59 protein-coding genes (1 of these 59 running past the window's edge) are annotated in these 54,688 nt (G+C 68.2%); 25 read left to right on the top strand and 34 right to left on the bottom strand.

Annotated features, from left to right (window positions below):
* From IV088_RS03345 to IV088_RS03330, 4 genes are all read right to left on the bottom strand, one after another.
* On the bottom strand, positions 1-443 hold the 5' portion of the coding sequence (locus IV088_RS03345; protein WP_291097690.1) for a DUF4136 domain-containing protein. 253 nt of this gene lie to the left of the window's left edge; the window shows 443 of its 696 coding nt (coding positions 1-443); the start codon lies at positions 441-443; its stop codon lies off the left edge, out of view.
* Positions 444-495: 52 nt separating this feature from the next.
* Positions 496-1,455 carry a tRNA 2-thiocytidine(32) synthetase TtcA gene (ttcA, locus tag IV088_RS03340; RefSeq protein WP_291097688.1) on the bottom strand — a complete coding sequence of 320 codons (960 nt, stop codon included), beginning with the start codon at positions 1,453-1,455 and terminating at the stop codon, positions 496-498.
* A 128-nt stretch (positions 1,456-1,583) separates the two neighbouring features.
* Positions 1,584-1,967: a dihydroneopterin aldolase gene (locus IV088_RS03335; RefSeq protein WP_291097686.1), complete on the bottom strand. Its 384-nt coding sequence runs from the start codon at positions 1,965-1,967 to the stop codon at positions 1,584-1,586.
* Between the two features lie 12 nt (positions 1,968-1,979).
* Positions 1,980-2,771 carry an SDR family oxidoreductase gene (locus IV088_RS03330; protein ID WP_291097684.1) on the bottom strand — a complete coding sequence of 264 codons (792 nt, stop codon included), beginning with the start codon at positions 2,769-2,771 and terminating at the stop codon, positions 1,980-1,982.
* Between IV088_RS03330 and IV088_RS03325 the strand changes: the two genes are divergently transcribed.
* The 9 genes from IV088_RS03325 to IV088_RS03285 all read left to right on the top strand — a co-directional run bounded on the left by IV088_RS03325 (position 2,770) and on the right by IV088_RS03285 (position 11,495).
* Positions 2,770-3,939: an SAM-dependent methyltransferase gene (locus tag IV088_RS03325; RefSeq protein WP_291097682.1), complete on the top strand. Its 1,170-nt coding sequence runs from the start codon at positions 2,770-2,772 to the stop codon at positions 3,937-3,939. The two genes, IV088_RS03330 and IV088_RS03325, sit on opposite strands and share 2 nt — an antisense overlap.
* A gap of 9 nt (positions 3,940-3,948) precedes the next feature.
* Entirely contained in the window at positions 3,949-4,143 is a 195-nt protein-coding gene (locus IV088_RS03320; RefSeq protein ID WP_291097680.1) for a DUF2905 domain-containing protein, read from the top strand.
* A 79-nt stretch (positions 4,144-4,222) separates the two neighbouring features.
* Complete coding sequence (gene trxC, locus IV088_RS03315; protein WP_291097678.1) at positions 4,223-4,663, top strand: thioredoxin TrxC; 441 nt, start codon at positions 4,223-4,225, stop codon at positions 4,661-4,663.
* Between the two features lie 127 nt (positions 4,664-4,790).
* Positions 4,791-5,771: a glucokinase gene (glk, locus tag IV088_RS03310; RefSeq protein ID WP_291097676.1), complete on the top strand. Its 981-nt coding sequence runs from the start codon at positions 4,791-4,793 to the stop codon at positions 5,769-5,771.
* Between the two features lie 151 nt (positions 5,772-5,922).
* Positions 5,923-7,173, top strand: coding sequence for an ABC transporter substrate-binding protein (locus IV088_RS03305; protein WP_291097763.1), 1,251 nt, complete (start codon positions 5,923-5,925; stop codon positions 7,171-7,173).
* Between the two features lie 99 nt (positions 7,174-7,272).
* Positions 7,273-8,541: an ABC transporter substrate-binding protein gene (locus IV088_RS03300; RefSeq protein WP_291097674.1), complete on the top strand. Its 1,269-nt coding sequence runs from the start codon at positions 7,273-7,275 to the stop codon at positions 8,539-8,541.
* Entirely contained in the window at positions 8,541-9,419 is an 879-nt protein-coding gene (locus IV088_RS03295) for a carbohydrate ABC transporter permease (protein WP_291097672.1), read from the top strand. Before IV088_RS03300 ends, IV088_RS03295 begins: the two co-directional genes overlap by 1 nt.
* A 117-nt stretch (positions 9,420-9,536) precedes the next feature.
* A complete protein-coding gene (locus IV088_RS03290) occupies positions 9,537-10,397 on the top strand; it encodes a carbohydrate ABC transporter permease (RefSeq protein ID WP_291097670.1) in 861 nt (286 codons plus the stop codon).
* 3 nt (positions 10,398-10,400) lie between these two features.
* Positions 10,401-11,495: an ABC transporter ATP-binding protein gene (locus IV088_RS03285; RefSeq protein WP_291097668.1), complete on the top strand. Its 1,095-nt coding sequence runs from the start codon at positions 10,401-10,403 to the stop codon at positions 11,493-11,495.
* 6 nt (positions 11,496-11,501) lie between these two features.
* Here the strand turns inward: IV088_RS03285 and IV088_RS03280 are convergent, their stop codons facing one another.
* From IV088_RS03280 to IV088_RS03250, 7 genes are all read right to left on the bottom strand, one after another.
* A complete protein-coding gene (locus IV088_RS03280; protein WP_291097666.1) occupies positions 11,502-12,869 on the bottom strand; it encodes a sensor histidine kinase in 1,368 nt (455 codons plus the stop codon).
* Complete coding sequence (locus IV088_RS03275; protein ID WP_291097664.1) at positions 12,866-13,570, bottom strand: response regulator transcription factor; 705 nt, start codon at positions 13,568-13,570, stop codon at positions 12,866-12,868. Before IV088_RS03275 ends, IV088_RS03280 begins: the two co-directional genes overlap by 4 nt.
* 199 nt (positions 13,571-13,769) lie before the next feature.
* Positions 13,770-14,180, bottom strand: a complete 411-nt coding sequence (locus tag IV088_RS03270) for a hypothetical protein (RefSeq protein WP_291097662.1) — start codon at positions 14,178-14,180, stop codon at positions 13,770-13,772.
* A 9-nt stretch (positions 14,181-14,189) separates the two neighbouring features.
* Positions 14,190-15,503, bottom strand: coding sequence for a multifunctional CCA addition/repair protein (locus tag IV088_RS03265; RefSeq protein WP_291097660.1), 1,314 nt, complete (start codon positions 15,501-15,503; stop codon positions 14,190-14,192).
* 56 nt (positions 15,504-15,559) lie between these two features.
* A complete protein-coding gene (locus tag IV088_RS03260; RefSeq protein WP_291097640.1) occupies positions 15,560-16,453 on the bottom strand; it encodes a PhzF family phenazine biosynthesis protein in 894 nt (297 codons plus the stop codon).
* Positions 16,454-16,480: 27 nt separating this feature from the next.
* A complete protein-coding gene (locus tag IV088_RS03255; RefSeq protein ID WP_291097638.1) occupies positions 16,481-17,188 on the bottom strand; it encodes a glutathione S-transferase family protein in 708 nt (235 codons plus the stop codon).
* Between the two features lie 214 nt (positions 17,189-17,402).
* Entirely contained in the window at positions 17,403-17,735 is a 333-nt protein-coding gene (locus IV088_RS03250; protein WP_291097636.1) for a metal-sensitive transcriptional regulator, read from the bottom strand.
* Positions 17,736-17,969: 234 nt separating this feature from the next.
* Between IV088_RS03250 and IV088_RS03245 the strand changes: the two genes are divergently transcribed.
* Entirely contained in the window at positions 17,970-18,548 is a 579-nt protein-coding gene (locus IV088_RS03245) for a DUF302 domain-containing protein (RefSeq protein WP_291097634.1), read from the top strand.
* A gap of 56 nt (positions 18,549-18,604) precedes the next feature.
* Complete coding sequence (locus tag IV088_RS03240) at positions 18,605-19,855, top strand: OmpP1/FadL family transporter (RefSeq protein WP_291097632.1); 1,251 nt, start codon at positions 18,605-18,607, stop codon at positions 19,853-19,855.
* Positions 19,856-19,990: 135 nt separating this feature from the next.
* On the opposite strand, the gene IV088_RS03235 is transcribed toward IV088_RS03240, so the two are convergent.
* Both IV088_RS03235 and IV088_RS03230 read right to left on the bottom strand, forming a co-directional pair.
* On the bottom strand, positions 19,991-20,944 hold the full coding sequence (locus IV088_RS03235) for a complex I NDUFA9 subunit family protein (RefSeq protein WP_291097630.1): 954 nt from the start codon (positions 20,942-20,944) through the stop codon (positions 19,991-19,993).
* Positions 20,941-22,929 (bottom strand): lytic transglycosylase domain-containing protein, encoded by a 1,989-nt coding sequence (locus tag IV088_RS03230; RefSeq protein WP_291097628.1) that lies wholly within the window; start codon positions 22,927-22,929, stop codon positions 20,941-20,943. Before IV088_RS03230 ends, IV088_RS03235 begins: the two co-directional genes overlap by 4 nt.
* A 48-nt stretch (positions 22,930-22,977) precedes the next feature.
* On the opposite strand from IV088_RS03230, the gene IV088_RS03225 reads away from it, so the two are divergent.
* Together IV088_RS03225 and IV088_RS03220 are read left to right on the top strand one after the other, a co-directional pair.
* Positions 22,978-23,571: a 5-formyltetrahydrofolate cyclo-ligase gene (locus IV088_RS03225; protein ID WP_291097626.1), complete on the top strand. Its 594-nt coding sequence runs from the start codon at positions 22,978-22,980 to the stop codon at positions 23,569-23,571.
* Positions 23,572-23,575: 4 nt separating this feature from the next.
* The gene (locus IV088_RS03220; protein ID WP_291097624.1) at positions 23,576-24,736 is read left to right on the top strand and encodes an alpha/beta hydrolase; all 1,161 of its coding nucleotides are present in this window, start codon (positions 23,576-23,578) and stop codon (positions 24,734-24,736) included.
* 21 nt (positions 24,737-24,757) lie between these two features.
* Here IV088_RS03220 and IV088_RS03215 read toward each other — a convergent pair whose 3' ends face one another.
* From IV088_RS03215 to IV088_RS03200, 4 genes are all read right to left on the bottom strand, one after another.
* A complete protein-coding gene (locus IV088_RS03215; protein ID WP_291097622.1) occupies positions 24,758-26,131 on the bottom strand; it encodes a sensor histidine kinase in 1,374 nt (457 codons plus the stop codon).
* A 64-nt stretch (positions 26,132-26,195) separates the two neighbouring features.
* Positions 26,196-26,573 carry a response regulator gene (locus tag IV088_RS03210; RefSeq protein ID WP_291097620.1) on the bottom strand — a complete coding sequence of 126 codons (378 nt, stop codon included), beginning with the start codon at positions 26,571-26,573 and terminating at the stop codon, positions 26,196-26,198.
* 47 nt (positions 26,574-26,620) lie between these two features.
* Positions 26,621-27,052, bottom strand: coding sequence for a BON domain-containing protein (locus IV088_RS03205; RefSeq protein ID WP_291097618.1), 432 nt, complete (start codon positions 27,050-27,052; stop codon positions 26,621-26,623).
* A 153-nt stretch (positions 27,053-27,205) separates the two neighbouring features.
* Positions 27,206-27,304 carry a CsbD family protein gene (locus IV088_RS03200; RefSeq protein WP_291097616.1) on the bottom strand — a complete coding sequence of 33 codons (99 nt, stop codon included), beginning with the start codon at positions 27,302-27,304 and terminating at the stop codon, positions 27,206-27,208.
* Between the two features lie 249 nt (positions 27,305-27,553).
* On the opposite strand from IV088_RS03200, the gene IV088_RS03195 reads away from it, so the two are divergent.
* Positions 27,554-28,186, top strand: a complete 633-nt coding sequence (locus tag IV088_RS03195; protein WP_291097614.1) for a response regulator transcription factor — start codon at positions 27,554-27,556, stop codon at positions 28,184-28,186.
* Between the two features lie 30 nt (positions 28,187-28,216).
* Here IV088_RS03195 and IV088_RS03190 read toward each other — a convergent pair whose 3' ends face one another.
* The 7 genes from IV088_RS03190 to IV088_RS03160 all read right to left on the bottom strand — a co-directional run bounded on the left by IV088_RS03190 (position 28,217) and on the right by IV088_RS03160 (position 34,868).
* On the bottom strand, positions 28,217-28,819 hold the full coding sequence (locus tag IV088_RS03190) for a hypothetical protein (protein WP_291097612.1): 603 nt from the start codon (positions 28,817-28,819) through the stop codon (positions 28,217-28,219).
* The gene (locus tag IV088_RS03185; RefSeq protein WP_291097610.1) at positions 28,816-29,199 is read right to left on the bottom strand and encodes a hypothetical protein; all 384 of its coding nucleotides are present in this window, start codon (positions 29,197-29,199) and stop codon (positions 28,816-28,818) included. The genes IV088_RS03190 and IV088_RS03185 overlap by 4 nt, the downstream gene beginning before the upstream one ends.
* An 86-nt stretch (positions 29,200-29,285) precedes the next feature.
* Positions 29,286-29,708 (bottom strand): hypothetical protein, encoded by a 423-nt coding sequence (locus IV088_RS03180; protein WP_291097608.1) that lies wholly within the window; start codon positions 29,706-29,708, stop codon positions 29,286-29,288.
* A gap of 71 nt (positions 29,709-29,779) precedes the next feature.
* Positions 29,780-29,941: a DUF1328 domain-containing protein gene (locus IV088_RS03175; protein WP_236963813.1), complete on the bottom strand. Its 162-nt coding sequence runs from the start codon at positions 29,939-29,941 to the stop codon at positions 29,780-29,782.
* Positions 29,942-30,182: 241 nt separating this feature from the next.
* Positions 30,183-32,627 carry an AI-2E family transporter gene (locus tag IV088_RS03170; RefSeq protein WP_291097606.1) on the bottom strand — a complete coding sequence of 815 codons (2,445 nt, stop codon included), beginning with the start codon at positions 32,625-32,627 and terminating at the stop codon, positions 30,183-30,185.
* Between the two features lie 102 nt (positions 32,628-32,729).
* Positions 32,730-33,647, bottom strand: a complete 918-nt coding sequence (locus IV088_RS03165; RefSeq protein WP_291097604.1) for a DMT family transporter — start codon at positions 33,645-33,647, stop codon at positions 32,730-32,732.
* Positions 33,648-33,857: 210 nt separating this feature from the next.
* Positions 33,858-34,868 (bottom strand): LysR substrate-binding domain-containing protein, encoded by a 1,011-nt coding sequence (locus IV088_RS03160; protein WP_291097602.1) that lies wholly within the window; start codon positions 34,866-34,868, stop codon positions 33,858-33,860.
* Positions 34,869-34,996: 128 nt separating this feature from the next.
* On the opposite strand from IV088_RS03160, the gene IV088_RS03155 reads away from it, so the two are divergent.
* A complete protein-coding gene (locus tag IV088_RS03155; protein WP_291097600.1) occupies positions 34,997-35,476 on the top strand; it encodes a DUF2917 domain-containing protein in 480 nt (159 codons plus the stop codon).
* Between the two features lie 125 nt (positions 35,477-35,601).
* On the opposite strand, the gene IV088_RS03150 is transcribed toward IV088_RS03155, so the two are convergent.
* Positions 35,602-35,982, bottom strand: coding sequence for a TfoX/Sxy family protein (locus IV088_RS03150; protein WP_291097598.1), 381 nt, complete (start codon positions 35,980-35,982; stop codon positions 35,602-35,604).
* A gap of 178 nt (positions 35,983-36,160) precedes the next feature.
* On the opposite strand from IV088_RS03150, the gene IV088_RS03145 reads away from it, so the two are divergent.
* Positions 36,161-36,760 (top strand): TetR/AcrR family transcriptional regulator, encoded by a 600-nt coding sequence (locus IV088_RS03145; protein ID WP_291097596.1) that lies wholly within the window; start codon positions 36,161-36,163, stop codon positions 36,758-36,760.
* Between the two features lie 110 nt (positions 36,761-36,870).
* A complete protein-coding gene (locus tag IV088_RS03140) occupies positions 36,871-37,860 on the top strand; it encodes an MBL fold metallo-hydrolase (protein WP_291097594.1) in 990 nt (329 codons plus the stop codon).
* Positions 37,861-37,969: 109 nt separating this feature from the next.
* Here the strand turns inward: IV088_RS03140 and IV088_RS03135 are convergent, their stop codons facing one another.
* Positions 37,970-38,428, bottom strand: a complete 459-nt coding sequence (locus IV088_RS03135) for a PKD domain-containing protein (RefSeq protein WP_291097592.1) — start codon at positions 38,426-38,428, stop codon at positions 37,970-37,972.
* A 96-nt stretch (positions 38,429-38,524) separates the two neighbouring features.
* Here IV088_RS03135 and IV088_RS03130 point away from each other — a divergent pair, with 96 nt between their 5' ends.
* Positions 38,525-39,796, top strand: coding sequence for an anion transporter (locus IV088_RS03130; RefSeq protein ID WP_291097590.1), 1,272 nt, complete (start codon positions 38,525-38,527; stop codon positions 39,794-39,796).
* A gap of 222 nt (positions 39,797-40,018) precedes the next feature.
* On the opposite strand, the gene IV088_RS03125 is transcribed toward IV088_RS03130, so the two are convergent.
* The 6 genes from IV088_RS03125 to IV088_RS03100 all read right to left on the bottom strand — a co-directional run bounded on the left by IV088_RS03125 (position 40,019) and on the right by IV088_RS03100 (position 44,838).
* Complete coding sequence (locus IV088_RS03125; protein WP_291097759.1) at positions 40,019-40,771, bottom strand: amino acid ABC transporter ATP-binding protein; 753 nt, start codon at positions 40,769-40,771, stop codon at positions 40,019-40,021.
* Between the two features lie 19 nt (positions 40,772-40,790).
* Positions 40,791-41,441, bottom strand: a complete 651-nt coding sequence (locus tag IV088_RS03120; RefSeq protein WP_291097588.1) for an amino acid ABC transporter permease — start codon at positions 41,439-41,441, stop codon at positions 40,791-40,793.
* A complete protein-coding gene (locus tag IV088_RS03115) occupies positions 41,434-42,111 on the bottom strand; it encodes an amino acid ABC transporter permease (protein ID WP_291097586.1) in 678 nt (225 codons plus the stop codon). The genes IV088_RS03120 and IV088_RS03115 overlap by 8 nt, the downstream gene beginning before the upstream one ends.
* A gap of 27 nt (positions 42,112-42,138) precedes the next feature.
* The gene (locus tag IV088_RS03110; RefSeq protein WP_291097584.1) at positions 42,139-42,933 is read right to left on the bottom strand and encodes a transporter substrate-binding domain-containing protein; all 795 of its coding nucleotides are present in this window, start codon (positions 42,931-42,933) and stop codon (positions 42,139-42,141) included.
* On the bottom strand, positions 42,930-43,673 hold the full coding sequence (locus IV088_RS03105) for a GntR family transcriptional regulator (RefSeq protein ID WP_291097582.1): 744 nt from the start codon (positions 43,671-43,673) through the stop codon (positions 42,930-42,932). Before IV088_RS03105 ends, IV088_RS03110 begins: the two co-directional genes overlap by 4 nt.
* A 244-nt stretch (positions 43,674-43,917) precedes the next feature.
* Positions 43,918-44,838, bottom strand: coding sequence for a DUF6279 family lipoprotein (locus IV088_RS03100; protein ID WP_291097580.1), 921 nt, complete (start codon positions 44,836-44,838; stop codon positions 43,918-43,920).
* Here IV088_RS03100 and glmU point away from each other — a divergent pair.
* Positions 44,837-46,246 carry a bifunctional UDP-N-acetylglucosamine diphosphorylase/glucosamine-1-phosphate N-acetyltransferase GlmU gene (gene glmU, locus IV088_RS03095; protein WP_291097578.1) on the top strand — a complete coding sequence of 470 codons (1,410 nt, stop codon included), beginning with the start codon at positions 44,837-44,839 and terminating at the stop codon, positions 46,244-46,246. The genes IV088_RS03100 and glmU overlap by 2 nt on opposite strands.
* Positions 46,247-46,266: 20 nt before the next feature.
* Here glmU and IV088_RS03090 read toward each other — a convergent pair whose 3' ends face one another.
* Positions 46,267-46,971 (bottom strand): DUF2726 domain-containing protein, encoded by a 705-nt coding sequence (locus IV088_RS03090; protein WP_291097576.1) that lies wholly within the window; start codon positions 46,969-46,971, stop codon positions 46,267-46,269.
* An 83-nt stretch (positions 46,972-47,054) separates the two neighbouring features.
* Positions 47,055-47,549, bottom strand: a complete 495-nt coding sequence (locus IV088_RS03085; RefSeq protein WP_291097574.1) for an Lrp/AsnC family transcriptional regulator — start codon at positions 47,547-47,549, stop codon at positions 47,055-47,057.
* 136 nt (positions 47,550-47,685) lie between these two features.
* On the opposite strand from IV088_RS03085, the gene glmS reads away from it, so the two are divergent.
* The 6 genes from glmS (at position 47,686) to ribA (ending at position 54,676) form a co-directional block, all read left to right on the top strand.
* Positions 47,686-49,542 carry a glutamine--fructose-6-phosphate transaminase (isomerizing) gene (gene glmS / locus IV088_RS03080; RefSeq protein ID WP_291097572.1) on the top strand — a complete coding sequence of 619 codons (1,857 nt, stop codon included), beginning with the start codon at positions 47,686-47,688 and terminating at the stop codon, positions 49,540-49,542.
* Positions 49,543-50,099: 557 nt separating this feature from the next.
* On the top strand, positions 50,100-50,243 hold the full coding sequence (locus tag IV088_RS03075; protein ID WP_291097570.1) for a hypothetical protein: 144 nt from the start codon (positions 50,100-50,102) through the stop codon (positions 50,241-50,243).
* A complete protein-coding gene (locus IV088_RS03070) occupies positions 50,240-50,761 on the top strand; it encodes a hypothetical protein (RefSeq protein WP_291097568.1) in 522 nt (173 codons plus the stop codon). Before IV088_RS03075 ends, IV088_RS03070 begins: the two co-directional genes overlap by 4 nt.
* A gap of 279 nt (positions 50,762-51,040) precedes the next feature.
* Complete coding sequence (locus tag IV088_RS03065; RefSeq protein ID WP_291097566.1) at positions 51,041-52,315, top strand: oxidoreductase; 1,275 nt, start codon at positions 51,041-51,043, stop codon at positions 52,313-52,315.
* A 10-nt stretch (positions 52,316-52,325) separates the two neighbouring features.
* Positions 52,326-53,870: an MFS transporter gene (locus tag IV088_RS03060; RefSeq protein ID WP_291097564.1), complete on the top strand. Its 1,545-nt coding sequence runs from the start codon at positions 52,326-52,328 to the stop codon at positions 53,868-53,870.
* Positions 53,867-54,676: a GTP cyclohydrolase II gene (gene ribA, locus IV088_RS03055; protein ID WP_291097562.1), complete on the top strand. Its 810-nt coding sequence runs from the start codon at positions 53,867-53,869 to the stop codon at positions 54,674-54,676. Before IV088_RS03060 ends, ribA begins: the two co-directional genes overlap by 4 nt.
* Positions 54,677-54,688 lie beyond the last annotated feature (12 nt).

Genomic DNA, 54,688 nt, shown 5'->3' with positions numbered 1-54,688 from the left:
CCTTGCCCGCCCAGGCCGAAACCAAACATCGGCCAGAACTGGGGCCACGGATCGTCCCAGGGGGAACGGACCTGGCGTTGGCCGCTGGCGCTGACCTGCACCGTCCAGGGCGATGGGGCGTTGCCATCCACCGCCGTCCAGCCCAGGGGGGCTAGCGCATCGCGAGCGAGCGATTCGAGGGTGCTTTGCCGGGCGGCCGCCGCGCCGTCGCCTTCGCGCTGCGAGGGCAGTCGCTCGAAACGGTAGGTCTGGGGCGCCTGGGGCAGGGCCGCTGGCGCGGTGGCCGCGGTGCCCGAAGCGCTGCCCGTGTCGGTCCAGCGCGCAAAACTCTCGACCTGGCTGTCCACCCGGTAGGTGCTCGCGCAGCCGCCGAGCAGCAGGGCCACGAGCGTGGCGGCGGCGGTCCAGCGGCGTGGCATCAAAGAAGGGGTGTCGGTGTGCATCGCGGATTCTCCAGCGGGATGGCCCGCCCCTGGGCGGAATGGGCGACGGGCCTCAGGCCACGCCGATCGGTATGACCGGTCGCGTGCGGCTTTCGTTCCCAACGGGTGGGTGGGCCGCGGGCGCGGCGTCGAGCGGCCCGTCGGCGTCCGCGTCGACGGGCGGCACCAGCGGTGGCAGTTCCTCGTCGTCGAACGCCTTGTCGCCGTCTTCGTCGGCCTCGCCCGTGACTTCGAGGGCCGCGAACGGGAAGATCTTGCGGTCCATCAGGTGGCTGGGCACCACGTTCTGCAGCGCGGTGAGCATGTTCTCCAGCCGGCCGGGGAATTTCTTGTCCCAGTCGCGCAGCATGTTGCCCACCTGCTTGCGCTGCAGGTTTTCCTGGCTGCCGCAGAGCGTGCAGGGAATGATGGGGAACTGTTTGACCTCGGCCCAGCGGATCAGGTCTTTCTCGGGCACGTAGGCCAGCGGGCGGATCACCATGAACTCGCCGTTGTCGCTCACCAGCTTGGCCGGCATGCCCTTGAGCTTGCCGCCGAAGAACATGTTGAGGAACAGCGTCTGCAGCATGTCGTCGCGGTGGTGGCCGAGCGCGATCTTGGTCGCGCCCAGCTCCTTGGCCACCCGGTACAGGATGCCGCGGCGCAGCCGGCTGCACAGGCTGCACATGGTCTTGCCCTCGGGGATCACCTTCTTGACGATGGAGTAGGTGTCCTGCGTCTCGATGTGGTGCTTCACACCGAGTTTCGCCAGGTACTCGGGCAGGATGTGGTCGGGGAAGCCCGGCTGCTTCTGGTCCAGGTTGACCGCGATGATTTCGAAGCTGATGGGCGCGCGCGCCTGCAGCTTCAGCAGGATGTCGAGCAGACCGTAGCTGTCCTTGCCGCCCGAGACGCAGACCATGACCCGGTCGCCCTCTTCGATCATGTTGAAGTCCACGATGGCGCGGCCGACCTCGCGGCACAGGCGCTTTTCCAGCTTGTGGTTCTCGTGGGCAACTTTTTCGGGGTTCATGTCAACAGCTCAATTGAAAACAGTTCTTGCGAACGAGGGGAAGGCCACCGGGAACGCCGCGGAACCGGCTCCGCCGGGCCGCCAGCGTTGCCCCCTGGGGGGGAGCGCGAAGCGCTGCGGGGGGCGCCTTACCACTCCCCGCTTTCCATGCGGATCGCGACTTCGCAATCCTCAAAAATCTCAAGTTTCGCGATCTTCACGCGCACGCCGATCACGCCGGGCAGCTGCATCAGGCGGCGCGTGAGTTTGCCGATCAGGCTCTCCAGCAGGTTCACGTGTTCGGCGGTGCACTCGTCGATGATGATCTGGCGCACCTTGCGGTAGTCGAGCACGTGGGAGATGTCGTCGTCGTGCGGCAGCAGCGGCTGGGTGCCCTGGTTGAGCTCGGCGTCCACCTGGATCGGCTGTGGGGTGGTCTTTTCCCGCTCCAGGATGCCGAGGTTGGCGTCAAAGCGCAGGCCGGTGAGGGCCAGGATCTGGGTGCCGGCCTGCGGCGCTTGGGGTGTGGTCATGGGGTGCGCCGATCACATCAGCGAAAAATCGCGCTCGAAGCGCATCAGGTGCTGACCGCCGTCCACCAGCAGCGTGGTGCCGGTGATGGAGCGGTTGGTCAGGGCGAAGGCCACGGTCGCGGCCACGTCGTCGGGCGTGGACGAGCGGCCCAACGGCGACTGCCGGTGCAGTTCGGCGAATTTGTCGTCGCTCAGCAGGTGGCTGGTGAGCGTGAGGCCCGGAGCCACGCCGACCACGCGCACGCGCGGCGCCAGCGCCATGGCGAGCATGGTGGTGGCGGCTTCGAGCGCGGCCTTGGACAGCGTGTAGCTGAAAAAATCGGGGTTCTGGTTCCAGAGCTTCTGGTCCAGCAGGTTGACCACCGCGCCGTCGCGCCCGCTGTCCTGCAGGTGCGCGTGCAGCGCCTGCGCGAGCAGGATGGCGGCGCCGGTGTTGGTGCGCAGGTGCTGGTCCATCGTGGCAAAGCCAAAGCTCTGCGCGCTGTCGTGTTCAAACAGCGAGGCGCTGTTGACCACCGCGTCCACCTGGCCAAAGTGCGCGACCACGGCGGGCAGCAGGGCGCGCACGCTGGCCTCGCCGCCCAGGTCGGCAAAGAACGGCGCGGCGCTCCCGGGGCGGCCGGTGAGGGCGTCGCAGTCGGCGGCGGTCTGTTGCGCCTCGGTGGCCGATTGCCGGTGGTGCACCGCCACGTTCCAGCCGGTGCGCGCCAGCGTGAGCGCGATCTCGCGTCCCAGGCGCTTGCCCGCGCCGGTGACCAGCACGGTGCGGTGGGCGTGGGAGGGGGCGGAAGCGGCGCGGGGCATGGCGGACAATGTCAGGGTGAACACCGAATCTGTGAGCGAACCGACAAGTTTAACGAGCGCCCTGCTGGCGCGCCTGCGCGAGGCCATCCGTGCGTCGGGTGGCTGGCTGCCGTTCGACCGCTTCATGGCCATGGCGCTGTACGAGCCGGGGCTGGGCTATTACGCCAACCAGAACCCCAAATTCGGGCAAATGCCCGAGGGCGTGGCGGGGCAGGGCAGCGACTTCGTGACCGCGCCCGAGCTCTCGCCGCTGTTTGGCCACACGCTGGCGCGCCAGGTGGCGCAGGCGCTCGCCGCCACCGGCACCGACGAGGTGTGGGAGTTCGGCGCCGGCACCGGCGCGCTGGCCCTGCAGGTGCTGGACGCGCTGAGCGAACTGGGCCAGGCGCCGCGCCGCTACACCATCATCGATCTCTCGGGCAGCCTGCGCGAGCGCCAGCGCGCCACGCTGGCCGCGCACGCCGACCGGGTGCACTGGGTCGAGGCCTTGCCCGAAACGTTCGAGGGGGTGGTGCTCGGCAACGAGGTGTTGGACGCGATGCCGGTGCAGTTGCTGGTGCGCATCGGCGGGCAGGCCGACGGCCAATGGCACGAGCGCGGTGTGGTGCTGAACGAAGACGGCGCGCTGGGCTGGGCCGAGTGGCCCACCGACCTGCGCCCGCCGTTGGACATCGAAGGCCCGCAGAACTACCTGACCGAGATCCACCCGCAAGGCGAGGCCTTCATCCGCACGCTGGCCGATCGCCTGCGGCGCGGCGCGGCGTTTTTCGTCGACTACGGTTTCCCCGAGGCCGAGTACTACCACCCGCAGCGCCACATGGGCACGCTGATCTGCCACCGCGCCCACCGGAGCGACGATCACCCGCTGGCCGATGTGGGCGAGAAGGACATCACCGCGCATGTGAACTTCACCGGCGTCGCGCTTGCGGCGCAGGACGCCGGCATGAGCGTGCTGGGCTACACCTCGCAAGGGCGCTTCCTGATCAACTGTGGCTTGCTGGACGTGGCGAAAGACGCTGGCCCGCGCGAGAACGCGATGCTCGGCAAGCTGGTGAACGAACACGAGATGGGCGAGCTGTTCAAGGTGATCGCGCTGGCGCCCGCTGGCAGCGAAACCGGTTGGGACCCGATCGGGTTCACCGCCGGTGACAGAACCCACCGGCTGTAGGGTCCGCGAATGATCCGCTGGATGATCGTCATCTTCCTGGCCCTGCTGCTGATCAGCTGGTTCACGCCGCTGCTGCACAAGCTGGGCTTTGGCAAGCTGCCGGGCGATTTGCGCTTCCGCGCTTTCGGTCGCGAGTGGTTCATTCCGTTGACGACCACCATCCTGCTGAGCTTCGTGGCCAGCCTGATCGGACGGATCCTCTGAGGGGTTGATACCCCAAGGGGTGTCTTGAAATCGGTGCTGCGGCGCCCAACTGCATGGAAACCCGTCCGGAGCCCTCTGCATGACCACCGATTCCCTGCACATCGTCTGCCCTCACTGCCACACCACCAACCGCGTCGCCCATGCCGATCTGGGCGGCGACCCGGATTGTGGCAAATGCCACCAGCCCCTGTTCACCGGCCACCCGGCGGCGCTGGACGAGGCGGCGTTCGAGAAACACATCGCGCGCTCGCAGGTCCCGGTGCTGGTCGATTTCTGGGCGCCCTGGTGCGGCCCCTGCCGCGCGATGGCCCCGGCCTTCGAGCAGGCCGCGCAGCAGCTGGAGCCGCAGATGCGGCTGGCCAAGGTCAACACCGAAGAAGCGCAGGCCCTGGCCACCCGGCTCAACATCCGCAGCATCCCGACGCTGGCGCTGTTCGTGAACGGCCGCGAGGTCGCGCGCCAGCCTGGCGCCATGGGCGCGGCCGACATCGTGCGCTGGGCGCGCTCGCAGCGCGCCTGAACGCCGGGGCCGCCGCCCCCAGCGCGGCTTCCGGGGTGTAACTTGGTTACGGGTTCGGCATAATCCCCTGTCGCCCTTGGCCGGTATCGGGTACCGTGCCGGGTCAGCACCTGTGGAGCCCTCACCCATGTCCCCCAACCAACCTGACACCGCCCGCCTGCTGGCCGACGTCGGCGGCACCAACGCCCGTTTTGCCTGGCAAGCGGCCCCCGGCGCCCCGATCTCGGACATCCGCATCCTGCCCTGCGCGGACTACCCCCGGCTGCAGGACGCCATGCGCACCTACATCGACGGCCTGGGCCGTGGGGCGCCGGCGGCCGTGGGCATGGCGATCGCCAACCCCATCACCGGGGACCAGGTGCGCATGACCAACCACCACTGGTCGTTTGCCCAGTCGGCCGTGGTGGCCGAGTTCGGCCTGAAGACCTTCCGGCTGCTCAACGATTTCACGGCGCTCGCGCTCGCCTTGCCCGACCTGCCGGCCGACGAGCTGCGCCAGGTCGGCGGCGGTGCGGCGGCGCCGGGCGTGGCCATGGGGCTGGTCGGCGCCGGCACCGGGCTCGGTGTGTCGGGGCTGGTGCCCGACGGGTTCGGGGGCTGGATTCCGCTGGAAGGCGAGGGCGGCCACGTCACGCTGCCGGCCACCACGGCGCGCGAGCGCCTGGTGATGGACGGCCTGATCCGGCGCTACGGCCACGCCTCCACCGAGCGCGTGTGCTGCGGCCAGGGCCTGGTGGACACCTGCGCCATCCTGTGCGAGGCCGACGGCGTCACCGCCCAGGGGCTGGAGAGCGCCGCGGCCGTCAGCGACGCGGCCTTCAAGGCAGGGCACCCGCAGGCGCTGGAAACCATGCACCTCTTCTGCGCCATGCTGGGCTCGGTGGCGGGCAACCTGGCGCTCACCCTGGGCGCGCGGGGCGGGGTCTTCGTGGGCGGGGGCATCGTGCCGCGCCTGGGCGCCTGGTTCGATGGCTCTCCGTTTCGCGAGCGGTTTGAAAACAAGGGCCGCTTCACCGGCCTGCTGTCGGGCATCCCCGTGTGGGTGATCACCTCGACCCAGTCGCCGGCCCTCATGGGCGCCGCGCGCGCCCTCGGTTCGGCAGGCTGAAACTTTGTGACGTGACCTCGGGTTTTTCCCGATGCCCCGGAAGATTAATTAATGAAAAATTAATGCCTCCGGGGTGGCATGGTGTCTCTCTGGATGGAACACCGCTGCGGCCCCTGGCCCAAGCAGCAACCCCTTCTTATCTGGAGACATGATGCTGAAACTCTCGAAACTCGCGATGGCCGTGGCCCTCACCGTGGCCGGCTCTGCGGCGCTGGCCGGTGAAGTGGAGGTCCTGCACTACTGGACCTCGGGCGGCGAAGCCAAGTCGGTTGCCGAGCTGAAAAAAATCATGCAGGCCAAGGGCCATGTGTGGAAAGACTTCGCGGTCGCCGGTGGTGGTGGTGACAACGCCGCCACGGTGCTCAAGAGCCGTGTCGTGTCGGGCAACCCACCCGCCGCCGCCCAGATCAAGGGCCCGGCCATCCAGGAGTGGGCCGCCGAAGGCGTGCTGGCCAACCTGGACGCCGTCGCCAAGGCCGAGCAGTGGGACAGCCTGCTGCCCAAGGTGGTGGCCGACGTGATGAAGTCCAAGGGCAACTACGTGGCCGCGCCGGTCAACGTGCACCGCGTCAACTGGATGTGGGCCAACGCCGCCGTGCTGAAAAAGGCCGGTGTGACGGGCGCGCCCAAGAGCTGGGACGAGTTCTTTGCCGCCGCCGAGAAGGTCAAGAAAGCCGGCCTGATTCCCGTCGCGCACGGTGGCCAGAACTGGCAGGACTTCACCACCTTTGAATCGGTGGTGCTGGGTGTTGGTGGCGCCAAGTTCTACCAGGATGCGATGGTCAAGCTCGACCAGAAGGCCCTGACCAGCCCGACCATGACCAAGTCGCTGGAAACCTTCCGCAAGATCAAGTCCTACACCGACCCGGCCGCCCCCGGCCGCGACTGGAACCTGGCCACGGCCATGTTGATCCAGGAAAAGGCCGCCTTCCAGTTCATGGGTGACTGGGCCAAGGGCGAGTTCTCGGCCGCCGGCAAGGTGCCCGGCAAGGACTACATCTGCGCCGCCGCGCCCGGCACGGCCAACGCCTACACCTTCAACGTGGACTCCTTCGCCATGTTCAAGCTGAAGGACGCGACCGCACAGAAGGCCCAGGGCGACCTGGCCGCGGCCATCATGGGCACCGAGTTCCAGGAAGTGTTCAACCTGAACAAGGGTTCCATCCCGGTCCGCCTGAACATGAAGATGGACAAGTTCGACGACTGCGCCAAGCTCTCCAGCAAGGACTTCGTGGACACCGCCAAGAGTGGTGGCCTGGTGCCCTCGATCGCCCACGGCATGGCCATTGCGCCCGCCGCCGAAGGCGCCATCAAGGACGCCGTGAGCCAGTTCTGGAACGACGACAAGATCTCGGTGGCCGACGGTGTGAAGAACATCGCCAAAGCCGCAGCGACCAAGTAAGCGTGTGCCCGGGCACCGCGTGGTGCCCTCCGAAACACCTGTCCGGCGCCGTGTCGGCCCGGACAGGTCTTTTTTGCCCCCTTTTTTTCCATCATGTCCATGACCCTGGCTGCCGTTCTGCAACGCGCGCTGGCGGCGATCACCCTGCTGGTGGGTGCGCCCGCCATCGCGGGTGAGGTGGAGGTGCTTCACTACTGGACGTCCGGTGGCGAAGCCAAGTCGGTGGCCGAGCTCAAGGCCTCGATGGCCCAGCGCGGGCACACCTGGAAAGATTTCACCGTGCCCGGTGGTGGCGGCCAGAACGCCATGGCCGTGTTGCGCGAGCGCGTGCTCCAGGGCCAGCCGCCCGCGGCCGCCAACATCAAAGGCCCGGCGATCCAGGAATGGGCCGCGCTCAACGCCCTGACCAGCCTCGACGCCATGGCCTCGTTCGACCGCTGGGACGACGTGTTGCCCAAGGTGGTCGCCGACCAGATGAAGCACAAGGGCCGCTACGTGGCGGTGCCGGTCAATGTGCACCGCGTGAACTGGCTGTGGGCCAATGCCGCCGTGCTGCGCAAGGCGGGCGTGGCGTCCGCACCCCGCAGCTTCGACGAATTCTTCGCCGCCGCCGACCGCATCCGCGCGGCGGGCTTCATCCCGGTCGCCCATGGCGGCCAGGACTGGCAGGACTTCACGCTGTTCGAGTCCATCGTGCTCGGCGTGGGCGGCCCGGCGCTCTACACCCGCGCGCTGGTCAACCTCGAACCCGCCGCGCTGTCGGGCGACGCCATGCGGCGCTCGCTCGAACTGATGCGCCGCATCAAGCCCTACACCGACGCCGCGTCCCCCGGGCGCGACTGGAACCTGAGCACCGAACTGGTGATCGGCGGCAAGGCCGGCTTCCAGTTCATGGGCGACTGGGCCAAAGGCGAGTTCATCGCCGCCGGCCAGACCCCCGGCAAGGACTTCCTCTGTGTGCCCGCGCCGGGCACGGCCGAGGCCTACACCTACAACGTGGATTCCTTCGCCATGTTCCAGCTCAAGGGCTGGGAAGCGCAGAAGGCGCAGGGCTACCTCGCCTACCTGCTGATGGGCAAGGACTTCCAGGAACGCTTCAACCTGCGCAAGGGCTCGATCCCGGTGCGCCTGAACATGCCGCTGGACCGTTTCGACGACTGCGCCAAGGTGTCGGCCCGCGACTTCGCCGCCACCTCGCGCAGCGGCGCCCTGGTGCCTTCGGTGGCCCACGGCATGGCACTCACCCCGGCCCAGCAAGCGTCCATGCGCAAGCTGGTGTCGGACTTCTGGAACAACGACAAGCTCACGGTGAGCGAGGTGCAAAGCCAGCTGACGGCCCTGTCGGCCCCATCGCAGAAATCCCACTGATGAAATCCTTTGAAACCCTCTTGCCCAAGTTGGTGATCACCCCGGCCTTCGTGCTGGGCTTCGCCTTCATCTACGGGCTCATGATCTGGAACGGCGTGCTCTCGCTGACCGGCTCGCGCATGCTGCCCAACTACGAGAACTTCGTGGGCCTGGACCAGTACGCCGCGCTCTGGGAAATGGACCGCTGGTACGTGGCCCTGAAAAACCTCGGCATCTTCAGCGTGCTCTATGTGGGCGGCTCGATGGCCGTGGGCATGGTGCTGGCGATCTTTCTCGACCAGAAGATCCGCGCCGAAGGCCTGCTGCGCACCATCTACCTCTACCCCATGGCGCTGTCGTTCATCGTCACCGGCACCGCCTGGAAGTGGATCCTCAACCCCAGCGACGGCCTGCAGAAGCTCATGCAGGACCTGGGCTGGACGACCTTCAGTTTCGACTGGCTGGTGCAGTCGGACTACGCGATCTACTGCGTGGTGATCGCGGGCATCTGGCAGTCGGCCGGCTTTGCGATGGCGCTGTTCCTCGCGGGCCTGCGCGGCATCGACGACAGCATCATCAAGGCCGCTCAGATCGACGGCGCCTCGCTGCCGCTGATCTACTGGCGCATCATTTTGCCGATCCTGCGGCCGGTGGTTTTCTCCACCGTGCTGGTGCTCTCGCACCTGTCGATCAAGAGCTTCGACCTGGTGATGGCGCTCACCGCCGGCGGCCCCGGTTTCGCGACCGACGTGCCCGCCACCTTCATGTACACCATGAGCTTCACGCGCGGCCAGATCGGTCTGGGCGCGGCCAGCGCCACCATGATGCTGGCGACCGTGGCGGCGATTGTGGTTCCCTATCTGTACAGCGAACTGCGGAGCAAACCCCATGACAGGTAAGCACACCCCCCTGCGCCGCTTCGCGTCTTCCCCCCTGAAGGGGGGACGCACCTGGTGGCCCGGCGAAGCCGGTTCCACGGGTGCCCTTGGTCAAACCCTTCTCGCCGGGTGCTTGTCATGACTGCCAAATCGTTTTCACTCGGTCGCCTGTTCGTCTACGGCCTGCTGCTGGTCGCCGCGCTGTTTTTCCTGGCGCCGCTGTACGTGATGGTCGCGACCTCGCTCAAGGACGCCGAGCAGATCCGCTCGGGCAACCTGCTGAGCCTGCCCCACAGCCTGAACTTCGAATCGTGGCGTCTGGCCTGGTCCACCGCCTGCACCGGGGTGGACTGCCGCGGCCTGCAGCCCTACTTCTGGAACTCGGTGATCATGGCCGTGCCGGCGGTGCTGATCTCCACCGCCTGGGGCGCCATCAACGGCTACGTGCTGAGCATGTGGAAGTTCCGGGGTTCCGAGGTGCTGTTTGGCTTCCTGCTGTTCGGCGTGTTCATGCCCTTCCAGGTGGTGCTGCTGCCCATGAGCCAGGTGCTGGGCTGGCTCGGCATCTCCAGCTCCATCGCGGGACTGGTGCTGGTGCACTGCCTGGCGGGCATGGCCGGGACCACGCTGTTCTTCCGCAACTACTACACCGCCGTGCCGCGCGAGCTGGTGAACGCCGCGCGCATCGACGGCGCCGGGTTCTGGCGCATCTTCTGGCGCATCGTGGTGCCCATGTCCACGCCCATCATGATGGTCACGCTGATCTGGCAGTTCACCAACATCTGGAACGACTTCCTGTTCGGTGTGGCCTTCAGCGGCGCCGACAGCAAGCCGGTCACCGTGGGCCTCAACAACATGGCCAACACCACCAGCAGCGTCAAGGCCTACAACGTGGACATGGCCGCGGCCATCATCGCCGGCCTGCCCACCATGCTGGTGTACGTGCTCGCCGGTCAATATTTCGTCAAAGGTCTCACGGCTGGCGCCGTGAAGGGATAACACATGGCTTCTTCTCTGCACATCAAAGGCATCCGCAAGGCGTTCGGCAAGGGCGACAAGACGGTGGAGGTGCTCAAGCGCATCGACATCGACGTCGCGCCGGGCGAGTTCCTGATCCTGGTCGGCCCCTCGGGCTGCGGCAAGTCCACCCTGCTCAACATCATTGCCGGTCTGGAGGAGCCCACCGAGGGTGAACTGCACATCGCCGGCAACAACGTGATCGGCATGGCGCCGGCCCAGCGCGACATCGCCATGGTGTTCCAGAGCTACGCGCTCTACCCGACCATGACCGTGGCCGACAACATCGGCTTCGCGCTGGAGATGCGCAAGGTGCCGGTCGAGGTGCGCAGGAAGCGCATCGAAGAGGTCGCCGCGCTGCTGCAGATCAGCCACTTGCTGGACCGCCGCCCGGCCCAGCTCTCGGGCGGCCAGCGCCAGCGCGTGGCCATGGGCCGCGCCCTGGCACGCGACCCGCAGCTGTTCCTGTTCGACGAGCCGCTGTCCAACCTCGACGCCAAGCTGCGCGTGGAGATGCGCGCCGAGATCAAGCGCCTTCACCACCTGAGCGGCATCACCACCGTGTACGTGACGCACGACCAGATCGAGGCCATGACGCTGGGCAGCCGCATCGCGGTGATGAAAGACGGCATCCTGCAGCAGATCGACACGCCCGACGAGATCTACCGCCGCCCGGCCAACACCTACGTGGCGGGCTTCATCGGCTCACCCACCATGAACTTCATCCCCGGCAAGGTGGAGCGCGCGGGTGACAGCGGCAAGTTCGTGTTCGTGGGCGGTTCGCTGGACCTGCCCTGCCCGGACGTGCCGCAGGTGACGCTGGGCCAGCGGCCCGAACACATCCACCTGAGCGACGACGCGCCCTGGCGCGGCGAGGTGGTGCTGGTGGAGCCCACCGGTGCCGACACCTACGTGGTGGTGAAGACGGCCGTGGGTCTGATGACGGTGCGCGCCCCGGCCAACACCAAGATCCAGGTCGGCGACAGCGCCGGCATGACGGTCAGCGGTCGCCACAACAACTGGTTCGACCACCAGACGGGCGTGCGCCTCAAGGAGATGGACGCGCACCACGCGCCGTGAAGTCCTTCAGCTGAGGGTCAGCACGACCCTCAGCCCATGGGGCTCGACGCGCTCCACAAGTGCGTCACCGCCGTGGCGCCGCGCGATCTCCCGCACGATGGCCAGCCCCAGGCCGCAGCCGCCGGGTTGTTCGCTGGCGCGCCAGAAGCGCTGGAACACATGCGCCATGTCGCCGTCGCTGAGCCCCGGGCCGTTGTCTTCGACGATCAGGCAGGTCCGGTCGCCATGGGCCTCGACCTTGAGCGTGACCGCGCTGCCGCGCGGCGTGTAGCGCAGGGCGTTGTCGATCAGGTTGGCCATGGCTTCGCGCAGTTGCAGGGCGTCACCCTGCAGCTCGCGGTGGTCGTTGCCTTCGAAGCCCAGGTCCACCCCCGCCGCGACGGCCTTGGGGGTCCATTCGCGGGCCACCTCGCGGGCGAGCGCGGCGAGGTCCAGCGTCTCGCGCCGGGCCGTGGTTTCGGTGCGCGCCAGGGTGAGCAGCTGGTGCACCAGGTGGGCGCTGCGCTCGGCGCCGGTGCGCACCTTGTTCAGGCGCGCCCCCACCACCGGGTCGCTGTTTTCGCGCTGCGCCAGTTCCACCTGGCTGATCAGGCCGGCCAGCGGCGTGCGCAACTGGTGGGCGGCGTCGCTGATGAAGCGTTTTTCCTGGTTCACGTTGCGCGCCACCTCGTCGAGCAGGCCGTTGATGGCCTGCACCAGGGCGTGCACCTCGTTGGGCGCTTGCGTCATGCCGATGGGCGAGAGCGCGTTGACCGAGCGGTTCTCCAGCTGCGCGGTCAGGCGCGTCAGCGGCGCCAGGCCGCGCTGGATGCCTCCGTAGACCGCCAGGCTCAGCAGCACGCCGGCCGCCAGCAGCGGCGCCAGCATGTCGGCGATCAGCTCGCGCGCGATGCGCTGCTGCACCGCCAGGCTCTTGCCCACCTGCACGCGCATGGTCTGTGGCGCGTTGTCTTCGCCGTAGTTCAGGTCCATGGCCACAAACCGCATCGGCCGTTTTTCAAACGTGGCGCTGTAGAGCAGGGGCTCGCCAGGCACCGCGACCAGGCCTTCGGGTTGCGGCAGCCGCTGGTTGCCCAGCAGGAACTGGCCCGGGGGCGACGACACCATGTAGCTGATGCGGTCGTCCGGGTCCTGCTCCAGCACGTCCTGCGCGGCGCGCGGAAAGTCGATCAGCAGGCCGGAGCCGATGGGTTTGACCTGGCGCGCCAGCGCCCGCACCGACTGGGTGAGCGACTGGTCGATGCCCTTCTCGGCGTACGACAGCGCGATGCGGTAGGCCAGCAGGCCGCCGCCGGCCCAGAGCACCAGCTGCGGCAGCAGCAGCCAGATCAGCAGCTGACGGCGCAGCGACAGGCCCGGCACGCCGGCCGTCATGGCGCGCTGGCCGATTCGAGCAGGTAGCCCAGGCCGCGGATGTTGCGGATGTTGAGCGTGGAGCCCGCGAGCTTGCGGCGCAGGCGGTGCACGTACACCTCCAGCGCGTTGGACGCCACGCCGCCGGCTTCACCCGGCTCGGACTGCCACACCGCCAGCACGTCTTCGCGGCTGACCACCTGCCCGCTGTGGCGCACCAGCAGGTCGAGCAGCGACCACTCGCGCTGGGTCAGTTCGATGGCCTCGTTGCCGAGCCAGGCGCGCGGCAGCACCGGGTCCACGCGCAGGCTGCCGGTGGCCGGTGGGGGCGGGGGGGCGGCAGGGCCGAAGGCGGGCAGGCTGGCGCGCCGCAGCATCGACTGCAGGCGGGCCAGCAGCTCGTCGCGGTTGAAGGGTTTGGTGAGGTAGTCGTCGGCCCCGGCGTTGAGGCCTTCGACCCGGTCCTCGATGCCGTCGCGCGCGGTGAGGATGAGCACCGGCAGGGCGGGCAGGCGCAGGCGCAGGCGCCGCAACACCGTGAGGCCGTCCAGCTTGGGCAGGCCCAGGTCGAGCACCACGCCTTCGAACGCGTCGTTCTGGAGGCGCTCCAGCGCCTGCTCGCCGTCGGCGGCGGTGTCGATGCGGTGACCCGCCTGCATGAGCTGGGCGCTCAGTCCGTCGCGCAGCAGTTCGTCGTCTTCAACAATCAGCAGGTGGGCCATGCGGCCAAATTATCCGGGCTTTTGACGCAGGTCCACTCGCTCAACCAGCTTTGCATGGGGCCGGAGCGCCACCTGTGCCGCATGAAACAGTGCAACTCAAGGGCACCGCCGGGCCGGCTCTGCCGGACGGCCAGTGCCGTCCCCCTCCCGCCGAAGGCGAGAGAGGGGGGTGACGCGAAGCGGCGCGGGGGGCTTTACCTCACGCGTCTTCCATGTTCCAGCGAAACCCGCAGCGTTTGCAGCACACCGGCACCAGACGGGCCGCGCGTTCGGCCGGGGCCGCCTTGTCCAGCAGCAACAGGCCATAGGCCTTGCATTGCCCGCAGTTGGCCTGGTTGGCCATTTCTTCGGCGTGCATCAACAGGTAGAGGTAACGGCGCAGCGCCCAGAGCGAGACGCTGGCACAGATCAGCACGAAGGCCGTGTCGATCAGCTTTTCGCCCCAGCTGCCGCCTTTGAAGGCCTCGAAGCTGGCGATCAGCGCCACCGCCGACACCAGGGCCAGCGCCATGTGGGCGTGGCTGGAGAGCAGCTCGCGTTCGTACCACTTGCGAAAACCGAAACGGCGGATGCCTTCGGGCAGGGCGGGGTTGAACGGGTTGCTGGCCATGTCGGGCTCCTAGGGGTGCTCCAGATTCAGCGACTGGGCCACGGCGCGGCAACGCGCCTGGTGGATGGCATGGGCGATGCGTTCGCCCGCCGCCTGCGCGCTGACCTGTGCATTGTGGTCCGGATGGGCAACGGGCTGCAGGGCGGCGCGGGCAATCCCCGCGGTGTCGACGGATTGCGCCGCCGCCAGCACGCCACCCAGCCGGGCGCTCTGGGGGTAGGCGCTCTCGCTGTGGCCGAGGCGCCCGCGCGCATCGCATTCGCAGGCCAGCAGCACCTCGACAAACCGCGCCGGGCGCCGCAGCGCGTCGCAGCGCTCCAGCAGCCGCACCAGCGCCGCCGCGCCCAGGTCGCCGCTGCGGTGGATGTGGCCGTGCTCGCGCGCCACCACGTCGGCCAGCTCGCGGCTCTCGCGCGGCACGCGCCAGCGGTCGCACACGCCGCGCAGCAGGTTGGCACTGCGCTCTTCATGGCCGAGGTGGCGCGGCAGGATGTCGGCGGGCGTCGTGCCCTTGCCCAGGTCGTGGCACAGGCAGGCGAAACGCACCGGCAGGCCCGCGCCCAGGCGTGCGCTCATGTCGAGCACCATCATCAGGTGCACGCCGGTGTCGATCTCGGGGTGGTGGTCCGCGCGTTGCGGCACGCCCCAGAGCCGGTCCACCTCGGGCAGCAGCCGCACCAGCGCGCCGCATTCCCTGAGCACCTCGAACATGCGGCTCGGCCGCTGCTCCATCAGCCCGCGCGAGAGTTCCTGCCAGACCCGTTCGGGGACCAGGTGGTCCACCTCGCCGTCATCGACCATCTGGCGCATCAGGGCCAGGGTGCCGGGCGCGACCGAAAAGTCCGGGAAGCGGGCGGCAAAACGCGCCACGCGCAGGATGCGCACCGGGTCTTCGGCGAAGGCGTGGGTCACGTGGCGCAGCACGCGCGAGCGCAGGTCGCGCAGGCCACCATGGGGGTCGATCAGGGTCGCCCGGGCCGGGTCGTCGGCATCGCGCAGGGTCACCGCCATGGCATTGATGGTGAGGTCGCGCCGCGCCAGATCGTCTTCCAGCGTGACGCTGGGGTCGGCGTGGAAGGCGAAGCCCTGGTAGCCCGGGGCGGTCTTGCGCTCGGTGCGCGCGAGCGCGTATTCCTCGCGGGTGTCGGGGTGCAGGAACACCGGGAAGTCGTGGCCCACGGGCAGAAAGCCCTGCTGCACCATGGCCTCGGGCGTGGCCCCGACCACGACCCAGTCGCGGTCCACGTGGGACGGCTCGGACGCGTCACTTCGGGGGCTCATGAGGGCATCGCGCACCGCCCCGCCAACAAGGTAGATCTCCATCGCGCCAAGTGTAGGGGCGCCGGCCGGGTCTTCGGGGCCCGGGGGGATGAGGCCCTTCAGGCACCCAGGGCGAGCTGCTGCGTCCCGGTCAGGCGCGCGGTGCCACCGGCCCACAGGCGCTCCATGCCCGCAGCACCGATGTCCAGCGACACCTCGATCAGGCTGGGGGACGGATGGGGCATGAGGCGGCCCTGTTCCAGCAAGAAGCGGCGTTGTGCCATGCCCAGCCGGTCGTGCAGCCAGCAGGCCAATGGCCCGGCGGCCATGCCGGTGGCCGCTTCCTCGTCGATGCCATAACGCGGCGCGAACATGCGCGCGGCGGCGTGACGGCCCGGCAGGTCGGGCTGCAGGCAGAACACGTAAAACCCGATCAGGTCATGGGTGTCGCTGAGGTGGTGAATCCGCTCCAGTTGGGGCTGGATGGCGGCCAGGCGCTCGCGGCTGCGCATGCCCACCACCAGGAAGGCATTGCCCGTGTGCACCACCGCGGGCGGCGGCCCCGCGATCAGGTCGTCGGCCTGCAGTTGCAGGGCGTCCAGCACCTGCTGTCGCTGGGTGTCCGTGGTCAGCTCGGTGTACGTGGGCGCGCGTTGTTCCATGGCCACGCGCGTGCCTTCGATGAGGATGGCGCGGTGGCCGTCGATGGTTTCCTTGCTGTGCACCCCGTCGCGCACCTGCCCCAGGTGCTGCATCAGCCAGAAAGCGGCGATGGTGGCGTGGCCGCAGTGGGCGATCTGCTGGGTCGGCGTGAAGAACTCCAGCCGGCGCGTGGCGGTCGCCGATGCACCGACGAAGACGGTTTCGGACAACCCCAGGTGCGCGGCCAATGCCTGGCGCTGGTGCGCGTCGAGCCCGTCGGCCGCCAGCACGACCCCCGCGGGGTTGCCCCCGGTGTCTGGCGCCGCCTGGTTGTCGACGAAGGCGTTGACGGTTTGAACGGTGATGCCCATGGCCATGCTGCCTGACGCGGCGGTCGCTCAGCGCCCCAGGCGGTAGGGCTCTTCGAAATCGAGGAAGTCGTGTTCGGCCAGCGCGCCGTCGATCCAGGCCTTCACCCCCGGCAGCGCGGCCACGCGGTCCACGTAGGCCTGCAGGTCGGCGGCCAGCGGCAGACCGTAGGTCTTCAGCCGCATGCACACCGGCGCGAAGTAGGCGTCGGCGATGCTGAACGCGCCGAACAGCAGCGGGCCGCTGCCGTCGGGCAGGGTCGCGGGCTGGGCCGCGAGCAGCTCGCCCCAGAGGCCGCTGAGCCGCGCCAGGTCGGCGCGCACGCCCGCCTGGTCGCGCCAGATCAGGCGGCCGGTGTCGGGCAGCGAGGCCTCGATGTTCATCGGGCAGTGGCTGCGCAGCGCGCCAAAGCCGCTGTGCATTTCTGCGCAGACGCTGCGCGCACGGGCGCGCTGCTTCGGGTCGGTCGGCCACAAGGTCTTCTCGGGAAAGCGCTCGGCCAGGTACTCGGCGATCGCCAGCGTGTCCCAGACCGCGAAACCGTCATCGACCAGCACCGGCACCTTGCCCACCGGGTTCACGCCGCGCAGGTGCTTCTTGAAGCTGGAGTCCGCTTCGAACGAGTCGAAGCGCACCATCACCTCCTCAAAAGGAATGCCAGCCTGCGTCATCAGCACCCAGGGGCGCATGGACCAGGACGAATAGTTTTTGTTGCCGATGAAGAGCTGCAGTGCCATGGGGGAAATCTCCGTGTGAAGGAGCCCATGCTAAGCCACGGCCGGCGAGGCATTGATGCCAAAAAACCGCGGTATTGATTCGAGCGCAGGGCGGTGAGGCCCAGCAGCCTCCGGCGAGACATGCACTGACCCAGGATGCGGTGGAACCGGCTTTGCCGGGCCACTCGCATCGCCCCCTGGGGGGTAGCGCGAAGCGCTGCGGGGGGAGTCCGTGTTATGCGTACTTTTCAAGAATCCGCGTCGAGCGCTCGACCTCGCGCAGCGTCTCGTCTTCGGACGCCGACACCGACACCGCCTCCATCACCGAGCAGGCCATCATCCGGTAGAAGGCCTTGTCCATGGCCTTGCGCGCGGCCGACATCTGCTGCGCCACGTCTTCGCAGGGGCGGCCACCCTCCACCATGTCGATCAGGCCGCGCACCTGTCCTTCGATGCGCTTGAGCCGGTTGACCACATCGCGCTGGTGTTCGGAGCGGAAGGTGGCCGCGGCCGACAGCGGGGGGGTGGCGGTGGCGGCTGGCTTGGATTTGGCGGGGGTGGTGGCCATGGAGTGTCCCGTGTGGTGAGTCGGGTGGAGTGTGCCAAAAATTCGAAACCCCGGGCAACTTGCCGGTTGGCCAGCGATTCACATCCGTCATGTATACCCTACCCCCTAGGGTAGTCACCAATGACGATATTCGAATGCATGGATACGGTGGAGGGTGTTAGCGGTTGAGAAAAGTCAAGGCCCGACGCCTCGGTCTGCCTCAGCCGAACACCCCCCTACCTCAAGGAACATTTCATGCAGATCTGGAAACGCTTCTCTCTGGGCCTGGCCCTGGCCGCCACCCTGTTCGCCACCACCGGTTGCGGGACGATGTCCACCATGGGCAAGCTGGAAGATGGTGCGGGTGCCGAGGCGTCCCGCATGTGGGACCGCTGGATCGACGGCAACGGCGACATCGCGGTGGCCACCACCTGGGAAGCCAAGGTCCAGCCCGGCGTGAGCGCCAAAGACGTGGAAGAGATCCTGAAGCTCGTGGCCGTGGAACGCAACATGCGCGACGTGGGCGTGCTGCCCCTGTCCAGGGAGCTGGAGGCCCGCTCGGGCAAGAAGGAAAAGCTGCTGACGGTGTACTCCTACTGCAGCCCGGCCACCGCCCGAAAGATGGTGGACTTCAGCCCGCACATGGCGGCCTACCTGCCGTGCCGCATCAGCGTGGTGGAGCACGACGACGGCAGCCTGTGGCTCTACACCCTCAACATGGACATGATGGTCAAGATGGGCCGCAAGCTGCCCTCGCCGCTGAAGGAAGAAGCGCAGGCCGTGCGCGACACCATCTGGACCATGATGCAGCGCGCCTCCAAGGGCGAGTTCTGACCTGAACACCAGCGCCCAGACAGATTCCCCCCCCACACAACAACGGAGACACCCCCATGCACTGTTCCCACCGCGCCGTGCGCGCCGCCGCCTTGCTCGCCATCGGTGGCGCCCTGGCGCCCGCCCATGCCACCGACGGCTACTTCTCTCACGGCTACGGCATCAAGGCCAAGGGCATGGGCGGCGCCGCCACCGCCATGGCCCAGGACGCTTTCGCGGGCGCCAACAACCCGGCGTCTGCGGCCTTCGTGGGCGGCCGCATGGACCTGGGCGCGGACCTGTTCATGCCCGACCGCGAGATGTCGCGCACGGGGACCGGCGGCATGCTCGACACCTCGGTGCGCAGCGGCAAGCGCGAGTTCCTGAACCCGGAATTTGGCTACAACCAGGTGCTGTCCAGCGACATGGCCGCGGGCGTCACGGTCTACGGCAACGGCGGCATGAACACCACCTACCCCGGCGGCCAGCTCAACTGCGGACAAGGCCCGGCCAACGCCCTGTGCGGTTCGGGGGACCTGGGGGTTGACCTGATCCAGCTGGTGGTGGCGCCCACGGTGGCGTACAAGCTCCACCCGAAACACAGCATCGGCGTGTCGCCCCTGCTGGTGTACCAGGCGTTCAAGGCGTATGGCCTGGAAGGTTTCTCTCCCATGTCGGTGGACGCAGGCAAGCTGACGGGCAGTGGTTACGCCTACAGCTCGGGCATCGGTCTGCGCCTGGGCTACATGGGCCAGCTGTCCGACAGCGTGAGCGTGGGCGCTTCGTACTCGCCCAAGGTCAACATGGGCCGCTTCAAGGAATACGCCGGCCTGTTCGCCAACGGTGGCGACTTCGACATCCCGGAGAACCTGAGCGTGGGCGTGGCGGTGAAAGCCACGTCGAACCTGACGCTGGCGGCCGACTACCAGCGCATCGGCTATGGCGACGTGCCCGCGATCGGCAACGCCGCCACGGCCGGCCCACTGGGCGGTTCGCCGGGCGGCGGCTTCGGCTGGAAGAACATTGACGTGTTCAAGCTCGGCGCGCAATGGCAGGCGGGCCCGCAGCTGACGCTGCGCGCGGGTTACACGCGCAGCGACAACCCGGTCACCTCGGCCAACATCACACCCAACATCCTGGCGCCGGGCGTCATGAAGTCGCACTTCACGCTGGGTGCGACCCATGCGCTGGCCAAGGACACGGAACTCAGCTGGTCGTTCATGTACGCGCCGCGCGTGAAGGTCACCGGCCCGTCGATGCTGGGTGGCACCGAGTCCGTCAGCATGCGCCAGACGGCCCTGGGCGTGCAGTGGGCCACGAGGTTCTAAATCCCCCGCAGCGCTTCGCGCTACCCCCTGAGGGGGCGGCACTGGCCGTCTGGCAAAGCCAGCCCGGCTGTGCCCTGGGCGGCACCGTCTCATGCTCACAGGTGGCGCTCCGGCGCCATTCTTTTCGACGCAGTCTCAACGGCGCAGGCCGCGACGGAACCCGTCCAGGTGGCTGCGGCCACCGCGCTGACCGAGGTAGGTCGGCGCCACGGCCCGCACCGAGGCGGGCGTGATGCCCAGGGACGACAGCCCCGGCCACTGCCCGTTGGCGACGTTGTCCACCTGCATGGCCGCGAGGTTGTCGCGGCTCATGAGCGGCTCGCCGGGCATCAGCTCCATCAGGCGCGCCTGCAGCTGGCCCAGCGCCGTCGGCAGGGGCAGCACCGGCCGGGCGCGGCTGCCGAATTCGCCGGCGATGCGCACCAGCTCGGCCAGGGTCAGCACCTCGGGCCCGGCGCAGTCGAAGGTCTGGCCCACGCTGCTCATCGGCAGGCCGCTGTCGCGCAGGCAGGCGATCACCGCGCTGGCCACGTCCTCCACCCACACCGGCTGGAAACGCGCGCCCGATGCGGCCAGCGGCACCACCGGGAACACCGCCTGCAATTGCGCAAACAGGTTCAGAAAACGGTCACCGGCGCCAAGGATGACGCTGGGCCGCAGGATGCTGAGCTCCAGCCCGGCGCTGCGCAGGGCCTCTTCGCCCCGCGCCTTGCTGCGCTGGTACATGGACGGGCTGTCGAGCGCCACACCCAGTGCGCTCAAATGCACCAGCCGCCGCACGCCCGTGGCGTGGCAGGCGCGCGCCAGGGTGGTGGGCAGGGTCACATGGGCGCGCTCGAACGAGGCCTCGTTGCCGTGCAGGATGGCCACGAGGTTGACCACCGCGTCGTGCCCCGGCAGCAGTCGCCGCAGGCTGGCTTCGTCGTGCACGTCGGCCTCGATCACGGTCAGGCACGGCAGGTGTTGCACCGCCGCCGCGTTGAGGGCGCGCCGCGTCGGCACCGTGCTGCACCAGCCTTCGCGCTGGATTTTTTCGCACACATGGCGACCGACGAAGCCGGTGCCGCCGAGGACCAGGATGTTGTTCAAGGCAGCTCTTTGTTGATGGCGTTCGGGTCGATCGCCGGGCCGACCACGCCCATGCGCGCGCGCAGCGACTGCGGCTGGCCGGTGATCAGGGCCGCGTAGCTGGTGGTGTTGGCGAGCACCTTCTTGACGTAGTCGCGGGTCTCTTCGAACGGGATGTTCTCGGCCCAGATTTCGCCCGGGAGCGCGGCGCCCTCGCGCCAGGCCCGCGCGCGGCCAGGGCCGGCGTTGTAGGCGGCGGCGGCCAGCGGGAGCGAGCCTTCGAGGTCGTCGAGCGCGAACTTCAGGTAAGCGGTGCCGATCAGGATGTTGGTGTCGCGGTCGGTGATCTGGTGCGACTGGAAGTCGGTCAGGCCGATCTTGCGCGCGGTCCAGCGGGCGGTGGCGGGCATCACCTGCATCAGGCCCGAGGCACCCACGCCCGAACGCGCATCGGTGACGAAGCGGCTCTCCTGCCGGATCAGGCCATAGACGTAGGCCGGGTCGAGCCCGATCTCGGCCGCGCGCCGGAGCACCAGCGCGCGGTGCGGCATCGGGAAGCGCTGGGTGTTGTCCTGCAAGTCGCGGGTGCGCTCGCTGGTGTTGATGCAGCGGTCCCACAGCTCGTTCTGGCAGGCCAGCGCAGCGGCGGCCAGCAGCTCGCGGTCGCTCATGCCGCCGGCCGTGTGCAGGTTGGTGCTGTAGTTCCACTCGCGCACGCCTTCGCTGCGCAGGCCCAGGCGGATCGCGGCCAGCGCCCGCTGCAGGCCGGGGTGGGCCTGCAGCCAGGCCAGTTCCTGGGGGGTCAGCGGGGCGGGCGCGGGTGGCGTGGCAATGGGCCGCCCCAGCTCTTCCATGGCCAGCTGCTCGTGGTAGCCCCGGGTCGAGGCGATGGATTCGTAGAGCGCGCGGGCCTGGGTCTGGGCGGTCAGCGCGTCGGGCTCCTTGAGCGCCTGCAGTGCGCGCGCGCGCCAGTAGACCCAGGTGGGCTCGCTGCGCTGGGGCTCGTCCATGGCCGCGATCGCGTCGCGCACGTGGCCCCAGGCGCCGGCGCGCAGACCCGCGCGCGCTTTCCAGGCCAGGTGGTCGGCGTGCATGAACCGGTCCTCACCGTTGACGAAGGCGGCCAGCGCCGGTCCCTGCGGGGTCTGGGCCAGGCGCTTGCCGATCACGCCCCAGAGCCAGCTGCGCTCTTCGTTCGTGAGTTGCGTTTTCCAGCGCATGTGCTCCATCTCGCGCGCCGCGGCCGCGGTGTCGAGGCTGGCCAGGCGGATGATGGCCAGTGTGACCAGCTCCTTGGTGCGGGGACGGATGGCGGTGAACTTCTCGTCGAGGTAACGCGCGGGGTCCACGGCGATGGCGCTGACCATGCCGATCCAGTCCGGGTTCAACAGGGCCACGGCCTGGGTCACGACCGCGGGGCGGTTGCTCTCCATCGCCAGGCGGGCGCGCTGCCAGACCACCTCGGGCTTGAGGTGGCCGCTGTCGACAAAAGCCTTGGCCGCGGTGGCGCAGCCGTCGTCGGCCTCGCGCTGGGCGTGCCAGAGCGGCGCGACCTGCCGGGCCGCGTCGTCGGCCGGCTTGCGTCGCGCCACGGCGTCGAGCATCAGCGCATAACACCGCACCTGCCGGTCGTCGTTCATGCGGTAGCGCGGCAGCTCGGCTTCGAAGTTCAGCCAGTCGCGCTGCTTGCCCAGGCGCAGCAGCCAGTCGTTGCGCAGACGGTCTTCCCAGTAGGTGCCTGCCATGCTGGCCATCGCCGCACGCACCTCGTCGGGGCTGGCGGTCTCCAGCCGGGCCTTGGCGTCCCAGTAGATGGCCATGGGTTCAAGCACATGGCCGCGCACCCGGGGCAGCAGGGCGCTGAGCGCCTGCGTGTGGTTGCGCCGGAAGGCGTCGTGCATGTCGAGCAGGGCCGCATCGGCACCGCCTTGTGCCCATGCGGCGCCCTGCATCAGCAGCGCGGCCATAATGGGCACAAGACCCTGTTTCAGGATCACCAGTTTCATGCGGCGATTATGGACAACAAAGACGTTCAACCTGCAACCATTCGGCCTTTGGATGGACCCAAACCCGCCTGGCGCAAACAACTGATCGAGAAGCGCCAGAACCTGGCCGACCGGGCCTGGCGCAACGACCTGTTGCAGCGCGTGATGCGCGTCTGGCTGATCCACCGGCCCGACGCGGTGATCGGTGCCTACTGGCCCATCAAGGGTGAATTCGACCCGTTGCCGGCGCTGTTCCGCTGGCAGGAGGCGGGGCTCGAAGAAGACGCCCAAGGCGCCCAGAAGCACCGCCGCATCGGGCTGCCGGTGGTCAACAAGGTCGATAAGACCCTCACGTTCTACAGCTGGTTCCCCGGCTGCCCCATGGAAGAAGACGCCTACGGCATCCCGAAACCGAAAGACACCGAGATCATCGAACCCACGCTGATCTTCGTGCCCTGCGTGGGTTACGGCCCCGGCGGTTACCGGCTGGGCTACGGCGGTGGTTTCTACGACCGCACACTGGCCTCGCTTCAGCCCAAGCCCTTCACCGTGGGCCTGGGTTACGACTTCTCCTACCTGCCCGACCTGGCACCCGAGTCGCACGACGTGCCGCTGGACGCGATCCTGGCCGACACCGGTGTGATGTGGCCCGTGAGCGGGTGACGCGGTGAGCGGCCTGACGCACCAGTGGGTGCACATCGCCTACCGCGAAACCAACGCCTTCACCGAAACCTACGGTTTTTCCGGCAGCCAGGGCGCGGTCAACCTGGAAGGCCTGCTGATCAGCGCGCCCGGCGCCTCGCGCGACGTGGTGTTCCTGATGATGCACCCGAGCTCCACGCTGCAGCTGCTGCCCCTGCCGCCCGCGCTGGCGGCGGCCGGTTACCCGGTGCTGTGCATGGCCAGCCGCTACGCCAAGAACGACACCGCGCTGATCATGGAGAAGGTGGTGCTCGACATGGGCGCCTGCGTGCGCCACGCCAAGGAGGTGCTGGGCTTCCAGCGCGTGATCCTCATGGGCTGGTCGGGCGGCGGTTCGCTGGCGCTTTTCTACCAGTCGCAGGCCGAGCACCCGACGATCAACCAGACGCCGGCGGGCGACCCGGTGGACATCGTGGGGGCGGGCCTGATCCCGGCCGACGGCGTGGTGCTGGAGGCCGCACACCGCTCGCGCGCCCAGTGCCTGCGCGACTGGATCGACCCTTCCGTGATCGACGAGGCCGACCCGGACCAGCGCAATCCCTCCTTCGATCTGTATGCGCCGTCGCTGCCCTTCAACGCGCCGTACCCGGCCGACTGGCTGGCGGCCTACCGCGCGGCCCAGCTGGCGCGCGTGCAGCGCATCACGGCGCGCGTGAAGGACACGCTCGAAGACCTGCGGCGCCGGGGCGGTGCCGAGCTGGAGCGCGGTTTCGTCACGCACCGCACCCTGGCCGACCCGCGCTTCCTTGACGGTTCCATCGACCCCAATGGCCGCCCCGTGGGCCGCTGTTACCTGGGCGTGCCGGAAACCGTGAACAGCGGGCCGGTGGGCATGGCGCGCTTTTCGACGCTGCGCTCCTGGCTCTCGCAGTGGTCCATCGACGACTCGCGCGCCGACGGCGAAGCCTGCGCGCGCCAGATCAGCGTGCCTCTGCTGGCGATCGAGCACGGGGCCGACGACGCCGTGCCGCAACCCGACATCGGCCTCATGTTTGCCGCGGCCGGCAGCGCCGACAAGGAGATGCACGTGATCCCCGGCGCCAACCACTACTTCCAGGGCCAGCCGGTGCCCTTGCAGGTGTCGGTGCAGCTGGTGAGCGACTGGGTCGCGCGCCAGCCGGGTTGACGGCCGGGGGTGAGAACGCCGTCAGACGGGCGCCGGCGCGGCCTGTGTCGCGGGCAGTTCGGCGGTGATGGTGGTGCCATGTCCCGGCATGCTGAGGACCGTCAGGCGCCCGCCGTGCGATTCCATGCGCACCCGCATGCCGCTCAGACCGTGGCGCCCGTGGGGCACGCGGGCGGGTGAAAAGCCCTGGCCATCGTCCTGCACCGAGAGCTGCACCGCCTGGCCGACCTGTTTCAGGCGCACCTGCACACGGGCGCACTGCGCGTATTTGCCGATGTTGGTCAGCGATTCCTGTGCGACCCTGAACAGGGTCAGCTCGGCACCGCGGTCCACGGCGACGGGCTGCAGCTCGGTCACCACCGGTTTGCCCAGCACGCCGGCCATGTCGCGGCACAGCATGTCCAGCGCCGCCACGAGGCCCAGCTGGTCCAGCGACGAGGGGCGCAGGTTTTCGATGATGCGGCGCTTGATCGCGATGCCTTCGTTGAGGCGCGTTTCCAGCGACACCAGGCGTTCGGTGGCTTTCTCCGGCATGTCGGGCAGGCGGCGCAACCGGGCGAATTCCAGTTTCATCGCCGTCAGCAGACCGCCCATCTCGTCGTGCAGCTCGCGCGCGACGTGGGCCCGTTCGTCTTCCCGGGCGTTGACCAGGTGCGTGGCCATCTCGGTGAGTTCGGCGGTCCGCTCTTTCACGCGGTCGGCCAGCAGCAGCCGTTCCCGGGCCAGCTTGCGGTCTTCCTCGCGCAGCAGGCGCTGGAAGTAGAACAGCGCCAGCGCGGTGCCCAGCGCCAGCAGGTGGATGGCCAGGCGGTTCAGCGACAGCGCCTGGTACAGCGAATAGCGGGCGGTCTCCTGGATGGCGCCCGATTTCTGCAGCACCAGGTCGAACTCCTCGCGCAACTCGTCCCGGCGCTTGCGCGTGATGGCGCTGATGGACGCGGCGGTGGCCTTCGCGGTGTCGCCGCGCTCAAACGCCTCCACCCAGGCATCGGTGCCACGCACGTGGTCGGCCAGCAGCCGCTCCACCCGTTCGAGCGAGATGGTGCTGTCGGGGTCCATCTGGCGCACCAGCGCCACGGCGCTGTTTTTCAGGTGGTCGAGGCGCTGCAGGGTCTCCCGGTACTTGGCGAGCTCCTGCGGGGCCTTCGACATGAGGTACGACCGGGCGTGCAGGTCCGTGTCCGTCAGGGCCTGCAGCGCTTCGGCCGACCGGATGCGCGCGTCGGTGAGCGCGATGCCGATGGACAGGGTGCGGTGGGAGTGCTGGTAGGTGGACTCGTTGATGCCCATGGCCACCACGCCCACCACCACCACGATGGGCATCAGGTAACGGCCGCGCGCCACCCATTCGATGGTGGAGCGCAGCTTTCCGGGGGCGGTGTCTTCCAGGCTCATGATCGGGGCCGGCCGGCCAGGGTGAAGGGGGTGCAAGGGTAGCTCACCGGGGCGGGGGGTGCGATCAGGCGCCGGGCATGCCTTCGCAGTAGGTGATCAGCTCGTCCAGCTCGCGGGATTTGTCGAAGAGCCGGTCGGCGCCGAGGGCCGCGCAGCGCTGCCGCATGTCGGGAGAAGGGTAGTTGGTCAGCACCACCCGGCGCATCGGCAGGTTCAGCGCCTGGGCGCGCGCCAGCACCCCCAGGCCGCTCCCCGATGCGAGGAAGATGTCCACGATGACCAGGTCCAGGTCTTCCTTGCGCTGCTCCAGTTCCCGCACCGCGTCGGACTCGGTGCGCGCGGTGCCGACCACACGCACCGGTGTCAGCTCCTCCAGGGTGGTGACCAGGTCTTTCAGGATGACGGGGTTGTCCTCCACGATGAAGGCGCGAACGGGGCACATGGTCGGTGGTCGTCGGAAGCGGATGGGGCGTGTGGGTGGCGTGTGCGTTACGGCTTCTTGACCAGCGTGAGGTTGTTCTTCACATCCACCACGCCCGTCACCGCCTTGGCCAGGGTGGTGGCCCGGTTGATGGCCTCGGCGCTGGGCGCGGGGCCGTAGAGCGACACCACCGCGTCGGTCGTGTCGACGTTGATGGCCAGCGCGCTCAGCTCGGAGTCGGCCGCCAGCGCGGCCTTGACGCGGGTCGTGATGGCCACGTCGGAGGACTTGGCCGACACCGTGTTGACGGCATTGACCGCGTTGTCCTTGACCTCGGTCGCGACCTCTTTCGACTTTTCAATCGCGCTGTCGACCCGCTGGCCGACGGTGGGCGATGGGGCGGGCGCCGTCTGCGCGCAGGCGCCGAGGCCGGTCAATGCCGCGACGGCCAGGGCCGCGAGCGCGGTGCGTGGCAGGGAAAAGGGGGTGTGTGTGGACATGGTGTGAGGACTCATGGAACGGCATCGCGACCGCGTGGGGCGTTCGAACCCAGTGTATCGGTGGCGCTGCCTTGGGGTTGTAGGACATGGCTGACACGGCCTGGCTCGCGCGAGCCCCTGGAATGTCCGCCGGCGTGTTCATGGGGTGGGCGGTCAGGGCTTGCTGAACCAGTCGTCGGTCAGCTGGCCCCATGGTTCGATGGCCTGGCCCTTGAGTTGTTTCCCGTTGCCTTCGATGCGGTCCCAGTTCATGGTGGTGCTCCTTCGTCAGTGGTGTTGCGGGCCCCGTGGGAGCCCCCGGAAAACAGCGGCGAACGGTGTCGCCGGGCTGTGTTGGAACTGTAGGTTTTTGGACGCATGGCCGGTGTCGGCGGGCGCTGCGTTGGCCTGTAGGACGGCGTGCCGTGGGCGTGTCGGTGCGGGTTCGACCGCGCAGGGATTTCGTTCCCGCGCTACAGTGCGTTTTGCGCGCCGCAGGCGCACCAGACACGGGGGCACGGGATGATTCGAGTGGGGATCGTGGATGACCACAAGGTCGTGCGCGCAGGGCTCAAGCAGTTCCTGTCCGAGCACGTGGACCTGCGCGTGACGGGCGAAGCCGGCAACGGGGTCGAGGCGCTCGAAATGGCCCGGCAGGGTGAGCTGGACGTGATGCTGCTGGACCTCTCCATGCCCGAACAGGGCGGTGTCGATGCGCTCAAGGCCATCAAGGCGCGGGCGCCCGAGCTGCCCGTGCTCATCCTCAGCGGGTTCCCCGAGACGCACTACGCCATCACCCTGCTGCGCCAGGGCGCCAGCGGTTACCTCAACAAGGAGTGCGACCCCGAAGAGATCGTGCAGGCGATCCGCACGGTGTCGATGGGGCGCAAGTACATCAGCCAGGCCGTGGCCACGCTGCTGGCCGAAGGGGTGGCCGGCGGGCTGGAGCGGCCGGCCCACGAGCTGCTCTCGGAGCGGGAGTTGCAGGTGTTTCTGCGCCTGGCCAAGGGCGAGACCATCGGCGGCATGGCCGAGGCCATGTTCCTCAGCGTCAAGACGGTCAGCACCTACCGCACGCGGGTGCTGGAAAAACTCAAGCTCGGCAGCAACAGCGAGCTCACCTACTACGCCATGACCCATGGCCTGATCCAGTAGGCCGCGGCCCCGGCCAAGGGTGCGTCGGCGCTACGTGGGGAGGTCGTCCGGGGGCGGCGCGCCCGCCTCGCGATCCTGCGAGCGCTGCGCCTGTTGGCCCAGGTCGCTGATCCAGGTCGCGAGCGCCCCGGCCATGGCCATCTGCACGGAGGCGTGCCCCAGTTGCGACCAGAGCATGCCCCCGAGGTGGGCGCGCCATGGCGCCCAGCGGTTCCTGGCCGCACCGAACACCCAGGGCGTCAGGCTCACCAGGGCGGCGCCGACCGCCGCACCGGCCGCCAGCGCGGCCCAGGGGTGGCGGCGCACGATGGGGTTGACCTGTTGTGCCACGGCGGACGCCACCAGCTCCGCCGGCGCGTGCCAGGGCTGCCGTCGCCACCACCGCCGCGCCAGCGTCCGGGCGGCGCTGAAGAGCCCGAGCCCCACACCCTGCCGCCGCAGGCGCGCCGCGAACGGCGCGGCCGGGAACCCGCTCGTGCCGGGGGCACCGGCACCCGCCGTGGCGGCGCTCTCGCGCCCGGAGGGCTCGGGCGACAAGGCCAGGATCAGCTGCGCGCGGGACGCCTCGATCCGCGCGAGCGCCGCGGCCTTGCGCTGTGACGGTGACGGTGACGGTGGCGGGGGCGTGTTCATTCTTCGCCCAGAATTTTCAGCGTGGCCATGTCCTGCGCCCACTGCGTGCGCAGGGCCTCGAACGCCGGGGGGTCGCGGCGCGTGGCCGCGACCCCCGCGAACACGCCCGCGCCCAGCAGCGGCACCGCGGGCACGACCCACAGGAGCCAGGGCATGGGCATGGACGCCATCGGCACCACCGCCCACAGCAGCAGCGAGGTGCCCAACAGCAGGAGGCCGACCAGGCCCAGCACGGCGGTGGCCACCCAGATCAGCGCGCGCGACTTCAGCTGGCCCGTCACGCCCTGCCACTCGGCCAGCGCGAGGTCGGCGTAGGCGTCGGCGTGCTCGGTGAACAGCGTGGGTTGCTGGGCCAGGCTGATGAAAAGGGGGTGGATCACGGCGGGCGCGCTTTCTGCAGGCAGGGAGGTCAACACACCGATGCGGGACCACCCGCCGAAGCGGGTGGTCCCGCAGGGGGCCGGGTTCAGTGGCGGCTGGCGCGGTTGCGGGTGGCCCAGGTGATCGCCAGCGTGGCGCCGGCGCCGGCGGCCATGGCGATCAGCAGCGCCTTGGTGGGTTCCCGGCGCACGTAGCTGGTGGTCTGTTCGTTCAACTGGTGCGCCTTGTCGGCCACCGCGGCGCGCGCGGCCCGGGCTTTCTCGATCCCGGCGCGGGCCAGCTCTTCGGCAGAGGTGGCGGCGCGGGAGATCGTCGACGGGATGGTGTCTCGCAGCTGGTGGATGCCGGCCTGGACGGCCTTTTCGGTCTCGGCGGTGGTGCGCTGGGCGTCGTTCATCAGCTCGTCGGCCTTGCCGACGGCGCGGGACACGGCGACCTCGGCCACGCGGGCACCGGTGTCCGCCACGTCCTGGGCGGCGGCGGTGATGTGTTGGGCGGTGGCGTTCATCTTGGGCTCCTTGAGTGAGGGATGGGTGAGGGTGAGGGTGGGAGGTGGGCGGGCCGGCGTCGATGCCGTGTTCAGCGCTTGAGCCAGCCGAACAGGAAACTGACGACGGCCATCACCAGGAAGACCACGAACAGGATCTTGGCGATGCCTGCGGCGCTGGCGGCGATGCCACCAAAGCCCAACACCGCGGCGATCAGCGCGACAACCAGAAAGACAACGGCGTAGTGCAACATGGACAACTCCTGAATCACCCCGGTGGGGTGGTGGACTTCGCAACGCCTGTCGCTGCGATGAATGAAGTCTAGGAACGCGCTGGCCTCGGCGGTGTCGGTCAATCCCACGGGTTGGCGTAGGACTGGGCCGACAGGGCGACCCTGAGCGTGGGGGCTCAGCGATCCGCCGCCGGGCCGCCCCAAGGCGGATCAGCCCCCTCGGGGGGCAGCGACCCGCGCAGCGGCGGAGCGTGGGGGCGTATCAGACCACGTTGCCGTGCAGCCGGGCGCTCAGGCTGAGACCGATGGCCGTGTCCGCCTGGGGCTGCTCCGGTTCTCGGGGGGCACCGGCGGACCGTGCCGTGATCAGCGCCTGCACCTCGGGGGCCAGATCCCTGGCCATCTGGGACAGCAGATCGGCTTCGCCCTGGGCCAGTGCGTGCCCGGCGGGCGCGTGCACCGCGAGCAGGCCCAGCACCGCGCCGTGGGTGTCCCGCACCGGCTTCCCGGCGAAGAAGGGGTGCCGCGCCAGCGCCGGGTGCTGGGCGCCGGCCTGCGCCGGATCGAGGTGCAGCTCCACCGGGTCGTTCTCGCCCGCCAGCAGCCGGCCCGGTGGCGAGGCCTCGGGCGGCATGGATTCGGTGGACCAGCCGGGCTGGGGCACGTCCCCCGCCAGCAGGCAGCGCAGCTCGGTGGCCCCGGTGCGCACCATGAGGCTCACCACCGGCACACGGAACACCGCCGCGGCGCGTTGCACGCTGCGGTGGATCGCTTCTTCCCGGGCTTCCACCGGGGTCGGGGCGGTGGCGGCGCCAGGCTGACCCGGACCGTCACCGTCACCGCCGTGCGCGGGCGGCGCTTCGGTGTGCTCTTGATCGGCCAGCGCCAGCACCTCCGGCAGCCGGAACAGCACGGCCGACACCCCGATGGCCTGTTGCCGCTCGGGCTCGGCCAGCGCCTCGACGCCCCGCCAGGCCACCAGCCGGACCACCACGTCCGGCCAGTGGCGGCGCAGCCGCCGGCACACCAGTCGCACCTGCGTGTCGGGGGCCTTGGACAAGGAGCACAGGTAGACCACCTCCACCGACGCCGCGTCGCGCAGATCCGCCCGGCCCTGCTGGAGGGCGGCCACCGGCAGGGCGCGGGCGCGCAGGCCGGCGTGGGCCAGCGCGTGCGCCAGCATGTCGGCCGACAGGGTGTCGAGCTCGGTGCGCAGGCCCACGCACAGCAGCGTCGGCGCCAGGGCGTTCGACGCCTGTGCAGCGGTGTCGTCGGCTTGCAGCTCGTTCACGAAACGCGCCGTGCCGTCGAGCAGGCGGTGGCGGTGCGCGGCGGTCACACCTTCGTCGCTCAGGCGCGCGGCCAGCCCCAGCATCGGCAAGGCCGTGTCGCCGTAGAAATGCGCCAGCGAAGTCTGCCGCACCTCCTGGTAGGCCATGTCCTCCGCCTCGTCGAGGTCGCCGGAAATGAGCCGGTGGTAGAGCTGGGTGGCGCTGTCGAACACCGGCTCGCTGCCCAGCAGCACCTCCAGGAAACGCAGCGGGGCCAGGTGGCGGCCGACCACCACCAGGCACACCGTCAACGGCGTCGCCAGCACCAGGCCCAGCGGCCCCCACAGCGTGGCCCAGAAGGCGGCCGAGATCAGCACCGCCAGCGGCGACACGCCCGTGCTGCCGCCGTAGGCCAGCGGCTCGACGACGTTGTTGCTGATCACTTCGAGAACCAGGATCAGGGCCAGCGTCCACAGCACGACCGACCAGCCCGGGTCCACCGCGAACGCGAGCACGAGCGGGAAGATGGCGCCGATGGCCGGCCCGAGGAACGGGATGAAACGCAGCAGCGCCGCGAGCCCGCCCCAGAGCCAGGCGCCGGGCACGCCGATCCACCACAGGCCCAGCGCCATCGGGATGCCGTAACCCACGTTGACCAGCACCTGGGCCAGCAGGTAGCGACTGACCTTCTCGGCCGACTCGGACAGGGCGTCGGCCATCTGGTGCTGGTCGCCGCCCATCAACCTCAACAGGCGGTCGCGCAGCTCGATGCGCTGCAGCAGCATGAACACCACCAGGATGATGACCAGGCCGGCGGTCGCCAGCTGCACGCCCACCGTGGTCAGCACGTTCACCGCGACCTCCAGCGGGCTGCGGTCGCTGGTGTCCACCGTGACGCGGGTGGCGCCCGGCGACTCCTTCTTGCCCATGTCCAGGGTCTTGGTGGCGGCGTCGAACTCGCCCATGACCACGCCGAAAATCCGGCCGAACTCCCGCACCGTGCCCGACGGCACCACCGTCGGCCGCAGGTCGTGCAGCTTTTTCTGGATGTTCTTCCGGTAGGTGGGCAGCTCGTTGCCGAGGTCGCTGACCTGGTTGGCCATCAGCGCGCCGGCGCCCACCAGCAAGGACAGCGCCAGCGTGAGCACCACGCCCACCGCCAGGCCGCGCGGCACCGAGCAGCGGCGCAGCCAGGTCACCACCGGGTCGATCACGAACGCGAGCAGCGCGGCGAACGCCAGCGGCATGAGCAGCGCCTTGCCGTGGTGGAGGGCGAGGATGCCCAGGCCCAGGGCCGCGCCGGAGAAGACGAAGCGCTGCACCCCCGGCAGCACCTGGGTGTCCGTGCCGCGGGCCGACGGGTCGGCGTCGCGTGGCGGGCCGACCGCGGCCGTGGCGGGCTTGGACGGATCGGGGTTCGACGGGGGGGTGTTCACGGCAGGGGGCTCTCGGGGAGGTTCGGCCGCTGTGCCGGGCCAGCACTGGGGGTGGGATCGGGCCTCATTTTGCATGAGGTCGGCCTGCGGTGCAGGCGCGTTTCAGGGGTGCTCTGCGTTGGCGTGCACCTCGCTGATGCGCTGTTCGCGGCGCACGAGGTAGAGGCCGCTGCCCACGATGATGGCCGCGCCCAGCCAGGTGTGCGCTCCGGGCAGGGTCTGCCAGATCAGCCAGTCCAGCCCCACGCCCCAGGCCAGGGCGGTGTATTCAAAGGGCGCCACCGCGCTGGCCTGCCCGCTGCGAAAGGCCTCGTTGATGGTGAGCTGGCCGAGAAAACCCGTGACCGCCAGCGCCAGCAGCAGCGCCGTGTGGTCCAGCGACACCGGTTTCCAGTCGCTCCACGCCAGCAGCCCGCCGCCCACGCTCATGAACAGCATCATGGTCAGGATCAGCGATTCGGTGCTGTCGGTGCGGCTGAGCAGCCGGCCCGCGACGGCGGCCACCGCGTAGCAGAAGGCGGCGATGATCACCGCGATGCCGCCGGTGGTGGCGAAACCGGCCTGCAGGTCACCGCCACTGGGCCGGATCGCCACCAGCACGCCGATGAAGCCGACGCCGATGGCCCACCAGTGCGCCTGGGGCACGCGCTCCTTGAGCACCGGCACCGACAGCGCCGTGATCAGCAGCGGCGCGATGAAGAAGATGGTGTAGGTGGCCGACAGCGGCAGCTCGCTCACGCCGCGCGTGAACAGCGAGAGCATGGTGATGCCCAGCAGGCCGCGCAGGATGTGCAGCGGCCAGCGCAGGTTCTTCAGGCGCCCCCAGCCGCGGCGCCACTGGATCCAGGCCAGCACCAGTGGTAACGCCGTCAGCCCGCGCAGGCAGGCCATCTGCAGCGGCGGGTAGTGCGCCGACAGCGTCTTGAGCACCGCGTCCATGAGCGAGAAGAACATCACCGCCAGCATCATGTTGACGATGCTGCGCAGGTTGCCGGCGGCGTGTTGGGCTTGTGAGGTCATGGGATCAGAAGAAGAGCCGCGCAGTCTGCCTGAAAGAGGGGGACAGCAGGGCACCACCCAAGGTCCCGCAGAAGGAACCGCTGCCCGACACACACCTTTCACCGGAGCGCGTGCCTCAACCCAGAACGCGGTGGAACCGGCTCCGCCGGGCCACTCGCGTTGTCCCCCTGGGGGGAAGCCGCGCAGCGGCGCAGGGGGGGAGCCATCCCTTCAATCCATGTGATCGACGGTGTCCGGATCGGGCACATCGCCCACCGCTTCGCGCGTCGCGGCCGCCTGTTGCTGCAGCCAGTCGCTGAAGGCCTTCACCTCCGGGCGCTGCAGGCTGCGCGGGGCCACCACCAGCCAGTAGACCAGCGGCGAGTCCAGCCGCATCTGTGGCAGCGGCTCCACCAGGTCGCCGCTGGCCAGGCTCTCGGCCACCAGCGGCAGCCGCGCCAGCGCCACACCCTGGCCGGTGAGCGCGGCCTGGACGATCTGGTGGGCGTAGTTGAAATAGAGCCAGCGCTGGGGCGAGAGCTTGGCTTTCGCGCCGCTGCGCGCAGCGCCCGCGGTCGAGAAATTTTCAAGCCAGCGCTGCCAGGTCAGCCACTCCAGGTGGCGCGTGCGGTGCGCGTCGCCGGCCTCGATCAGGGTCACCTTGGACAGGTCGTCGAGCTTGCTGATGCGGTGGGTTTTGAGCAGCCAGGGGCTGGCCACCGGCGTGAGCTGCTCGCCGAACAGCCGGATCGCGCCGGCCGGCATGGCCTGCGGCACCGCGTAACGCAGGGCCAGGTCCACGTCGGCCGTGCTCAGGTCGACCGCGACGTCGGACGCGTCGATGCGGATGTCGATGTCCGGGTGCTCGCGCTGGAAGGCTTCAAGCCGCGGGATCAGCCACATCGAGGCGAACGAGGCCCAGGTGGTGATGGCCACGCTCTTGCGCCCGGCGCTCTGGCGGATCTGGCGCACCGCCGCATCAATCCGCTCCAGCGCCGAGCCCGCCGCGCGCAGCAGCTGGTTGCCCGCGCTCGTCATCTCCACGGCGCGCGTGTGGCGCAGAAAGAGGGCGGTGCCCACCTCGTCTTCCAGGGCCTGGATCTGCCGGCTGACCGCGCTCTGCGTGAGCGACAGTTCCTCGGCGGCGGCGCGGAAGTTGAGGTGTCTCGCCACCGCCTCGAAAGCGCGCAGGTGGCCGGCCGAGATGGGGCGGGTGCGGGGGTGGCTGGAGGTGAGCTGCATGGTCAACGGGCGGTCGGGGGCGGCGGGATTGATGCGCTTATCGAATCAATAGCTTACCCCCATTTCATTGGACGGGCGGGCCTGCGCGCGAGAAGATGTCCTCCAATCTGCTGTTTCTGGAGAACGCCATGTCCCACTTCACTGCCCCTGCTGTCCGTCACCTGCCCGTGGGTGCCTGGCGCCTGCACCCCGGCCACGCCATGAGCCTGCGGCCGAAGCAGCCCGCCGTGCTGCGCGTGTATTGCGGGCGTGTGTGGGCCACCCTCGGGCAAGGCGCCGAGGTGGGCGCCCCCGACGACGGCGGGGACCGTTTTCTGGGCCCGGGCGAGGTGCTGATCGTGCCGGCCGGCGCGAGCCTGGTCATGGAGCCGGTCGTGGTGCCCGGTGACCGTGGCCCGGTGCATTTCGACTGGAGCGACGCCAGTGCGGCGGTGGCACCCAGCCGTTTTGACCGCGAAGTGGCCGCCCCGGCGCGGGAGCTGCGCTCCTCGCTCGGTCATGCCGCTGTGGCGCTGACGCGCATGGTGTTCGGGCTGCTGGGCTACGGCGAGTTCCTGGTGGCCGGACGAGGCCGCGTGCTGTCCCCGCTGGAATCACTGCGTTCTTGATCTGGCCCACCCCTGCCGCGCTGCGCGCGACCCCCTCAAGGGGGCAATGCGAGTGGCCCGGCGGAGCCGGATCCACCGCATCCTGGGGTGGGGCACCCCGCTCCGGGGCCATGCCCTTCGTCGCGTTATTCCACCTTTTTCCTGGGCTTCCGGGCGCGTGGCGCCGGTTTGCGCGCCGCGACCGCCGCGTCCAGCGCCAGCCGCGCCCACGGCGCCATGAGCGCGGGCGATTCCAGCGCGTCGTCGGGCGGCGTGTGGTAGTGCAAGGACATGGTCTTGCCACGCGCCTCGTACCGGAACGGCTGCGCCCCGGCGGCCAGCCAGCGGGGTTCGGTGTCGGCGTTGGTCTTGAGGAACAGGGTGTCCCAGGCAATGATGGCCACGTTCATGCCGTCCACCGAAATGCCCCAGCCCCCGAACATGCGCGCCGCCTTGCACGGCCCCAGGCAGGACAGCAGCTCGCAGGCGTGGAGGACAAACGGATCGGTGATGGGTCGGGTGGCCATGCGCCATCGTAGTGAGCAGTACGCAGCGCAACAAGCCGTCGGCGCGAAATGACTTCACCCCAGGGCACCGCGGAACCGGCTTTGCCGGGCCGCCAGTGCCGCCCCTTGAGGGGCGGAGCGGCTACGCGCAGCGAGCAAGCGACGGGGGTGGGTCACATCAAGTGGACAATGTCCACTTATGGCCAGACCCAAATCCGCTTCCCACGACCTCAAGCGCGATCAAATCCTCGACGTCGCCGCCCAGTGTTTTGCCCTGCAGAGTTTCCCGGCGGCGAGCATGAACCACATCGCCACCGCCTGCGGCACCAGCAAGGCGCGGCTCTACCACTACTACGAGAGCAAGGAAGCGATCCTGTTCGACCTGCTCGACCGATACACCCAGCGCCTGCTGGCGCTGATCGGCGAGGCCGAAGCGCGGGCCCAGCGCAAGAACCTGAGCGAGCGCGAGGCGCTCAACGAACTGGTGCACGCTTTTCTGGCCGAGTACGAAAGCTCGGCCACGCGCCACGTGGCGCTGGTGTCCGACACCAAGTTCCTGGGCGAGACCCAGCGCGAGCTCATCCTCAACCGCCAGCGTGACGTGGTCGCCGCGTTCACCCGCTTTCTCAAGCGCGCCTACCCCGAGCGCGTCACGCCCGCGAACCAGACCGCGCTGACCATGATGCTGTTCGGCATGATCAACTGGACCTTCACCTGGCTGCGCCCCGGCGGGCCCATGAGCTACGCGGCGTTTGCCGACGAGGTGGCGGCCGTGCTCGAAAAGGGACTGGCGGCCTGAGCCCCAGCGCTGGACAAGGTTATTTGTTTACTGATCCGTAATCGATTTCGTTTAGTTAAAATTTGCGCGTTTGCCGATCTGCGCAGCCGACCCCACACACAGGAGACCCCATGAGCAAAGCCTTCGCCTCCCAGGCCGATCTGGCCGACAAGAAAATCACCTTCGAGCAGCTCAGCCCGCACTGCTGGGCCTACACCGCCGAAGGCGATCCGAACTCGGGCGTCATCATCGGTGACGACTTCATCATGGTCAGCGACGCCACCGCCACCCCGGCCATGGCGCGCGACCTGATCCAGCAAATCCGCAAGGTGTCGGACAAGCCGATCAAGTACGTGCTGCTGACCCACTACCACGCGGTGCGCGTGCTGGGTGCCAGCGCCTATTTCGCCGAAGGCGCGACCGAGATCATCGCCAGCCAGGGCACGCTGGAGCTGATCCGTGAGCGCGGTGCGCAGGACATGCAGAGCGAGATGGAGCGCTTCCCGCGCCTGTTCCGTGGTGCCGAGTCGGTGCCGGGCCTGACCTGGCCGAGCATGGTGATCGGCGGCGGCGATGCTGTCAAAGGCGAGAAGCCGGGCAAGCTGTCGATCAACCTCGGCGGTGTCGTGGTGCAGATCTGGAGCCCGGGCCATGGCCACACGCGTGGCGACACCATCGCCTGGGTGGAAGAAGAAAAGGTGCTGTTCAGCGGCGACCTGGTGGAATACGAAGCCGGCGTCTACACCGGCGACGCCCAGCTCGAAGAGTGGCCCGCCACGCTCGAAGCGCTGCGCGCGCTCAAGGCCGAGTACATCGTGCCCGGCCGCGGCGAAGCCATGAAGGGCAACGCCGACGTGAACAAGGCGCTGGACTACACGAAACGCTGGGTCACCACCCTGTTCCAGGCCGGCAAGGAAGCCGCCGCCGCCGGCATGGACCTCAAGGCCGCCATGGCCCACACCCGCAAGAGCATGGACCCGGTGTTCGGTCACGTGTTCATCTACGAACACTGCCTGCCGTTCGACGTGAGCCGCGCCTACGACGAGGCCAAGGGCATCAAGAACCCGCGCATCTGGACGGCCGAGCGCGACATGGAGATGTGGAAGTCGCTGCAGGGCTGAGCGCCGGCTTCGCGTTCAGCGCACACAACAAAAAACCCGCCGAGGCGGGTTTTTTGTTGTGCAACTGGAGCAAGCTTGGCGCCGCCGGCCTATGGGGTGGCGGTGTTTGTCACTTTGCTGTGTCCGTGATCAAGATCCCTGTGGGGGGTGTTTCTGTTTCTGTTTCTGTTTCTGTTTCCGTGCCGGTGTCGGTGTCGGTGTCGGTCGTGCTCGTGACCAGCGCTTCCTTCACCGTCAGCGGCTCGGTCACCGTGGCCTCGCGCCCGGCGCTGTCGGTCACGGTGAGTTCCACCGTGTAGGTGCCGGCTTTTTCGTAGGTGTGGGTCACCACCTCGCCTTTGGCGGTTTCGCCGTCGCCAAACTTCCACGACCAGCCGACGGCCACGTTGTCTTCGGGCGTATTGGAGACCACTGACCCGGAGGCGTCAAAGCTCAGCGAGGTGCCCGCGCGCGCGGTGCTTGGCGTGACCTCAAAGATCGGGATGGGCAGGCAGCCCGTGAGCGCGAGCGCCACGAAGCTGGCCAGCAGGAATTTCGAGAAGGTGAGGTTCTTGTGGGTGGATGTCATGTCGGCTCCCGGATCGTTGAACAACGATGGTAATCCGATTCACCGAGGGTGGTTTGCCTGCTTGCCCCGACAATCGTGTATCCATCTGTAGTTTTCATGACCGATCCTGCCTCCTTCGCTGTTCCGACCCCCGCCGACTGGGGCGTGATCGCCGTGTTTGCCACGGTGTACCTGGGCATGTTCCTCGGCGGACTGCCGCGCCTGAAGCTGGACCGCTCGGGGGTGGCGCTGCTCGGGGCCATCGCCGTGATCGCACTCACCGGCCTGCCGCTGGAAGACGCCGCGCGCTCGGTGGACCTGCCCACCATCGTGCTGCTGTTCGCCTTCATGGTGGTGTCGGCGCAGATGCGGCTGGGTGGCTTCTACACCGAGGTCACGCGCCGCGTGGGCGCGCTGCCGCTCTCGCGTGCCGGTCTGCTGGCGGCGTTGATCGCGGTGGCGGGCGCCCTGTCGGCCGTCTTCTCCAACGACATCGTCTGTCTGGCCATGACGCCGGTGGTCGCCCAGCTGTGCCTGCAGCGTGGCCTGAACCCGATTCCGTTCCTGATCGGGCTGGCCTGCGCGGCCAACATCGGCTCGGCCGCGACGCTGATCGGCAACCCGCAGAACATGCTGATCGGCTCGGTGCTGCAACTGCACTTCGCCGACCACGCGCGCCAGGCGCTCGCGCCGGTGGGCGTCAGCCTCGCGCTGCTCTGGCTGTGGCTGGCCTACGGCCCGGGAGCGCGGGCCGGGGCGCCCGAATCCACGCCGTCGGTGACCACGCCGGCGCGCACGGACGGTGAGCCGTTCGACCGCTGGCAGACCGCCAAGGGCCTGGTGGTGGCCACGGCGCTGATGGCCGTGTTCCTGTTCACCGACTGGCCGCGCGACGTGGCGGCGCTGGTGGGCGCGGGCGTGCTGCTGCTCAGCCGCCGCTTTCACTCCGCCGACGTGATCGGCTCCGTGGACTGGCCCCTGTTGCTGCTCTTCATCGGCCTGTTCGTGGTGAACCACGCGTTCGAGCAGACCGGCCTGTCCGCGCACGCCGTGGCCTGGCTGGCCACCCAGGGCGTGCACCTGAGCGACCCCGGAGCCCTGGTGGTGGTGGGCGTGCTGCTGTCCAACCTGGTGTCCAACGTGCCGGCCGTGATGCTGATGCTGCCGCACCTGGGCGCCGACCCGCAGCAGGCCGGTGTGTTGCTGGCGCTGGTGAGCACCTTCGCCGGCAACCTGCTGCTGGTCGGATCGATCGCCAACCTCATCGTGGCCGATCTCGCGGCCAAGGAAGGCATCGTGCTGGACTGGAAACGGCATCTGGTCACCGGCCTGCCGGTGACCGTGGTGTCGCTGCTGGTGGTGTGGGGCTTCATGCGCTGGACGAGTTGAGGCCCAGAACGCCGACGCACGAGCTGCAACGAATGAAGCAGCGCGGGCCCAGGGGCACAGCGGAACCGGCTTTGCCGGGCCGCCAGTGCCGCCCCCTGGAGGGGGCTGAGGGCCGCGGCTCCAAGTCTGCTTGCGCAGACTTGGACAGCCCGAAGTGACACCGGCTCCGACGGTGGCGCAGCCTGCAAGGCACGCCGAAGGCGGCGCGGGGGTGGCGGGTTTTCAGTGGATCGACGACAGGAACTGCTGCAGCTCTGGTGTCTGCGGGTTGCCGAAGAGCTGATCGGGCGGGCCCATCTCGTGCACGCGGCCCTGGTGCATGAAGATCACGCGGTCGCTCACCTTGCGGGCGAAGCTCATCTCGTGCGTGACCATCAGCAGCGTCATGCCCTCGTCGGCCAGCGACTCCACCACACGCAGCACCTCGCCCACCAGTTCGGGGTCGAGCGCCGAGGTGATTTCGTCGCAGAGCAGCACGGCCGGGTCCATGGCCAGGGCGCGGGCAATCGCCACGCGCTGTTGCTGACCGCCCGAGAGCTGGTCGGGCCAGGCGTCGAACTTCTCGGCCAGGCCCACGCGGGCCAGCAGCTGGCGCGCGCGTTGTTCGCCGCTGGCCTTGTCGGTCTTCTTCACGAGGCTGGGGGCGAGCATCACGTTTCTGCCCACGCTCAGGTGCGGGAACAGGTTGAAGCCCTGGAAGATCATGCCCACGTGCTGGCGCAGCTCGCGCATGGCGGTGGCGTTGCCGTGCAGCAGGGGCTGGCCGTCGACGCTGAGCGCGCCCGACTGGAACACCTCCAGCCCGTTGATGCAGCGCAGCAGCGTGCTCTTGCCCGAGCCGCTCTTGCCGATGATGGCGATCACCTCGCCGCGTTTCACCTGCAGGTCGATGCCTTTGAGCACCTCGTTGCTGCCGAAGGATTTGCGCAGCTGCTGGATGTCGACGATGGGACCGTGGGGGTTGGGGGTGGCCATCGCAGGGGTGGCCAGGGCGTCAGCGGTTGACATTCATCTTCCTTTCGAGGGAACGGGCGGTGAGGCTCACAGGGAAGCACAGCGCGAAATACATCAGGGCCACGCAGCTGTACACCAGGAAGGGCTGGAAGGTGGCGTTGGTGATCATGGTGCCGGCCTTGGTGAGCTCGACGAAGCCGATCACCGAGGCCAGCGCCGTGCCCTTGATCACCTGTACCAGGAAGCCCACGGTGGGGGCGATGGCGATGCGCGTGGCCTGCGGCAGCACCACATGACGCAATTGCTCGGCGAAGCTCAGAGCCAGACTCTGCGCCGCTTCCCACTGGCCCTTGGGCACGGCCGCCACGCAGCCCCGCCAGATCTCGCACAGGAACGCGCTGGTGTAGAGCGTGAGCGCCAGCGCGGCCGAGACCCAGGCCGAGGTCTCCACGCCGAACAGCGCCAGCCCGAAGTAGGCGAGGAACAGCTGCATCAGCAGCGGCGTGCCCTGGAAGAGCTGCACGTAGCCGGCCACGAAGCGCTCGGCGCCGGGCCAGCGCGCCGTGCGCGCCACCAGCAGCGCCATGCCCACGAGCCCGCCGCCGATGAAGGCGACCAGCGAGAGCGCCACCGTCCAGCGTGCGGCCAGCAGCAGGTTGCGAAGGATGTCCCAGAGGGAGAAATCAACCACGGGCACCTCCCCGTCCAAAGATGAAGCGCGGGCCGGCCCAGTTGAGCAGGGCGCGCACGCCCATCGACAGCAGCAGGTAGATGCCGGTGGCGATGATGAAGGCCTCGAACGCGCGGAAGTTGCGGCTCTGGATCAGGTTGGCCGCGTAGCTCAGCTCCTCGGTCGCGATCTGGCCGCACACCGCTGAGCCCAGCATCACGATGATGATCTGGCTGGTGAGCGCGGGCCACACCTTGCGCAGCGCGGGCGGCAGCACCACGTGCACGAAGGTCTGGGCCTTGCTGAGCGCCAGGCTGGCCGCCGCTTCGAACTGGCCTTTGGGTGTGGCCTCGATGCCGGCTCGCACGATTTCGGCCGCGTAGGCGCCGAGGTTGATCACCATCGCGATCACCGAGGCGATCTCGGGCGTGAGCTTCACGCCCGCGGCCGGCAGGCCGAAGAACACGAAGAACAGCTGCACGATGAAGGGCGTGTTGCGGATCAGCTCCACATAGGTGCCCGCGAGCCAGCGCAGTGCCAGGGGCCCGCTGCTGCGCGCCCAGGCACAGGCCGTGCCCACGAGCAGGCCGATCACGGCCGAGATGGCGGTCAGGCCCAGTGTCCAGAGCACGCCCCTGGCCAGCAGCGGCCACTGCACGAGCACGGCGGGGAAGTCGAGTTCGATGCCCATGGGATGGCCCTGCGTGGCAGTGTTGGCTTATTCAGGGAGATTGCCAGCAGGACGGCCGAGCCACTTCTTGGCCATGGTGTCGAGGTCCCCGGCTTTCTTGCCGGCGGCCAGGATCTCGTTGACCTTCAAACGCAGCGCGTCCTCGCCCTTGGCCACGCCGATGAAGTTGGGGCTGTCTTTCAGCAGCAGCTTGTATTCGGTGTTGAGCTGCGGGTTGCGCGCCATCAGGTTGCCCGCGACCGACGCGCCCGTGGCGATCACCTGCACCTGGCCGGAGACGAAGGCCGAAACGGTGCCGTTGTTGTCTTCGAACCGCTTGATGTCGGCCGTGGGCGGGGCGAGCTTGGTGAGTTCCTGGTCTTCGATGGCGCCGCGTGTCACGCCCACCGATTTGCCGGCCAGATCAGCGAACGAAGCCAGCGGCATCGACTTGGCGGCGAACACCGCCTGGAAGAAGGGCGAGTAGGCGACGGTGAAGTCGATCACCGCCAGGCGCTCAGGGTTCTTGCCCAGCGTGGAGATCACCAGATCGGCCTTGCGCGTCTGCAGGTAGGGGATGCGGTTGGCGCTGGTCACGGGCACCAGCTCGACCTTGGCGCCGAGCTTGGTGGCGATCAGTTTGGCCATGTCCACGTCCAGGCCCTGTGGCTGCAGGTCGGTGCCGACAAAACCGTAAGGCGGGAAGTCGGTGGGGATGGCGATCTTGATGGTCTTGGACTTCATCACATCGTCCAGTGCGGTCTGGGCGGTGGCCAGGCCGGTGGTGGCCAGCGAGGCGAGCGCGATGGCGGAAGCGATGAAGGCGCGTTTGTTGGTGATCACAGCAGGGCTCCTAGGTAGGTTTCAGCGGGGGGTTGAGGGGTGTCTTTGCCGGTCGGCAAGGGTGCGGGGGCGGCGCGCACCGGGGCGAGCGCCTGGCGCAGGTCGGCCAGCGGGTCGTCCGCCGGGGCCAGGCGCAGGGCCGCCTGCACCTGGCCGATGTGTTCTTCCATCAGGTGCTCGGCCAGGGCGGTGTCGCCGCGCACCAGTGCATCGACGATGGCCACGTGGTCCTGGCACGACTGCACCGCGTCGTGCGTGGACTGGTAGAGCATGGCGATCAGCGTGGTGCGCGCGGTGAAGTCGCGCAGCGTGTCGGCCAGCAACTGGTTGCCCAGGCACTCGGCCAGGCACACATGGAAGTCACCCAGCAAATAGCTGCGCTGGCCGACATCGTCGCCCTTGAGCGCGTCCTGTTCCTGTTTCAGGTGTTGCTTGAGCCGCTTGAGGGTGGCCTTGTCCAGGGGGCCGGTGCGGCGGATCAGCCCAGTCTCGATGACGCGCCGGGCTTCAAAGGCTTCGCGCGCTTCTTCGTGCGAGGGCTGCACCACGTACCAGCCGCGGCGCGAGCTGACGGTGACGATGCCGCGCGCGGCCAGCCGCACCAGCGCCTCGCGCACCAGGGTGCGGCTGCAGTCGAACAGCATCGAGAGGTTCTGTTCTCCCAGGCGCGTGCCGGGCGCCAGGCGCTGCGCGAGCACGGCTTCGATGATGCGTTGGGCGATGTCGGTGGAGCTGACCATGCCAGGGCAGCTTGCGAAAAGCGTGCCAGCACCATGCAGGTCTTGTATGCAAGATGGGTGCGCCAGACTTGTGCGCCTGGCCTGGTTTTGACGGTCAGGTGCACCAGAACAGCAGGCCGGGGTGCCCAGACTGGTGCCTGTGCTGAGACATGCGGTGCAGCCGAGGGCGCCGCCGGGCCGGCTTTGCCGGACGGCCAGTGCCGCCCCCTTGGGGGTAGCGCGAAGCGCTGCGGGGGTGTTTCTTTCAGTGGGGCTCGGCGGTCAGTGAGCGCAGGTCGGTTTCGTAGTCCTTGAGCACGCGCACGGCATGGGCCCGCTGCTCGGCGGTGGTGGTGTTGTGCAGGGCGGCAAACTGCTCGCAACCGCTGCGCACCAGCGCGTCGCTGTACGCCGGGAAACCGGGCGTCGGCGACTGCATGACCCGGTCGTGCCAGCCGCGCAGGGCCGCCACCGCCGTCGCGGGGTTGCGCTCGGCCTGCAGCTCGCGCAGCGTCTTCAGCAGGTCGGCCTGGCGCCGCAGCCGCTCGGCGTTGACGCGCGATCCGTCGAACGGGGACTGCCGGATGCGCTCGCGCAGCAGCTTCAGCTGGGCGTCGCTCAGGTCGCCGTACAGCGTCTCGTAGCGGTCGGTGGCGCGCTCCAGCAGGTTGTCGATCCGCTCTTCAGCGCTCACGCGCACGTAGTCCGATTCAAACTCCTTGTTGCCCTTGGCGTAGCGCCGCTGCATGTGTTGCAGCTGGGCGGGCGTGAGGGTGGTGGCGAGCCGGGCCATCGGCTCCAGGGCGCGGTCGATCATGCGCAGGTAGGCGGTCTGCACCTGGGTGAACTGCCCGCAGGTGATGTCGGGGTTGCTGTCGGCGGCGGCCAGCTGTTGCCATTGCTGCAGGCGGCTGATGTAGGACGGCAGCTCGCTGCTCCGGTGCCAGGCGAAAAAACCGTCGATGTCGCGCCGCAGCACGGTGGTCTGCGCGTCGTTCAGGTCGGCGTAGCCGTCGATCCACCAGTAGCCCAGGCTGGGCGCCTGGTTGTAGGCCAGGCGGACCGCACTGCACGCCGCCAGCACCAGCGCCAGGGCGGTCAGCAGCAGGCTGCGGGCGATAATCCGGCCCTTGTTGAAGACCGGTTTCGGCCGTTGGCCCGGTGTGGCCTCAGGAAAGGTGCTCATGTCGTTCCCTGTGGATGTGGTGGTGATGGCGGCCGGCAAGGGCACGCGCATGAAAAGCAGCAAACCGAAAGTGTTGCACCGTTTGGGCGGGCGCGCTCTGGCCCAGCATGTGATCGACACCGCGGCCCGGGTATCGGCCCGTTCGGTGGTGGTGATCACCGGCCACGGTGCCGAGCAGGTGGAGGCGGGGTTGGTCGCACCGGTGTCGGAGTCGGGCCACGCGCTGAAGTTGCAATATGTGCGCCAGGAACCCCAAATGGGCACCGGTCATGCGGTGCAGCAGGCCGTGCCGGTGCTGGCCGACGACGGCGTGACCCTGGTGCTGTCGGGCGATGTGCCGCTCACGCGGCCCGATACGCTGCAGGCTTTGCTCGATCTGTGTGGCGGCGAACGCCTGGCCTTGCTGACCCTGGACATGCCCGACCCCACCGGGTACGGGCGCATCGTGCGCGCGGTCGACGGCTCGGTGGCGGCGATCATCGAACACAAGGACGCTTCCGACGCGCAGCGCGCGATCACCGAGATCTACAGCGGCATCATGGCCGTGCCCACCCGGCTGCTGCGTGGCTGGCTCGCGCGCCTGGACAACCAGAACGCCCAGGGCGAGTACTACCTGACCGACGTGGTGAAGTTCGCGGTGGCCGACGGGCAAAGCGTGCAGGCGCACCGCATCAGCGACGCCGTGCAGGTGGCGGGCGTCAACAGCCCGCTGCAGCTCGCCGAGCTGGAACGGGCGTTCCAGCGCCGCTTGGCGGAAGCGCTGATGGCGCAGGGCGTGCGCCTGGCCGATCCGGCGCGGCTGGACGTGCGCGGCACGCTCAGCTGCGGGACCGACGTGGACATCGACGTGAACTGCGTGTTCGAGGGCCAGGTGACCCTCGGCGCGGGGGTGCGCATCGGCGCGAACTGCGTCATCGCCAACGCCCACATTCACGACGGCGCCGTGATCCACCCTTTCACCCACATCGACGGCGAGAAGCTGGGCGTGAGCGTGGGGGCGGGTGCGCTGATCGGCCCGTTCGCGCGGCTGCGCCCGGGCGCGCAGCTGGGGCGCGAGGTGCACATCGGCAACTTCGTGGAAGTGAAGAACAGCACCCTGGCCGACGGCGCCAAGGCCAACCACCTGGCCTACCTGGGCGACGCCACGGTGGGCGAGCGGGTGAACTACGGCGCGGGCAGCATCACCGCCAACTACGACGGGGCCAACAAACACCGCACGGTGATCGAGGCCGACGTGCACGTGGGCAGCAACTGCGTGCTGGTGGCGCCGGTCACGATCGGCGCGGGTGGCACGGTGGGTGGTGGTTCGACCATCACCAAGAGCACACCGCCGGGCGCCCTGAGCGTGGCGCGCGGCAAGCAGGTGGTGCTGCCGAACTGGCAGCGCCCCGCGAAGAAAAAGCCCTGAGCGGCTGACCCGGCCGGCGCTCAGGCGCGCTGGCGGAGGGATTCCATCTTGCGGTCGAGATCGTTCTTGCGGTCGGCCTTGGCCTCGCCCAGGCCCATCAGACCGCTGAGTCCCATGACCTCGGACTCCCGGAAACCGGTGACGGGGTAGACCAGGGTGTCGTAGTCCGACATCTTGGATTCCAGACGCTGGCGCACGCTGTCCTGGACCTCCACCTCCTGAGGCTTGGGCCGTGGCAGGGCGGCCAGGTCCAGCTGGCGGCGGAAGTCGTTGGGTGATGGCATGCGGTGGATGCTGTTCTTCAGGAACAGGAAGCGCACGCCAGCGGTTTTGAGGATGCGGTTCTTGATCTTCAGCTGGTGGGCCTTGGCCTTGGCGTTGCTCAGGTGGTATTGCTCGACGTCGAAGGCAAACACCGGGCGCCCATCGGCGTCACACACCACGAAATCCACCTTCTGGGTGAACAGGCGCTCGGTCGCGCGCTTGCGGTCGCTGGCGCGGCGGATCGACAACATGGTTCGCAGCGGCATGTTGGGCAGGACCACCTGATCGGGAAACGTCTCCCGCAGGTAGTCCAGCATCATTACCTGCTCGGGCGTGAGGATCCGCTCGGGGGTGTAGCGGTCTTCGCGTCCGGACGCGGCGCGGAAATAGCGGCGATACACCCAGACGCCCAGTGCCACCAAGGCGATGGCAACCACAAACGCAACCCACAATGGAAACATGGAACCTCCGGCCAGCTAAGCCATTTTTGTGGCGGAATTTTAGGCGGCCGTTACGCGAGTGGGATGCTGATAACCCTTTGTTACTACCTGATGTGGGGTGGCAGCGGCAACCTCGGGTCGAACTTGGCCCGGCGCAGGCTGAAGAAGGCCTTGACGTTGCGCACGTTGGCGTCGCTGGTGAACAGGCGTTGCGCCAGCGTCAGGTGATCGGGCATGTCGCGGCTGTGCACCACCAGCACGAAGTCCGGCCCCGGACTGACCCGGTAACACTGCTGCACCGCCGGGTCGGCGACCGCGCGGTCTTCGAAGGCCTGCACCTGCTCTGCGCCCTGGCGCTCCAGCGTGATCTCGACCAGGGCGGTGAGGCCGTGGCCCGTCAGGGCCGCCAGGCGGTCGGGCTGCAGCAGGGCCACCTGGCGCTCGATCAGCCCCAGCGCATGCAGGCGCTTGATGCGCCGCAGGCTGGTGGGTGGCGAGACGTGGGCCAGCTCCGCCAGGCGCTGGTTGCTCAGGGACGCATCGTCCTGCAGCAGGCTCAGCAAGCGCAGATCGGCTTCATCCAGTTCAATAGATTCCATAAATCGTCAATTAATATCTTGAAAATTTCACGGTTCGGTGGATGGGGAATTATCTTCCGTAGATCATTAAAACAAGATTGAAAATTTCTGACGATGCTGGGTAGCATGCATTTCACTTTGATTTTTGGAGCATGGCATGTGTGGCATCGTGGCAGGGGTTTCGGGGCGCGACATCGTGCCCGTGCTGGTTCAGGGTTTGCAGCGCCTGGAGTACCGGGGTTACGACTCCTGTGGCGTGGCGGTGCATTCGGGTGGCCTGAAACGGGCCCGCAGCACCGCCCGCGTGGCCGAACTGGCGAAAGAGGTGCAGACCAACCACCTGGCCAGCGGCACGGGCATCGCCCACACCCGCTGGGCCACCCATGGCGCGCCCCTCGTGCACAACGCCCACCCCCACTTCAGCCACGGCCCGTCGGCGCCGGCCGGCGCGGCCGGTCGGGTGGCGCTGGTGCACAACGGCATCATTGAAAACCACGACGAGCTGCGCGCCGCGTTGCAGGCCAGGGGCTATGTGTTCGAGAGCCAGACCGACACCGAGGTCATCGCCCACCTGATCGATTCGCTGTACGAAGGCGATGTGTTCGCGGCCTTGCAGGCCGCGGTGGCGCAGCTGCACGGCGCCTACGCGCTCGCCGTGTTCCACAAGGACGAGCCGCACCGTGTGGTCGGCGCGCGTGCAGGCTCGCCGCTGGTGCTGGGCGTGGGCGAAGGCGGCCAGGAGCACTTCCTGGCGAGCGACGCGATGGCACTGGCCGGCGTGACCGACCAGATCGTCTACCTCGAAGAGGGCGACCTGGTGGACCTGCAGCTGGGCCGCTACTGGGTGGCCGACGCGCGGGGGCGGGTGTTTGAAGCGGGCCAGCGCCCGGTCAAGACCGTGCACGCGCACAGCGGTGCGGCCGAACTCGGCCCTTACCGGCACTACATGCAGAAAGAAATCTTCGAGCAGCCGCGTGCCATTGCCGACACGCTCGAAGGCGTCGGTGGCATCACGCCCGAGCTCTTCGGCGACGGGGCCCACGGCGTGTTCAAGGCCATCGACAACGTGCTGATCCTGGCCTGCGGCACCAGCTACTACAGCGGCTGTGCCGCCAAATACTGGCTGGAAGAGATCGCGCAGATCCCGACGCAGGTGGAAGTGGCCAGCGAGTACCGTTACCGCACCAGCGTGCCCAACCCCCGCACCCTGGTCGTCACCATCACGCAAAGCGGCGAAACCGCCGACACCCTGGCCGCACTGCGCCACGCGCAGGGCCTGGGCATGAAGCACACGCTGACGATCTGCAACGTGTCCACCAGCGCCATGGTGCGCGAATGCCAGCTGGCCTACATCACCCGCGCGGGCGTCGAGATCGGCGTGGCCTCGACCAAGGCCTTCAGCACCCAGCTCGCCGGCCTGTTCCTGCTGACGCTGGCGCTGGCCCAGTCGCGCGGGCGCCTCAGCGACGAGCAGGAAGCGCAGCACCTGAAAGCCATGCGCCACCTGCCCGTGGCGCTGCAGGCCGTGCTGGCGCTGGAGCCGCAGGTCATCAGCTGGGCCGAAGACTTCGCGCGCATGGACAACGCGCTGTTCCTCGGGCGCGGTCTGCATTACCCCATTGCGCTCGAAGGCGCCCTGAAGCTGAAAGAAATCAGCTACATCCACGCCGAGGCCTACCCCGCAGGCGAGCTCAAGCACGGCCCGCTGGCGCTCGTGACCAGCGCCATGCCGGTGGTGACCGTGGCGCCCAACGACGCGCTGCTGGAAAAGCTCAAGAGCAACATGCAGGAGGTGCGCGCGCGCGGTGGCGTGCTCTACGTGCTGGCCGACGCCGACACCCGCATCGCGAGCGGCGAGGGCATTCACGTCATCCGCATGCCGGAGCATTACGGTGCGCTCTCACCCATCCTGCACGTGGTGCCGCTGCAGCTGCTGGCGTACCACACGGCGCTGGCCAAGGGGACCGACGTGGACAAGCCGCGAAACCTGGCGAAGTCGGTCACGGTGGAGTGACCCTGTTCAGCTGACATCCATGTGCGACGCTAAAAGTGAAAGTGAGTAGGCCTGCGAGAGAGCGGGAGTGATGCTTTGGATGAAGGTGAGCTTTCCCTCTCAGGAGCCTGAATGCGGACAGTACCTTCATTCGAACCAATCGCGTCTGGGTACCTGCACTGCTCCGACCCAATCAGACCAGTCCGGTTGCGGGCTTCGATGCTGCGCATCAGCGCGGCTGAGTCGAAGTCCGAGTTCAGCCGCGCCAGGAAGGGCGCCGTCGGTCCGACCGCGCTCAGGCGTTGCGCCATCGGGATCACGTGCTCCAGGTTGAAGTCCGATTCCTTGGACGGGTTCTGCACACCTGGGCGCAGGGCCAGCTCCAGGCAGAAACCGTCCACGCCCAGGTAGGTCGCCAGCGGGCAGTAGCCCTCCACGAGGTGAGGTCACGGGTTCCGGCCCCCTTGTTTCGTTCGAGGTTTAAGGGGCGGTAGCGAAAGTGTCGTAACCCTCTGAGACTTTGTTTTCCTGCTGCGTTGGCGACACTACCTCGGCGTCTCCAACTCAATGAAAACGACATGAACCAACTCAGCAAGCCGGCAGACTTCGACGCCGGTTCCAGCGCGGTGCGCCAAGGCAAGCGAGCCGGTGCGCCGACGCAATATGCAGTTGCGACGCTCCGGCGCCGCGCAGATCCCCAGAATGAAGGAGCCCAACCATGAGCGGATTCACCATCGTCAACGGCGTCGCTGAGATCAGCGATCCCGCCATCTACAAGAACTGGCTTGACAACGACGAGTTCAAGGCCGCTGTTGCGGCGGACCCTTCACCAGAGCGCACCGCGATGAAACGGCTGCTCATCGAGTTCGAAGCCGACCTGTCGCGGATCGTTCGTGACAATGTGGTGAAAGAGCGGGTCGCTGAGGTGATGACGAAGTACATCGCCGAGGACTACATCCAGCACGACCCGAACGCATTTGGCCACGGCCGAGACAAACTCATCGAGCAATTTGGGCTTGTGCCCATCGGCGGCTCGACGCCGCCGCCCGTGGTGAGCGTCATTCTCGACGGCGAGGTCGGCTGCCTCATGATGCGCGAACTGGCACCCGATCCAGTTGTGCCTGGCGCAACCTACGAGTGGAACATCCTCACTGTCTTTCGGGTCCACAACGGCAAGATCGCCGAGCACTGGAGCACCTTCCGCAAAGTGGTGCCCGGCCAGAACCCGATGGGAAATTGAAACTGCCGTAGGGAGCGCTCGTCCTGGCCGCCTTGCGGGGCCTGTCGTCGACTGGGTTCACGGACGAGCCGTCGCCGATGCCCGCTTCGGCATACCGCCAGGACCTCGTTCCCAGATCCAGCCTGACGCTCAACCACAAAAAAGTAGAGACAACTGATGACCTTGGAATTTAAACCGCCTGTAGGAGGCCCCCCTTCGGGCATGCCACCGTTGAGAGGGCTTTCGGCCCGCCAGCCGAAGTTTTCCGAGTCGCCGTACCTCAGCGAGGTGGGGCGTCGGATGCGTGATGAAATCCTTGAGATGCTGCCGCTGTTGCGCAAGAACGCGGCCGAAGGCGAGCAACTCGGGGCCCTTGCGCCAGCCACGCTGGAGGCCGTCCACCGTGTCGGTGCCTTCAAGATCACGATCCCGATCGAGCTTGGAGGGTCTGCCCTGGGCGCACGCGACTCTGCGGAGATCGTCAAAGCGCTCGGTCAGGGCGATGCTTCGGCCGGCTGGCTCGTGATCGTCTCGAGCGCCGCCAGGAACATGCTGGGTTTTGACCCGAGGGCCCGCGACGAGGTTTTCGCCGGCATCAACGATTGGGTCGGGCCGATCATGTTCGGCGCCACCGTCTTTGCCCCGAAGGTCGGAGACGGTCGCAAGGTCGATGGCGGCTACATGGTGAAGGGGAAATGGTCTTTTGGCAGCGGTTGCAAACACGCAGCCTGGGGCGCGGTCGGATTTGAATACGATGACCCGGCAAGTGGAGCACGCAGGCGGGCGATGGGGGTGCTGGCGCGCGACCAGTATTCGATCGTCGACGACTGGCATGTCATGGGTCTGCAGGCGACGAACTCGAACAGCGTCAGGGCGGAGCAAGAAGTCTTCGTGCCCGACTACCGCGTCGTCCACACCAACGACTTGCCGCGAATCACGGACGCGCTGCAGGGAAAGTACTCGGGCCTGGCGTTCAAGCACGGCCCGATAGGCGGCATGGTCGCCACCACGTGCAGCTTCGCTGCACTGGCGGTTGGTATCGCACAAGGGGCCCTCGAATCGTTTCTCGAACAGGCGAAGAAGCGGCCTCCGTTCAACCTCCCCTACAAGACGATGTCGGAGATGGCGTCGATCCAGGTCGTCGCCGGCAAGGCGCGCGCGGTCATCAACGGCGCCAATGCGGTCCTCTGGCGTCACGCCGACGAGATCGACCGACGTGCACTCGCGCAGGAGGAGTTCTTCCCATGGGATGAGCCCGAGATCACGACGGACCTGGTCCACCAAATCCACGAGTGCCTCCGCGCGGTCGATGGCTTGATGCTCGCACTGGGCTCATCCGCTGTTGTCCTCAGCAATCCGCTCCAGCGCGCCGTACGCGATATCCATGTGCTGGCGACGCATGGTGCATTCCGCATCGACCCGACAGCCGAAATCAGCGGACGAGACATGTTCGGTCTGGATCCTTTCCCGATGATCGCTGCACTCAGCGCCCCTGCGCCGAGTGCGGACCGATCACAGGTTCCGCAGCCCGGGGGTGCGCGCATTGGCGACACGACCTCTGCGTCTCCAACCTAGGGAAAACGACATGAACCAACTCAGCAAGTCGGCAGACTTCGACGCCGGTTCCAGTGCGGCCTCCGTCGGTGGCAGGGACCCCGAACCCCGAAGCGGGACGAGACAGACGGTCGACGGCACTCCGCCGAAGACCAGCTTGAAACAGTACGTCGCCGACTTCATGAGCGCGTCAGGCCAAGCCAAGGCTGCACTCATCGGTAGCCTCCTCCTCGTGGCCATGGGCCCCGCCGGCCTCTCAGCATTGATCCCGTTTGTGGTGCCAGCATTCGCGATGAAGACAGGCGCGCCGATGCCGGTAGCGATGCTTCTCTTCGTCACCCTGCCGCTGATCATCGGCCCGCTCGTCCTGCCTTTCGCCGGACGATGGGCAGATCAACTGGGTGCTCGGCGCGTTGCGCTTCCCGCGATTGTCCTGTACGCGATCGTCACGGGGATCATCCCCTTGGTTGCGGGCACGACCTGGCTGTTGGGAACACTCCTCGTTCTCGCGTCGATCTTTGGATTCAGTGCAAGCCTGGGGATAGCGTTCAAAGTCATCTCTGAGTGGTTTCCCGAGCACCGCGGGATCGGATTTGGCCTTATCGGAGTCGCGTCCAGCCTCTTCAGCGCTGTTTTCTCTCCGCTGTTCCAGTGGCTGGTGAACGGCAATGCTGCGGTGCTCCCGATGATGCCGGGCCCCAACGGCGGCGCGCCCTCAAGTGCACCTCCACCACTGGACGGGGCTGTGCCGGCACTGGATGGCCATCTTGCTGCGTTGCACGGGGCGGCGTCCGCCGTCAACCCGGGTGTCTTTGCGGGATTCGGCTGGGACGGCACCTACTATTTGATTGCAATTGCGATCGCCGCCATCGGCATCCCGGCTGTGCTCTGGCTCATATCCGAGCCAAAGGCGGCAGCGGGTGCGGCCATGCCGAAGACCGTGGATGTCAATCTGCCCGGTGTGCCGTTCAAGAAGGCAGTACCGACGCGCGCATGGATCTTGATTACCCTCTTCCTCATATTGTCCGCCGCGGGACCGATTGCGATGCGCATGACTGCGGTGGACTTCTACGCTCAGAACGGCATCGATCCAGCAACGGTGTCCCTCGCGCTGTCCGTTCTCTTCAGTACATCGGTCATCGGATTGCTCGCCGCCGGGACAGTCCTTGATCGCGCAAGCCATCCCTGGGTGGTGGCTGTGCTCCTCGCGACGGTGCCGGTCGGTCTGGCGCTGGCACTCGTCAATACCGGCTCTGTGGTGCTTCTTTATGTCTCCATGGCATTCCTCGGTTTCGCGAGCGGCGCAGAATCGACCCTCGGCCCGGCATTGATCGCGAGGTACTTCGGACTGAAATCCTTCGCTGCATTGCAAGGTTTGACCCTTGCGATCACGTCGCCGATTCTGGCGCTGTCCCCGTTCTTCGTCAGTGTGATCACGGCAGCGTCTGGCAGCTACGCCGTTCCCCTCCTGATCCTCACCGGAAGCAGCGTGATCGCTGTCATCCTCGCCGCTCTGCTTCCGAAATACCCGAAGCCGTGGGTGCGCGTGGCTCAGAACAGGGATGAACTTTCGTGATCGAAGGGTGGGGCGTCGAGCAGCGCGAAGCCGATACCTGGGGCGTGCACCTTTTGGATGCTGCCAAGCAAGGGCTCGACCCCAACCACGCGGTGGCCCACGCCGGCACCCCGCTGCGTGCTGGCCAGGTCGCCGAGTGCGGCGATAAACCCCACTTTCCAATGAGCCAGGCTGTCTCGGCATCGTCGATTCCAAACATCCGCTGTACCGGCCAAGCCCCCCTGCCAACGGTTCATGGCGAGTTCCTCGCACAGGTCTACCAGTGCGAGGGCGAGGCCCTCGAACACATGGTGCTCAGCCTCGGGCTTGACCAGCCGGCCGCAGCCGGCACGCTGGGCGGTGTGCTGCTGCGCATGCATTCCGAATGCGCCACTGGCGACCTGTTCGGTTCGTTGCGCTGCGACTGCGGCCCGCAGCTCTCGCTCGCGCTGGAGCGCATCGCCAAGGAAGGCCGGGGCCTGTTGATCTACCTGCGTGGCCATGAAGGCCGCGGCATCGGCCTGGCGCAGAAGCTGGCCGCCTACCAACTGCAGGACCGGGGCCTGGACACGGTGGACGCCAACCGCGCACTCGGCCATCCGGTCGATTCGCGCGACTACGGCGTCGCCGTGGCCATCCTCCAGCAGCTGGGCTTTCGCTCGGTGCGGCTGATGAGCAACAACCCGCGCAAGGCGGCGGCCTTGGAATCGGCCGGCATCGACGTGCTGGAGCGCAGCGCACACGAAGTGCCGGCGCAGTCGCACAACCGCCGCTACCTGCAGACCAAGCACCAGCGCATGGGGCACTTCCTCACGCCGATCCTTTAATCGTTTGACCCG

It is taken from the genome of Hydrogenophaga sp. (assembly GCF_018780075.1).
Taxonomy (GTDB): Bacteria; Pseudomonadota; Gammaproteobacteria; order Burkholderiales; family Burkholderiaceae_C; genus Hydrogenophaga.
This window is presented reverse-complemented; position numbering and strand designations above follow the sequence as displayed.

Excerpts from the sequence above, each read along its gene's own strand:
- ttcA (WP_291097688.1), bottom strand. The coding sequence starts at position 1,455 with ATGAACCCCGAAAAAGTTGCCCACGAGAACCACAAGCTGGAAAAGCGC.
- IV088_RS03335 (WP_291097686.1), bottom strand. The coding sequence starts at position 1,967 with ATGACCACACCCCAAGCGCCGCAGGCCGGCACCCAGATCCTGGCCCTC.
- IV088_RS03325 (WP_291097682.1), top strand. The coding sequence starts at position 2,770 with ATGGCGGACAATGTCAGGGTGAACACCGAATCTGTGAGCGAACCGACA.
- IV088_RS03330 (WP_291097684.1), bottom strand. The coding sequence starts at position 2,771 with ATGCCCCGCGCCGCTTCCGCCCCCTCCCACGCCCACCGCACCGTGCTG.
- IV088_RS03320 (WP_291097680.1), top strand. The coding sequence starts at position 3,949 with ATGATCCGCTGGATGATCGTCATCTTCCTGGCCCTGCTGCTGATCAGC.
- trxC (WP_291097678.1), top strand. The coding sequence starts at position 4,223 with ATGACCACCGATTCCCTGCACATCGTCTGCCCTCACTGCCACACCACC.
- glk (WP_291097676.1), top strand. The coding sequence starts at position 4,791 with ATGTCCCCCAACCAACCTGACACCGCCCGCCTGCTGGCCGACGTCGGC.
- IV088_RS03305 (WP_291097763.1), top strand. The coding sequence starts at position 5,923 with ATGCTGAAACTCTCGAAACTCGCGATGGCCGTGGCCCTCACCGTGGCC.
- IV088_RS03300 (WP_291097674.1), top strand. The coding sequence starts at position 7,273 with ATGACCCTGGCTGCCGTTCTGCAACGCGCGCTGGCGGCGATCACCCTG.
- IV088_RS03295 (WP_291097672.1), top strand. The coding sequence starts at position 8,541 with ATGAAATCCTTTGAAACCCTCTTGCCCAAGTTGGTGATCACCCCGGCC.
- IV088_RS03290 (WP_291097670.1), top strand. The coding sequence starts at position 9,537 with ATGACTGCCAAATCGTTTTCACTCGGTCGCCTGTTCGTCTACGGCCTG.
- IV088_RS03285 (WP_291097668.1), top strand. The coding sequence starts at position 10,401 with ATGGCTTCTTCTCTGCACATCAAAGGCATCCGCAAGGCGTTCGGCAAG.
- IV088_RS03280 (WP_291097666.1), bottom strand. The coding sequence starts at position 12,869 with ATGACGGCCGGCGTGCCGGGCCTGTCGCTGCGCCGTCAGCTGCTGATC.
- IV088_RS03275 (WP_291097664.1), bottom strand. The coding sequence starts at position 13,570 with ATGGCCCACCTGCTGATTGTTGAAGACGACGAACTGCTGCGCGACGGA.
- IV088_RS03270 (WP_291097662.1), bottom strand. The coding sequence starts at position 14,180 with ATGGCCAGCAACCCGTTCAACCCCGCCCTGCCCGAAGGCATCCGCCGT.
- IV088_RS03265 (WP_291097660.1), bottom strand. The coding sequence starts at position 15,503 with ATGGAGATCTACCTTGTTGGCGGGGCGGTGCGCGATGCCCTCATGAGC.
- IV088_RS03260 (WP_291097640.1), bottom strand. The coding sequence starts at position 16,453 with ATGGGCATCACCGTTCAAACCGTCAACGCCTTCGTCGACAACCAGGCG.
- IV088_RS03255 (WP_291097638.1), bottom strand. The coding sequence starts at position 17,188 with ATGGCACTGCAGCTCTTCATCGGCAACAAAAACTATTCGTCCTGGTCC.
- IV088_RS03250 (WP_291097636.1), bottom strand. The coding sequence starts at position 17,735 with ATGGCCACCACCCCCGCCAAATCCAAGCCAGCCGCCACCGCCACCCCC.
- IV088_RS03245 (WP_291097634.1), top strand. The coding sequence starts at position 17,970 with ATGCAGATCTGGAAACGCTTCTCTCTGGGCCTGGCCCTGGCCGCCACC.
- IV088_RS03240 (WP_291097632.1), top strand. The coding sequence starts at position 18,605 with ATGCACTGTTCCCACCGCGCCGTGCGCGCCGCCGCCTTGCTCGCCATC.
- IV088_RS03230 (WP_291097628.1), bottom strand. The coding sequence starts at position 22,929 with ATGAAACTGGTGATCCTGAAACAGGGTCTTGTGCCCATTATGGCCGCG.
- IV088_RS03215 (WP_291097622.1), bottom strand. The coding sequence starts at position 26,131 with ATGAGCCTGGAAGACACCGCCCCCGGAAAGCTGCGCTCCACCATCGAA.
- IV088_RS03210 (WP_291097620.1), bottom strand. The coding sequence starts at position 26,573 with ATGTGCCCCGTTCGCGCCTTCATCGTGGAGGACAACCCCGTCATCCTG.
- IV088_RS03205 (WP_291097618.1), bottom strand. The coding sequence starts at position 27,052 with ATGTCCACACACACCCCCTTTTCCCTGCCACGCACCGCGCTCGCGGCC.
- IV088_RS03200 (WP_291097616.1), bottom strand. The coding sequence starts at position 27,304 with ATGAACTGGGACCGCATCGAAGGCAACGGGAAACAACTCAAGGGCCAG.
- IV088_RS03195 (WP_291097614.1), top strand. The coding sequence starts at position 27,554 with ATGATTCGAGTGGGGATCGTGGATGACCACAAGGTCGTGCGCGCAGGG.
- IV088_RS03190 (WP_291097612.1), bottom strand. The coding sequence starts at position 28,819 with ATGAACACGCCCCCGCCACCGTCACCGTCACCGTCACAGCGCAAGGCC.
- IV088_RS03180 (WP_291097608.1), bottom strand. The coding sequence starts at position 29,708 with ATGAACGCCACCGCCCAACACATCACCGCCGCCGCCCAGGACGTGGCG.
- IV088_RS03175 (WP_236963813.1), bottom strand. The coding sequence starts at position 29,941 with ATGTTGCACTACGCCGTTGTCTTTCTGGTTGTCGCGCTGATCGCCGCG.
- IV088_RS03165 (WP_291097604.1), bottom strand. The coding sequence starts at position 33,647 with ATGACCTCACAAGCCCAACACGCCGCCGGCAACCTGCGCAGCATCGTC.
- IV088_RS03160 (WP_291097602.1), bottom strand. The coding sequence starts at position 34,868 with ATGCAGCTCACCTCCAGCCACCCCCGCACCCGCCCCATCTCGGCCGGC.
- IV088_RS03155 (WP_291097600.1), top strand. The coding sequence starts at position 34,997 with ATGTCCCACTTCACTGCCCCTGCTGTCCGTCACCTGCCCGTGGGTGCC.
- IV088_RS03150 (WP_291097598.1), bottom strand. The coding sequence starts at position 35,982 with ATGGCCACCCGACCCATCACCGATCCGTTTGTCCTCCACGCCTGCGAG.
- IV088_RS03145 (WP_291097596.1), top strand. The coding sequence starts at position 36,161 with ATGGCCAGACCCAAATCCGCTTCCCACGACCTCAAGCGCGATCAAATC.
- IV088_RS03140 (WP_291097594.1), top strand. The coding sequence starts at position 36,871 with ATGAGCAAAGCCTTCGCCTCCCAGGCCGATCTGGCCGACAAGAAAATC.
- IV088_RS03135 (WP_291097592.1), bottom strand. The coding sequence starts at position 38,428 with ATGACATCCACCCACAAGAACCTCACCTTCTCGAAATTCCTGCTGGCC.
- IV088_RS03130 (WP_291097590.1), top strand. The coding sequence starts at position 38,525 with ATGACCGATCCTGCCTCCTTCGCTGTTCCGACCCCCGCCGACTGGGGC.
- IV088_RS03125 (WP_291097759.1), bottom strand. The coding sequence starts at position 40,771 with ATGGCCACCCCCAACCCCCACGGTCCCATCGTCGACATCCAGCAGCTG.
- IV088_RS03115 (WP_291097586.1), bottom strand. The coding sequence starts at position 42,111 with ATGGGCATCGAACTCGACTTCCCCGCCGTGCTCGTGCAGTGGCCGCTG.
- IV088_RS03105 (WP_291097582.1), bottom strand. The coding sequence starts at position 43,673 with ATGGTCAGCTCCACCGACATCGCCCAACGCATCATCGAAGCCGTGCTC.
- glmU (WP_291097578.1), top strand. The coding sequence starts at position 44,837 with ATGTCGTTCCCTGTGGATGTGGTGGTGATGGCGGCCGGCAAGGGCACG.
- IV088_RS03100 (WP_291097580.1), bottom strand. The coding sequence starts at position 44,838 with ATGAGCACCTTTCCTGAGGCCACACCGGGCCAACGGCCGAAACCGGTC.
- IV088_RS03090 (WP_291097576.1), bottom strand. The coding sequence starts at position 46,971 with ATGTTTCCATTGTGGGTTGCGTTTGTGGTTGCCATCGCCTTGGTGGCA.
- IV088_RS03085 (WP_291097574.1), bottom strand. The coding sequence starts at position 47,549 with ATGGAATCTATTGAACTGGATGAAGCCGATCTGCGCTTGCTGAGCCTG.
- glmS (WP_291097572.1), top strand. The coding sequence starts at position 47,686 with ATGTGTGGCATCGTGGCAGGGGTTTCGGGGCGCGACATCGTGCCCGTG.
- IV088_RS03075 (WP_291097570.1), top strand. The coding sequence starts at position 50,100 with ATGAACCAACTCAGCAAGCCGGCAGACTTCGACGCCGGTTCCAGCGCG.
- IV088_RS03070 (WP_291097568.1), top strand. The coding sequence starts at position 50,240 with ATGAGCGGATTCACCATCGTCAACGGCGTCGCTGAGATCAGCGATCCC.
- IV088_RS03065 (WP_291097566.1), top strand. The coding sequence starts at position 51,041 with ATGCGTGATGAAATCCTTGAGATGCTGCCGCTGTTGCGCAAGAACGCG.
- IV088_RS03060 (WP_291097564.1), top strand. The coding sequence starts at position 52,326 with ATGAACCAACTCAGCAAGTCGGCAGACTTCGACGCCGGTTCCAGTGCG.